Source organism: Micromonospora zingiberis (genome assembly GCF_004331455.1).
GTDB classification, from domain to species: domain Bacteria; phylum Actinomycetota; class Actinomycetes; order Mycobacteriales; family Micromonosporaceae; genus Micromonospora; species Micromonospora zingiberis.
In genome coordinates this window covers 1-57,671 of sequence record NZ_SJJR01000014.1, presented here as the reverse complement: position 1 = coordinate 57,671, position 57,671 = coordinate 1, and the positions used below count along the sequence as shown (strand labels likewise).

The window sequence follows — 57,671 nt, the reverse complement described above, 5'->3', positions numbered from 1 at the left end:
GACTCGCCGTAGCACCGTTCGCATTTTCATGTCGTACAGGTCGCCGAGGCGGCGGGCGTCGCGTCCGTGGGCGTCGGCGAGGTGTAGCGACGTTCGTAGGCCGTAGCGGCGCGAGGCCTTGGCGATGGCCTGGTCGAGCTTGGCCGCCGCTGGTGATGTCGCGGGCACGTTCCAGGCGACGAAGTCGACGTCGCTCCAACCGTCGACGAAGTCGCCGCGTGCGGCAGATCCGCACAGTCCCAGCCCGGCCTGCGGATGTTCGGTGAGGGCGGCCTGCGCGTCTGCCGCCACCTGGGTGACCAGTTCGCTGAGGTCCTGGCTGAACGGCGAGGGCGTGGTGGCGCGCCACCCGATGATGGCGAGGGCACGATCCAGTAGTTGTCGGAACTGGGCGTGACTGGCGGCCTGGCGGGCGGCGGCGGCATCGAGCCAGCGGGCTTCGACGAAGCCCTCGTCCTGGGCCGGGGTGGTGGCGGTGGTCGTGGCCGTGAAGAGGAACCAGTCGACGGTCTTCGCCGCGGGTACGCCGTCGTTGTCGGTGAAGGTGTACGCCTCCTGCCCGAGGTAGGCGCTGTAGTGCGTGTCGGTCAGGCCGGCTTCCTCAGCCAATTCCCGCCGGGCTGCCCGAAGTGGTGCTTCGCCTGGTTCGAGGCGGCCCTTCGGAGCGACGGTCTGTCGCTCGCCGGTCTTGCGGACCTGATCGAGCAACAGGAAGTCCGGGTTCCGCAGATCGCCGGTGGTGACGACGGCACCAGCAGAGGCGTATTGACGGATCATGGCTGGGTGCCTCCCGCAGTGGTCTGGAGGGACTCGTACGCCTCGCGCACACGAGTCCTGAAGGTAACAATGTCGGCGCTGTTGTCGATCCAGTAGTCGGTGACGACGCGCCAGGTGGAGAGCTGTTCGTTCACTCGCTTGCGCTCATCCTTGCTGCGGATGACTCGCTGAGCCGCAGCGGCACTTATCCCACTGGCCTCCGCCAGGCGCCGGACTCGGACAGGCAGTGGTGCGGTGATGAACATGATCGCGCATCGCGCCGGCCACGCCTGCTTCACCCTGTCGGCGAGGGCGACGTCGATGAAACTCTCGATGGCCAAGGGCCCTTCGCCGCCGCCGCTTTCGAGCAGCCTGGCGATGAACTCGCCATATTCGAAGCCCTCCCGTGTCTGCACGCCCTCGTGGTGCGTTTCCCGGCCGGAGGAGAGTCGTACGAGGATCGTCCGGATCTTGATTCGACGGGCGCCCAGTGTGGCGAGGTACTCGCCAGCGCTCGATTTTCCCGCCTCGCTGGTGCCGGCAAGGAGCAACATCGGGGGTGTGGGGTGTGGTGATTGCATCAGCCTGCCCTCGCTATGCAGTGAATCGCCGACGTGACGCTCGCGGGCAGGTCATTCGGCCGGCCGACGCCGAGGCAGATGATCGGAACGGCGGCCAGCAAGTCGAGCGTCTCCTCGTAACGGCTGGATTCGTCGAGGCTGTCACCAACGCTGACATCGTCTGGCGAAGAGAAGATGGAGACGTGATCGAGTCGCGGGTCGCGAAGCTTGGCTTCATGGTCGGTGACTGCGGCACGCAGCAGGCGACGGCCCGTCGGACCGACCGGCTCGCGCAACTCGCCCGGCCGAAGGCTGTGATCAGGGATGACGATGAGGCTCAGCGGCACCGGCTGGCTTCCGCTCAATGCCGCAGCCGGCAGATCCTCTGGATAGAGGAGGCGTGCGGCAGCGCGGGGCACCAGCAGGGGCGTCATATCGGCTCGTACGTGCCACGGCAGGGTAGGCATCGGCACGATGCAGGGCTGCCCACTGCGAAAGATGGTGAAGGCGAACTCGTCGACGATGAGACTGCCTCCACGAGCGGCGATGCCTAACGCGAGGGAGGTCTTGCCCTGGCCGCGACCGCCGTCCAACACCCCGATCGCGGATCTTCCCCCGTCCGTGGTCACCGCGCTGCCATGTAGCAGTGCAAGCTCCCCACCGCTCATGGCCGCCATGGATCGAGCCGCAGCCTGAAGTGTCCCGATCTCGAGGGTGGTCTGATTTCCGGAAGCGTTTACAGCGAGTTCGAGCAGGACCTCACCGGTGTGCGGGGTGACGGTCAGCCGGGTCTGCTGCCCACCGCGCACGTGCATGACCTGGGTAGCCAGCGTCCTCATGTGGTTCATACGGGTGAGCCGGGCGACGAAATGCCGCAGCGTTCGAGGCGCCGACTCCGCGACACGCATCTCCAGCGCGCGAGTGCCGATCTTGAGAAGACTCATCGTCACTCCGGAGGCTTGCGGAGAACGAGCCACATGGAGTAACGACGGTGCTTGGCGCGTACCGAGGGCGATGGGATCAAGAGCACGCCGTCCTCAGAGGTCACGGTCGCGTGCTTCCGGATACCGCAGGCCGCAGCGAGGAGGTTCAGCTCGTGGACGGTAGTGAGGTGGGCATAACCGGGAGCCGCTGAGCTGGCCTTGTTGGCGAGGTAGATGATGTCGCGGCTGGGCAGCGGTCGTGAGCCGGTGCGACGTTGGCCGTACCACCGGACGGCGCGTGCAGTCATGTCCAGGATGTTGGCGAGCCGGACAAGCCCGAACCTGCCGGCGTAGTGCCAGTTGAACGTCTCCACGAGGACGGTCCCGCCGGGGCTGCACACCCGCCATAACTCGCTGAGGGTTCCCAACCGCTCTGCCTCGGTTGCCAGCGCGTTGAACGAGAAGCGGAGACACCACACCTGGTCGAAGCTGCCCGAGGGTAGCGGCAGTGCATTCATGCTGCCGTGCACGAAGGTGCCGTTCGGGCACGCGGCCTTGGCTGCAGCCAAGGCCGCCTCGTTGATGTCGACGCCGACGATGTTGCCACCGAGACGCGTGATCGCCTGGGTAACACGGCCAGCACCGCACCCCACATCGAGGATCCGCGTGCCGGCATCGAGCTTGTAGTAGAGCTCTTCTTCGCACGGACGCAACGGTGCCGTGCCGTAGTACGACGTCTCACCCGCGTAGTGCACCTGGTTCAACGCTCGGATCATGGCCCCGTAGTCGGTCTCCGCGACTCCGCCGTGAGTTGTGGTCATCCGTCAACCCTCACTCGCTCAGTGGCCGGTCGGAATGTTATGGATGCGGACGGAATAGTTGTCCGCATGCGCCGTTCCCATCGACGTCCCCACCCTCATTGGCCCCTGCCTGGTCGATGGTGGTTGCATCCCATATGGCGGCAGGCGACCCTATGTATCGGAACGTCTGCATGGCTAGATGATGATCGGGAACAGCTGCCTGAGGAGGCGGTGTTATGGGTCAGACCCCGCGTGCACTTGAGCCGTCGCTGTCTGAACGCCACTTCTTCGGTGCTGAGCTACGCCGCTTGCGGGAGCAGGCCAACCTTTCGCAGGCGCGGTTGGGTGCCATGATCCGATTCAGTGCCGACCTGGTTCGGCGGGTCGAGACGGCAGACCGTTTCCCGTCTCGGGAGTTCGTCGAGTCCTGCGACAAAGCGATGGCGACTGGTGGGGCCTTGATGCGGCTGCTACCACTGCTCGAAAAGAGACGGACCAGCGAGAGCAGACCAGCGGTCGCATCCTTGATCAGCCATGGCGCCGTCAGTAGCTTGCGGCCGGCGCGAGAGTCGATGCCGTTGGCTGAGATGGTCATGCATGTTCCGCTGCAGCCAGGTGTCCTCGACCGCGCCGCCCTAGACTGGCTCAACAGTCCAGCTACTCGCTCTTCGTCCGCGACCGAAGGGTGTAGGTCACCTGATGGGGTCACCGAGGAAGAGCTCTTCTCCGCCGAGACCGCCCTCGCGATGTTTCGGCAGTTGGACCACACCCACGGCGCCGGGCAGGTCCATGCCCAGGTGCAGCGATACGTCGAAGGTGAGCTGAACCGGCTGCTCGCGAACAGCCCTGTCTCGGAAGCTGTCGGCCGGCGCCTCTACACGCTTGCGGCAGGGTTCTTCGAGCTCTGTGGCTACCAGGCCGTTGACACCGGCGCTCATGGCCTCGCCCAGCGGCGCTACCTACGCGCATTGCGGCTGACCCAGGCCGCCGATGACCGCCTATACGGGAGCTACCTGCTCGCTGTGAACATCGGCCACCTAGCGCTGCACTGTGGCTACCCCGAACCAGCGCTGCGGATGGCGCTAACGGCGGTAAGAGGAAGTGAAGCCCTGGCAACACCAGCCGTGAGTGCCGCATTACACGCTGTGGTAGCACGCGCACACGCCCGCCTCGGGCACGACCGCGACTGCCTTGCCCACCTCGACATCGCGGAGCGGCAGCTGGGCTACAGCAGGCCCGAGGATGAGCCTGCCTGGATCCGCTACCTGACCCCGGCGTACCTGGCCGATGAAATCGCACACTGCTTCCATGACCTGGGCAGACCACGGCAGGCCCAACAGCACCTGAGTGACGCCCTTGCCACGCTGAGCCCCACCCACGTCCGCCGCCTCGCCATCGACACCGCGCTCCTGGCGTCGTCGCTGGCTGCCGTTGGACAAATCGATGAGGCGTGCGCGACCGCTCGGAAGGCGGTGGATCGCGCTGCGAAGACGTCCTCGCGCCGCTGCTTGCAACGCATCATCGAGGTACAGGCTGACCTTGAGCCCTACCGGTGTGAACCGGAGGTTCGTGAGTTCGACGAGTACGTACGGCATCAGTTGCCGCTGGCGACGTTCTGACCCTCACCCGTCGCCGGGGCCGCCATGACTGCGCGGTAGTGCGCCAGTTCCGCCTGCAACGCCGTACCCGCCTCGACGGAGGTCGCCACGTAGTGACCGACATCGGGAAGTAGCAGTAGCTGGTGGGGTGCACCGCGAGCGGTCATCTGGTCGGCGAGTGCCTGTACGTCGTCGACTACTGCCACGTCGTCGGCGGTGCCGTGGATGAACAGCACAGGACGGCGGACGGCGGCGGCGCGAACCTGTCCGGCACCGCCCCGTAGCCGCTGCGCATGTGCACGCTGAAACCGCGGTACCGTCTCCGCCCACCGGTCTGGGTCGACAATCGCGGACACGGCAGTGGCAGCGGCGAACGGGCCATCTTTCGCAACCGCGTGCAGCGCGGTATACCCGCCGGCGCTAGCACCACGAATGAAGAGCCGGCCTGGTATCGCCCGCCCTGCCTCCAAGAGATGGATCGCCACTGCCGTGCAGTCGGCGACGTCGTCCAGGCCCCACCGGCCATACAGGGACTCGCGGAAGGCGCGGCCGTAGCCGGTACTGCCGAGGTAGTCGACATCCACGACGGCGAACCCTCGGCTGGTGAAGAACTGCGCCTGCCAGTCGAGGCGTAGCAGGCTGGAGGCGGTCGGCCCGGGGTGGGCCCGAATGATCACGGGTGCTCGCCAGTCCACCGCCGAGCCTGTCGGCGGATACACCAGAGCCAACACCTCGCGGCCATCTGCGGCCTGAACCCGTAGCTCTGTTGGCGTTGAGACCGAGGCTTCGGAGAGTTCGGCGTGCTCTGACTTGGCGAGCACCTCGACCCGTGGACTGTCATCGGCCAGGTGCACCAACGCGACCTGCGGCGCGGCTGTCGGTGATGAGCCGATCAATGCCACCGTCGTTCCTAGCGCCGCCAGGTAGGGCTTGATCGACGTGTATGGGAGATCGACGGGACGAATCGAACCCGCACGGTCGATGACGACCAGACGGTGGCGTGGGCCTTCCTGTACCGCCACGACGATCCGTCCGTCATCAAGGAAGTCATAGGAGGCATAGCCCAACTCCCACGGCTCTGCGGCGCACTCACCCGGCAGAGGCGCCACCGCCTCCACGTCACGGCCATCCCACCGGTACAGGTTCCACCAGCCACCGCGGTCCGACACGAAGTACAACGTTCCGTCAGGTCCCCACCGGGGCTCGACCGCCGACTCGCCCCGGCCCCCGGCGACCTTGATCGGGTTCTCGATGTGCCCGTGAGACGAATACGAAGCGACCCAAAGCTCACAGCTGTCCCAGGGCATGTCGCGCTCGCTCCATGCGGACCAGGCCAGCAGGTTCGGCCCCGGTCGGGGCGCACTCAGGAACGCGTGGTGCGAGGTGATCGTGCGCAGCCCCGGTGAGCCGGTCAGCGGCACCGCAACCAGTTCGTCCCCATGCTCTGTCTCCCGCACCGCGAGCAACTCACCGTCGCCGACCGTCAGGTCCCCCAACGGCATCGGACCGACCAGAACGAGTTCCCCGCCATGACAACGACTCCGGTAAAGGCCGCCCGTGCCGACGCACCAAAGCGCCCCAGCCGCGACAGCGAACGATCCACCACCGTACGCGTGCACGTCGTTAGTGACGTCGAAACCCTCGGGGCTGATGTCACGGGTGCCCTCGTCGCCTGTCCACCGTGTCAGTGTCGCGACCCCACCAGCATCGGGACGAGTCTCCAGCCAATACAGCGCGCCATTGAAGGCGCGAAGTTGGTCATAGCTCACAGAGGCGTGAACGGCGTCCGCCACCGAGACTGCGGCATTGTTGTCCGACACTCGCACCGAAGCCTCTCCTCGAATAACCGCCCTGATGTGGCGCTACCACATCGGCGAACCTCGTCAACTGGCCTCCCATGCGGCGACGAGAAGCTTCCATGACTCCGCATTCCGCGGAACGATGCGAGACCTCTCGTAGGTCCGACTGTACGCCCAGACCCTCCAGCCGCCCGCCTGACGTCCCACCCCAGGCAACTGCGGCCGATCCCCTACCTGGACGACAGACTCGATGCGGACAACTACTTCCGTCCGCATTACCGGTATCGACCGTGCGATCAATCTGAGCAACCATTCCCGAGGCGATCCTTTCGCGTCATCCGGTTATCGATCGCCGCCTGAAAGGTCGTGAGTCTCGTCGGGCAGGGCACGATGCAATTGCGTTAGGAGGTCGGCGCGAGATGGCGATCGCCAGACATCGGCCCCGGCACTTGCGCAGTCCGAGGCTAGATTCATCCACTGGTGGGCATCGTCGGCCAGTAGCTGACTGCACTTTAGAGGAGCGCTCCCCATGTCGTCCGCAGTAATCCGTCCAACCGCCTCGCGCCTATTGTTCGGGCACAGGTTGAGGCGCTGGCCAGCGGATCTGCTCGCCACTGCGTGTACTCGCACCACCGTGAGTGGCGCGGACTGCACAACATCGCACGTGTGGGGCTACGCGGTCCGACGCGAGTGGCGCAACGGCAGTTCTGAGCACGGGAGCCGATGGCCATGCTCGCCACATCAAGCTTTGGCCGTTGCCGTCAAGTGGTTCGTCCCCGGAGGCGAGCAGTCGTTGAAGCCTTTCGACATCGACTGGGAAGGAGCGTCGTTCTATGCCCAATCCGGCGGGTCGACGCTCAGGGACAACTGCGGCGACACCGCCTTGCCAACCGATCTTGTAAGGCATAGCTATAAGCACCAGGCTCACCACGACCGGGCGACGTACAGCGGTCGGTGTCGGCGTTCGGGGCAAGGCGGGACACGGCGGTGAACCGGACTCCTCAGCCCCTACCCGAAGTCACGGCTGGCGCGCTGTTACGACTCGATGCGAGCGATTGGTCCTACGGCCGTGACCTTACCCCCGGGACTTCCGTGGCTGTAACCGTGGCGCGTGTCCGCGACTTACCCAATCGCAGTGACGAGTGGGTGTGGGTGCTCGGTCATCGTCCTGAGTGCGGGTACCCGCACGTGGATCGGCATCCGCCGTGTATGGAGGTGCGGGTCAGGGTCGGGGCGCTGCACCGTCAGGTCTCCGCGTCATGACCGGCACCGACGACGGGGATCGGCTCGTCGATCGCTTTGAGTCGGCGCGTAACACCGTGCTTCAGCACCGCGGCGGTGGCACGTGCTTCCACTGCCAGGGCGACCGGTGCGGGCAGCATGCCTGGGCGGTCGAGGAACTCGCCCGTCATCCCGGCGGCCGGAAGTTCGTTCGGCAGCTCGGGCTTCCCATCTCCCCTGGCGATTCGAGCGAGGAAGGCCAGCCGCGGTGAACACCACACCCCCCGGCGCAGCCGACGACTACGTCCCACACCTACGCGAGCACCGGGCACCGGTGGAGCCGGTTCGGCCGGTGCGGGCGGTCGGGAGCGCCGCCGCCCCACCCATGCGCCTGGCGGACGAGTTTTTCTATCTGGCGCATGACGATCAGAGCGGCCGTCCGCGTTTGTTTGAGTCCGCGACGGCGCACGGCTTGGCCGCCGCGTTGCTGGCTGAGCTGTGGTGGGAGGGGCGGATCACGTTCGTGGGCCGGCATGTACGGGTGACCGATCCGTCGCCGCCGACGGACTGGCTGCAACACCTCGTCCTCGACCGCCTGGCAGCCGAACCCCGTCACACCGCGACGCGGACGTGGTTGGCGTTTTTCGGTACGACCGCCTATGAGCAGGTGGCGACCCGGATGTGGCAGGTCGGGCTGGTGCAGCCGCGGCAGGTCGGCCGGCTGTGGCGGCAGCGCATCGTCTACGTGCCGGCGGATATGAACACCGCCGCCTGGTCGTGGGCGCGCCTGTCCTACCAGCTGCGCAACTACCAGCGGCTGAACGCCTTCGACGTGGCCCTCGCCGGGCTGGCGCTACACACCCAGCTCGATCCGATCCTGCTCGACGGCGCACCCCAGGCCGCCCGCGCGTTCCTGCGCCGGCAGGTCGAGCAGGCACCTATGCCCCTGCGCGAGCTTCTCGCTGATCTCGGTGCCGTCGTCGGCGGTGCCGTGCTGAGCCACCGCACCACCTGAGTGCGGCCAAACCCCCAACCATCCATCCCTTGCTGAGAGAGAACTGATGTCTCACTCGAAACCTGACACCGTGTCTGCCGTCCTCGCTCGTGGGCGGCTCGGTATCCCGTCGGTGGTGTTCTTCGTCATCGCCGCCGCCGCACCCCTCACTGTCGTCGCGGGCGGTGCGACCACCGGGTACGCGGTCACCGGAGTCACCGGCATTCCCGTGTCCTACCTGGTCGTCGCGGCCGTGCTCGCCCTGTTCGCGGTCGGCTACGTGGCCATGTCCCGCCGCATCGTCAACGCCGGCGCGTTCTACACCTACGTCACCCGGGGCTTGGGCCGCCCGGCCGGTGTCGGCGCCGCCATGATCGCGCTGCTCGCCTACAACGCGATGCAGATCGGGTTGTACGGCGGGGCCGGCGCGGTCACCGCGCAGTTCCTCAACGACCGCTACGGCTGGCACCTCACCTGGTGGGCCTGCGCCCTCGCCGTCTGGGCCATCGTCGCCGCGCTCGGCGTCGCGCGGATCGACCTCAACGGCCGCGTCCTCGCCGTCGTCCTCGTCGCGGAATGCGTCGTCGCGTTGACGTTCGACGCGATCATGGTCACCCACCCCGCCAACGGGACGGTCAGTTTCGACACCCTCGCCCCGTCGCATGTGTTCGCCGCCGGGATCGGCGCGGCGCTGGTCACCGCCATCACCGGGTTCGTGGGCTTCGAGGGCACCGTCGTGTTCTCCGAGGAGACCAAGGACCCCCGGCGGACGATCGCCCGCGCCACCTACATCGCGGTCGCCGTCACCGGCCTGCTCTACGGACTCTCCGCCTGGGCGATGTCCGTGGCCACCGGCCCCGACCACATCGTCGAAGCCGCCCGTACCGACGGCACGGATCTGATCTTCAATCTCGTGTCGCCGTACCTGAGTCAGAGCGTCATCACCGTCGCCCGGATCCTGTTCATCACCAGCCTGTTCGCCGCCCTGCTCTCCTTCCACCACACCGTCGCCCGGTACCTGTTCGCCCTCGGCCGGGAACGGGTCCTGCCCGCCGTGTTCGGTCGGACCAGCCGCCGTACCGGCGCGCCGAAGGTCGGTTCCCTCGCACAGAGCGGGCTCGCCCTCAGCGTGCTGGCCGGCTACGCGCTCGCCGGGGCGGATCCGATCGTGCACCTGTTCTTCTGGATCACCGTCACCGGCGGCCTCGGCGTACTCATCCTGATGACCATCACCTCCGCCGCCGTCATCGGCTACTTCGCCCGCATCGGCCACACCGAAGGAACCTGGCGGACGCTGATCGCACCCGGAGCCGCCACCATCGCACTCGCCGGAATCCTCACCGCCACCCTGCGCGAATTCGCCACCCTCCTCGGCATAGCACCCGACTCACCACTGCGCTGGACGTTCCCCACCGCCTACGCCCTGGTCGCACTCCTCGGCATCACCTGGGCACTGCTCCTACGCACCACCCACCCCGACGTCTACGCCGCAATCGGCCTCGGCGCCCACCGCGACACCGGACCACTACGCACCCCCGACACCGCCCACCAACCCACCTGACCAGGAGCTAAGCCGTGACCCTCACCAACAACCCAGTCGTCCGCCCCGCCACCGAAACCGACGCCGGACCGCTGATCGCCGTCCTCGCCGAAGCGTTCCACGAAGGCCCCCTCGCCGACTGGCTCATCCCCGACCCGACCGACCGGCGGACCGTCTACTACCGCTACTTCCGCGACGCGCTCCACCACGGCCTGAAACACGGACAGGTCCACACCACCGCCGACCAGACGGCCGTCGCGATCTGGTACCCCCGACTCGAACCCACCCCCACCGACACCCGGGAACGGCTGGAGGCACTGGAACGCATCGCGGGCCCGTACGCCCCGAAGTTCGTGCTGCTGGAGGAGATGCTCGACGCCTTCCACCCCGACGAACCACACCACTACCTCGCCTACCTCGCCGTCGACCCCACCCGCCAAAACCGCGGTATCGGCGCCGCGCTACTCGCCCACCACCACCGCCGACTCGACGACCTCGGCCTGCCGGCGTACCTGGAAGCCAGCAACATGCGTAACCGGCGGCTCTACCTCCGCCTCGGCTACACCGCCGGCCCCACGATCGCGCTACCCACCGAGGGCCCGGTCATCTGGCGGATGTGGCGCGGCACCCCCACCAGCGGCGGCCGGACGCCCTTTCCGCACACCAGACCACGCCGGCGGTCACTGTGACAGCTGCTCCCGTGAACGCGCCACCCATCCGACCCGCGCAAGCCAGCGACGTAGCCACCATCGCCGCGCTACTCACCGACGCCGTCGCCACCGACCCCGTCGCGCAATGGCTCGTCCCCGACCCAACCGAACGGCAGCACGTCTTCCACGGGCTCCTCGCCATGGAAATCGACCACGCCGTCGAATGGGGACACGTCGACGTCACCCTCGACATGACCGCCGTCGCCGTATGGCACCACCACCCCCCGGTGGCGGGAGCGGCACCACTGTCCGACTACCACCTGAGCACCTTCACCGGCCGCGCCCTACCCCGCTTCCAACAACTCCACACCATGCTCCACCAGTACAGGTCCAGGGCCCCGCACCACTGGCTCACCCGGCTACACGTCATCCCCGAAGCCCGCCACCACGGCATCGGCCGGACACTACTCACCCACCACCACCAACGCATCAACCAACTCGGCTACCCAGTCGACACCGTCACCACCACCAGCACGGTCCGGGACTTCCTCACCAGGCAGGGCTACCACGCGGGCACACCCCTACACCTGCACGACGGTCCGCAGCTATGGCCCCTACGCCGCGCCACCCGACCACTCCCACTCACCACCACGGCCGACTAAGAGCGACCGGCAATAGGCCGACACGTCCTGATAGCCAGCCCGCCACCCAGGGCGGGGAAGATCTTGGTACGAATCTGCCCCTTGAGGGGCGCCCTCGTGCCAAGATCTCGGATGCCTTGGCGTGGCAGCGAGCCTGCCAGATGGTTGCCTAGGGTCAGTGACGGGCCCATGGGCATGTGCCCGGCCGCTCGACCTCCCGCTGCGTCACCACCACCAATTGCCGGCCGCTCTAAGCCTGGATCCGTGGACCGGGCTCGGACGGCTCGTCTGCACGCCGCCGGGTGGTTGTTTCTCTAGAGGTCCGTCGGTACGGGCACCGGCGGCGTGTTGGTGGGAGCGGCTGGTCGTGGAGTCCACGCTCACGCCGGACGTGCGCGACGTCACAACGGCCGTACCCCACACGGGCTGAAGGCGTGCGGTGACCGCTCGTCTTCCCGATTACCGCAAGACGCCAGCAGTCCAAGCAAGGAGCTACCACAATGACGTACGCAAGAATTTCGGCCGACCGCTTCGGGCCGTGGGCCGTGGTGACCGGGGCTTCCTCCGGGATCGGCCGCGAGTTTGCCCGGCAGTTGGCGGCGAACGGCCTCAACGTCGTGATCGCCGCCCGTCGCGCCACTGCGCTCACCGATCTCGGGGCGGAGATCGCGCAGCAGTACGGCGTACAGCACCTGGCCGTCACCGTGGATCTGAGCGAGTCGACCGGGCCGGACCACCTCGCTGAGGCAACCTCCGACCTGGACGTGGGGCTGCTCGTCTCCAACGCCGGCGACCTGACCCCCGGTGAGTTCCTCCGCCGGGAGCTACGCCACTCGATCGAGTCGTTGCAGCTCAACGCGCACAGCCATCTGGTGCTCGCGCACCTGTTCGGCAATCGACTCGCCGACCGTGGCAAGGGCGGCGTCGTGCTGGTCGGCGCGGCCGGAGCCGAGCACGGCATCCCCTGGCTCGCCGCGCACGCCGCCGCGAAGGCGTACACGAACACCCTCGGGCGCGGACTGCACACCGAGTTCGCCACCCACGGAATCAACCTGACCGTGCTCGCGCCCGGGCCCACGCACACCGAACTGCAGAGCCGACGGTCGCTGCCGGATTCCGTCGGGATGGCCGCCTCCGATTGCGTGTCCCAGGCGCTCAAAGCGCTGGAGTCCGGCCGGGGCATGGTGATCCCCGGCATGCTCGCGCGGGTGATGAACCGCCTGCCGGCCGGGCTCAACCGCCGGCTCGCCGGGCAGACCATGGCCACCGCCGCGGCACAGGCATCCGATCGGTAGGCGTGGCGTCCCCCGTGCATGCCCTACGCCTGCGGTGGCTTTCCGGGAGAGTCAGATGACAGATGTGGCGCACCTCGGCACTGCGCGAATGTGGGTTCGGTAATCATCCGAACGAACAACAGGAGCCCCTCCGCAATGCAGACAGTCCTCATCACCGGCACCTCATCCGGATACGGGCGGGAAACCGCCAAGCACTTTCTCGCGCAGGGGTGGAACGTCATCGCCGCCATGCGGACGCCACGCACGGATGTCCTGCCCGAACCGGACCGGCTTCGCATCCTCGAACTCGACGTGACCGACCCCGATTCCATCACCACCGCCTTCGCCGCGGCCGGTCCTATCGACGCCTTGGTGAACAACGCTGGCGTCGGGCTGATCGGCGTATTCGAGGGCACGCCCATGGATCGGGCGCGGGAGATCTTCGACGTCAACACCTTCGGTGTCATGGCGACCACTCAGGCGGTGTTGCCCCAGTTCCGCGAGCGCGGTGCCGGGGTCGTGGTCAACGTGACCTCCAGCGTGGTGCTGGGCCACATGCCCCTTTCGGCCATCTACAAGGCCAGCAAGATGGCCATCGAGGGGTTCACCGCGTCCCTCGCGCTCGAGCTCGCGGAGTTCGGCGTACGGGCGAAGACCGTCCAGCCGGGTGCCTGCCTGACGACGAACTTCGCCGCCAAGGCCATGAATCACGTCGACCTCACCGGTTCACTGGACAGGCTGGTGCCGGCACCCTACGAGCCCTTCGCGAAGAAGACTCTCGGCGGCTTCGTCGGTCAGGACCAGTTCACCCTGGAGAGTGACGTCGCCGAAACGGTGTGGCGTGCCGTCCATGACACCACTGGCCAGCTGCGGTTTCCCGCCGGCCCGGATGCGGTCTGGCTCGACCAGGCAAGATGATCTCGGCATTCCCGCTCGCCTGGTTGCGCTCTGGGGGCGAACAACGGGACTCGCACGCCACGGCGGAACGCTGCCGCCCACCCCAGGCTCGCCAGCGACCAAAGTACTCGCCGGCAGCTCATTCAGACACCAGGACTTACCGCCTGCGTCACGTCCTCGACCAGCAGCGTCCGCAGTTGGTCGACAGTCGGCTTACCGGCGGTCCGCAGCCGACTCGCCTGCCGGGTGATGGAGTCTTCCAGTAGCTGGCGCGCGTACCGCCCATTGCCGAACGCTTGCCCCTTCGGGACACGTTCGAAGTGTTCCCGCAGCACGATGAGCGTGTTACCGGGGCATTCGTAACCGCTCGCCGCAGCGAACGCCTGGAAGATCGCCACCAGTTCGTCCGGGCTGTAGTTGGTGAAGTGGATCCGGCGGGAGAAACGGGAGGCCAGGCCGGCGTTCGCGGCAAGGAACGTCTCGATCTCCCGCTCGTACCCGGCCGCGATGACCACCACCTCGTCGCGGTGGTCCTCCATCAGCTTGACCAGGGTGTCGATCGCCTCACGGCCGAAGTCCTGCCGGGCGTCGGGTGGGGCCAGGGTGTACGCCTCGTCGATGAAGAGCACCCCGCCGCGGGCTCGTTCGAACACCTCCCGGGTCCGCTGGGCGGTGTGCCCGACGTACTCGCCGACCAGGTCGGCGCGGGCCACCTCGACCAAGTGACCACCCGGCAGGACGCCAAGGGCGGTCAGCAGTTGTCCGTACAGCCGGGCTACGGTGGTCTTGCCGGTGCCGGGCGGTCCCGAGAAGACCAGGTGCCGCGAGATGGCCGGGGCGGGGAGCCCGGCGCTGACCCGGGCCCGGATCGTGGCCAGCAGATCGATCATGTCGGAGACCTCCCGCTTCACCGCGCTCAGTCCGATCATGGCCTGCAACCGGGCCAGCAGTTGGTCGACCTCGTCGGTGCGCTCCGTGCCCGCCTGCCCGCCGGTCGTGACGCCCAGATCCTGCGGCAGCAGCCGGGCCAGTTCCACCCCGTCCGACGAGCTCACCTGAGCCAGCCGGTACGCCTGCCGCCCGATCATCTCCTCGAACACCTTGCGGGCCACCCGGGCGTTGCCGAAGGCCGCGTCCCGGGCCATCCCGTCGAACATCTTGGCCAGGGCCAGCCGGGTGTCGTATTCCAGAGAGTAGTGGTGCGTGCTGCACAACTGCTCGACGATGGTCACCAGTTCCTCGGTGGAGTAACTCTCGAACTCCACCGTCTTGGCGAACCGGGACGACAACCCCGGGTTGGAATCCAGGAAGGCCCGCATCTGCGCCGAGTACCCGGCCACGATGACCACGATCTCGTTGCGGTGGTCCTCCATCAGCTTGACCAGCGTGTCGATCGCCTCCCGGCCGAAGTCATGACCGCTGCCACCGCCGTCGACCGGGGAGAGGGTGTACGCCTCGTCCAGGAAGAGCACCCCGCCGAGGGCCTCGTTGAACTTCTCCGTGGTCTTCACGGCCGTACCGCCGATGTGTTCCGCGACCAGGTCGGCGCGGGCCACCTCCACCATCTGTCCGCCGGACAACACGCCGAGCGCGGCGAGGATCTTCCCGTACAGCCGGGCCACTGTGGTTTTGCCGGTGCCTGGTGCCCCGGCAAAGACCATGTGCCGCGACATCGGCGGGACCGGCAAGCCGGCCGCAGCCCGGCGCTGCCCGACCCGGTGCAGGCCGACTAGCGTCGCGACCTCGCGTTTGACCCCGGCGAGGCCGACCAGCCCGGTCAGCTCGGCGAGCAGCGCCGCAGCCTGGTCGGCGGGCCCGTCGCCCGGACCGACCGGGTCGCCGGTCGGAGGCAGCGTCGCGACCGGCCGGGTCAGTTCGTCGGCATCCGGAGTGGACCCACCGGTGGACCTCAGTGCCGTAGCGTGGCCCGTGCGCGCCGGGGCACCCGGGCGGGCCCCGCCCCCACCGTTGCCGATCATCGTGGTCGCGTCCACCTGAACCGGTTCGGTCGTCTCCCGGAGCAGCCCCTCCCCCACGTTCCCGATCAGTTCACAGCCGTCCAGCCGACCGGACGAGCCGGCGGTGAACCACACCCCAGGTCCGCTGCTGCGGTGCACCCGACTACGCAGCAGGGTCAGGTTCGCCTTGGGCTGCACCAGGATTCCGGCCGTACGGGCACCACCGATGTCCGATCCGGTCACCGTCGCCGTACCGTTGACTTGTAGTCCGACTCCGCAGTCCTGCACCGTCGCCTGGTCAACGGTGAGCGTCGTCCCGGCCTCGACCAGGAATCCGCCGGCCGCGCACCGCTCGACCCGCGTCCCCTGGACGACCGGCCGGGCCTTACCGAGCAGCCGTACGCCGTACTCCTGGGCCTCTTCGACCACACAGTCCTCGATCAGCGGCGCGGCCGACCCACCGACCACGACGCCGGTCCGTCCACCGCGTACGGTCAGCCGGCGCAGCGTTCCAGTCGCCTCGCCTTGGCACAGCAACGTCCCGCCCGGCCCGCCGACGAGTTTGCCGCCCTCGATCAGCGGCGCGGCCGAGCCCGCGACCGCGACGGCGGCCGCCTCGGTCTCGGCGATGTCGCCGCCGATGAAGGTGCCGGTGGCCTGCTCGATCACGACGAGGCCGTGGCCGGCGGCGCCGCGTACCGTGCAGCCGCGAAACACCGGGTCGGCGGTGCCGGAGACGACGACCGCGTGCCCGCCGACCGCTCGGATCTCGCAATCCTCCAGCGTCGGCCGGCCGCCGTTGACCATGACAGCGGTCCCGGGGATGTCATGCAGCCGACCGCGAACGACCCGAAGTGCGCCGTCTTCCTCGACGGCGACGGCCGGCCCGCCGGTCGCGGTGATCTCGCAATCCTCCAACGTGCCGCGTCCACCGCGGGTAGCGAGGACCCCGACGCCTCGAATGTCGGTGAAGGTGCAGTCGCGCAGCATCGGATCCGCACCGCCGACAATCACTGCTCCGCTGCTCGCGTCCCGCACGGTGGTGGCACCGATGGTGCCGGCACCGTTGCTCTCGAACAGGAAACCGGCACCGTCGGGGTTGTCCACCCGGCAGTCGTGTAGATCTACCTGACCGCCGGGCACATGCACCGCGACGACGCCCCGTCCGCTGATCGCGCATTCGGCCGCCCGCAGCGTACCGCGCGCGACCTGCACCGCGGGCAGGTTGGCAGCGCCGCCAAGCACGGTGATGCCGCGCAGGGTCACGGTTCCTCCGCCGACGAGGAGCGCCACCCCGTCACCGCCGTCGATGGTCACCGTTCCCGGGCCGTCCTCGGCCACCACCGTGACGTCACCGGTAAAGCGCAACTGCTCCCGGTACGTGCCCGGCTGGACAACGATCATCGCGGTGCGGCCGGCCGCCGCTAACGCCGCCGAGATGCTCGGCAGGCAGCCCGGCTCGGTCTCGGAGACCGACAGCATGTTGGTCACGCTCGTTCATCCTCATTAGCTGGTGACGGCGCCGGCCCCCGCCGGCAGGGGAAAAGGACGGCCCGCGTCGTCCAGGCCAGGAGCGAATGCCAGTGGCGGCAAATGGTTGACCACCGGCGTGCCCCTCTGCTCGGCTCCGCGCAACCGCTCGAGGATCCGTTCGGCACCGTCCTGCCGGCCCCGCCCCGCAGCCGCGAGATCCCACAGCAGGACGCGCGCCGCCTGATCGGGAGTCTCCTCCTCGACCGCGAGCACCTGGAACCGGCTGCCCGGCGGGAAGATGGCCACGGCGCGGGAACCGGTGTCCAGACCATCCAACCGGCGCGCGCTGACCGACCAGACGACGAATCGAGGCGCGGTCGACGCGGCGCCGGCTCCAGTGGAGAGGCTGACGTCCATGAAGGCGGGTTCGACAAGCACGTCGCCCTGCCGGTACCCGGCGGCCGGCCACGTGCCGCTCGGACCGTACTGAAGAACCGGTCCCAGTACCGACGGCAGTCGGCGCAACCCGTATGCGGCCGAGCGGGCCACCACCCTGAGACGGTCCGCCTCGGATTCCGGTCCGCCGCCACGCAGGAATTCGTTAAGAACTTCCCGCTCGTCTTCGCAGTACGCCCGCACCGCGACCAGTCCGGCGGCGAGGTCCCCGGCGGCTCCAGCCATCGCCCGCAGCCCCGGTGCCTGCGCCAGGGTCCGAGCCACCACGCGCGCGTGCGCGTCGTACCGGCTGCCCAACGCTTGGCGCAGCGCCGTCCGGTCGACCACCGTCGGGTCATCTCCGGTGAGCCAGCGAGGTTCGGGGCCAGGCGGCGGTGGGGCCGGGTCGGCGGAAGGGGTCGGGGGCAGTTCCGCCGGGGGCGATCCGGTGGCCACGGCGGGCTCCGGCTCGCCAGCACTGGGCAGTCCCGCCGGCTCGGCATCGGGGGTGGCGGCCGGAGCCGCCTCCGGCGGCACCGAGGGAAGTTCCGGAGGTAGGGCATCGGCCGGCGCCGGCACGACGGGGTACGCGATCGTCCAGCGGCCGGGGGCGAGCAGCGCCGCGAGATCGGCACTCACCGGCGTAGCGGATGCCGTCGGTGCGGTCGGACGGACCTGGGCTGGCGCTGGCGCTGGCGGCAGCGTCCACGCGGGACCGGCCACCGCTGGACGCAGCCGCGGTGCGGGCCGGGGCGGCAGTACGGATCCGACGACCTGCCCCCGCCTCGACTCGCGTGGCCCACCCGGTCGCCGTCCATGCCAGCGCAGAAACGTGCCGGTGGTCCGAAGCAACCCGGTGGCGGTACGGGTCACTTCCCCACCAGCCACATACACCGTGCTCGCGAGCGCATCGGCGAGCCTGCCGAAGAGCAGGTCGGCGGCGTTCCCGTGCACCGATACGCCGGATGTGACGAGCACCAACGGCCGGGGGTCCCCTGCCCGGACAGTGGCGAGCAGCTTCGCCAGCCCGCGGGGCGCCACCGGCCGACCGCTTACCCGAAACCCGGTCACCGTCACGCCGACCTCGACCACGAAGCCAGCCAGAACCGGGCCGCCGCCCAGCCCCGGCTCGTCCAGAAACGACCAGCCTGCGGGAGTGCGAATGCCCGGTGCCGTCTCCGGCACGGCGGCGGCCTTCACGGCATTATCCGGCCGGGCACGGGGCTGCGGCCGTCGAGGGACCCAGGCCCGGCGTGCAGGCCAAGGCGGTAGATCGACGAAGCCCCCGTTCGTGTGAAGCAGCGCACGCGGCCAGTGCCCGGTGACCGTCACCGCCGCCGGGACCGGTGTCGGCATCGGCCACAGCGCCTCGGCGCGGATATTTCCGTCCGGAGTGCACACCAACCACACCACCGGTTCGAGTACGACGTCCGCCGGCACCGCGAGTGCGGTCAGCGGCACCGCGACCTCCTGTCCGATCCACTCGGCCAGAATGCTGGCCTGCGTACCGGGAACGACTGCCGGTGCGTATGCACCGAGCGGCACCAGCCGTACCCCACCCGCCGCCCCACCCAGATGTTCGGTAAGTGCCTCCCGCAAAACCTCGAACAGCGCCGGCCGGGCGGTCACCGACGGTGCGCTCAGCACGGCACACCGCCCTGCCTCTGCGGGCAGGGCGGCGGCCATCGCGCGGATCGGCACAGCCGTGTCCGCCCCGGTATGGAGCACGAGGGTGTCCCCGACGTGTTCCACGACGACTGGCGCGGCCGGCCAGCCGATGGGCGAACCTCCGGATACCACGGCGGTCACTGATGCACGTGACTGCTGAACAAGGTTGCTCAGCCCTTCATCGTTCCGGTGTGCCAGAGTCCTCGCCCACCGTTCGAGATGGTCACGTTGCCGTCGGCCTGGAGCACCAAGACGGCACCGTCGTTGCCGGGGGTGTTGGAGGACCAGATCGTCGCGTTGGACCGGCTGTAGAGCACCAGGTTGCCGTCGGCCTGGAACACCAGATGATGGCCACCCTGGCCCTTGGTGCCGGTCTGCCACACCGCCTTGCCCTGGTCGTAGAGGATCACGTTGCCCTCTTTCGCCAGCACGAGCTTGAGTCGATCGGTGCTCCACGACTGACCGAGTTGCAGCGTCGCGGTGGCCTGCACCACCCGGGTCTGCCAGGTCCGCTTCGGCGGCTTCGTGCTGGGAGTTGGCTGCGGTGACCGGGACGGGGAGGCACTGCTGCTCGGTTTGCCGGCGCTCGGGTCACCCGTGCTCGGGCTGCCGGCGCCCGTCGATGGGCCGGGTGCGGTCGGTTTTCCGCTGACCGGGGGCGCGGTCGGACGTACCCCGGTCCGTTTGCCGCCCAGGCGAGGATCCTGCTGATAGTGGTCGACGTATCCGATGGTCAGGTCGACGTAGCTGCGGACGTCCGGGGCATCGGGCAGCCCGCCAGCCTGGCGAACCACCTGCGGGCCGACCCGGAACGCGGCCAGCGCCAATCGGTGCGGATCCTTGCCGAGCCCGGACATGTCATCGAGCAGGGCGCACATGGTCAGGCCGAGGGTCGGGATGGCCACGCTCGGATCCCACGGCGAGGTGCTGGTCGGTGACGGGGCGTACCGGGCCCAGACCTGCGGGCTGAACTGGGCAATGCCCTGCCGGGAGTGTGCGCCGAGGAGATTCGGGTTGAAGCCGGAGGAGGCCATCAGCTGCGCGGCGACCCGGGCCGGGGTCAGCCCCGGGCAGGAGCGGCCGGCCGCGAGTACCGCGGCGAGGTAGCCGTCCGGAACCGGCTTCGCCGTGGTCCCCGCGCTGGGTATCACACCGATCGGTCTGGTCGTGCTGCCCGGCTTCGTGCCGGGCGCGGCGAGGTGGGCGTACCAGGTGGCGTAACCGGCGACCCGGTCGACGTAGCCGGCGGCGGCGTGCGGGATCCCCTTGGCAGCCCGTACCGCCGGGACGCCGGAGTGGTATGCCCCGAGCGCCAGCCGCCACAGGTCGCCGCCGATCCCCGCCTGCCGTACCTGGCCGACCAGGTCGCAGGTGAGGCGGGCGAGCGCGGCGATGTTCGCGCCGGTGTCGTTGCGCGCGGCGGCGGTAAAGGGCTTCCACTGCTCCCACGCCGCCTCGGTGAGGCCCGCGATGCCGGTGCCACCGCTTGCCGACTTCGCGCTCGCGTCGAAGCTGGACGCCGCCATCAACTGCCCGGCGAGCCGGGCCGGGGTCAGCGCCGGGCAGGCGTGCGCCGCCGCCTCGATCGCCTCGACCTGCCCGGCCGGCACCGGCCGTCCGGCGAGCCCGACCTCCTGCGCGGTGACGGTGCCGAACCCGGCGCCGGCCACGACGCCGGTCCCACCGAGCAGCACCACCAGTACCCCGACGGCGACCCAGCGCCGCAGCGTCGGATCGAGCCGGTCCAGCCGGCGGGCCACCGGGTCCCAGGCTCCGCGTGCTCTGCCGGCGAGCCTGATCCGCTCTCGCAGTGATCGGCCGACACCACCGCCGGGTGTGATAGCCACAGTTCGATCTCCCTCAACCTGCCGCTTCGATTGCACGACGGCTCGCGCCGATCGCCAGTTCAGAGTTGCTCGCCGGTGACGTCCCGCCCGGCCGGGTTGCCCCGTGCTAAGTGGGCACGTGTGCCGTTTCCAGGCCGGAGCCGACGGACTCGACCGGGTCATCCACGCCCAGGTCCACCACTGGCGCGTAGAGGACGGAAAGTGCCCGGTGCAGCAGCACCACGTCGACCTTCGGCGGCAGGTAGTGGTTGGCGCGGATCGCGGCCAGCAGGTCAGGATCGGGGGCGAGCCCGTACCCGCTCAGGTAAAAGGCGACCGCGTCGGCCCAGATCCAACGGCCGTCGGTGACGAACCCGTTCGGTACCACCTCTCCGGAGGCCGGGTCCAGCACGTCCGGACCACAGGTCGACGTAATGAGCAACGGCGCGCTGCCGGTGAGATAGCTGAATACCTTGCCCCGCTCCTCGTCTTCGAGTAGCGGGTGATCGGGCGCGAAACCGGGCCGGTTCTCCGGGTCGAGCGCGTCGTACAGCCTGGCCACGAAGAGCGGGGTGGGTGGTGCCGCAGCCCAGAGCAGCGCGGAGAACCCGAGGGCGATGCGCTGGTACGTGGGCAGCTCGTCAGGATCCAGAAACGTTTCGACCTGCGGATCCGACTCTCCGGCGGCTTCCAGGGCGTCCTGCATCCGGGCAGCCAGGGCAGGCAAAAGCGCCGCGTTGCCCCCCTGCAGCAGATAGACCCGGCGGGGCGGCGGCCACGAGGCCTGCACCGAGGGAAAGCGCCAGGCACGCCACAACGCGGTCGCCGCCAACCCGTCGTCCCGCTGGGCTGCCACCGCGGTCGCCGCCGCCCGATCGATCTCGTCCGCAGCGCCGGGACCGTCGTAGGGCACCGTCAGATCTATGCAGTACGGCACCGCATCGCCGTGCTCGGCCAGTTCCTCGGGGTTGACCGGAGCCAGCCCGTACGGCGGCGGCAATTCGGTGTCCGGCTGGTCGATGTCGGCGAGCCACATCGGGTCCTCCCCCGCCGCAGCGAGCGTGCCCGACAGCAGGGTGATGTCCTCCTGCGACATTGCCACGCCGTTGACGAGTGCGGCGAAATGGACCGCCTGAGCGATCTCCGCGAACTCGCCCTCGGCGAGCCAACGCCGGCAGATGGTGATCAGCTCGTCCGGCATCCGGCCCGACAGCCGCAGCAGCAGCCGGTGATAGGCACCGAGCTGATCGCTGGACACCGCTGCCGCCTCGACCATCGCCGACACCTTCCTCTTCTACAGACCGCGCCTCGTGGGCCACCCGCCGGACATCGTCCGGACCGGACAACCTGACAACGGATGCGCCGGCGAATCCTTCAAACGTCAGCGCGGATCCCGCGCAAATGAACCCGGCGGTGGGTACGGACCCCGCGACGGATCCGCCGGCGGATACGGCTGTCGCTGCGGATGCGGCTGGGGATATGCCTGCGGAAACGGCCCCGGCTGCGGGAGCGGCGCCGGGTATGGCTGCGGGTATGGCGGAGCGGCGAAGCCAGTGGACGGACCGGGCTGCCCCGACGAGGCGTACGGAAAGTGCCCCGCCGGAGGCGCGTGAGCCGGTACGCCGCCCATCGGGACCGGTGCCGGCAGCCGGAAACGCTGGCCGGCGGGCGGGGGCGGCGGCTGTGGCGGGGGTGGCTGCCGGGAGGGATGATCATCGAACACCACACGGCCGTCTGCCGTGGTGTAGCGATCGATGCGGTGGGTTCGCCCCTTGTTGCCGTAGCGTTGCGCGCCTTGCGGCGGGGTGTGGACCTCGATGGTGATGTCAAGCGCGTGGGCGGTGGCGGTCAGCACGGCGTCGTACGCGTTGGCGCGTTGTTGGCGTTCGGCCGCAGACTGCCTGGAGGCATTCGATGAGGTTTCCGATCCGGAGCCTTCCCCTTCGCTGTCTGATCCCATCGTGGCTGTCGCGTTCATCTCCGCGTCGGCCTCGGCCATACCGGGGATGACAGCTCCGGGGTGGTATGCGCCGGGTTGGGCGCGAGGGGCGCTGAGCGCAGCGCCGACAAAGTGTCCGTTTCGGTAGTCCTTCGTGCGGCGGAGTTCCGCGAGCGCCGAGATAAGGGGCGCGATGGTGCGGCCGGCCTCGAGCGCACGGCGGCGGACCTCGTCCGCGGGGAGGTTCAACTGTCTGCCCAGGACGGCGTAGACGGAGTCAGGACGCACGGGAACGCCGTTCGCGTAGTGGGCCACGTGTGCGAACTCCTGCTGAATGCTGTTCCGGGTGTTGGACAGCGCGAGCTGATGGGCGGCGTAAATCTTCTGACTGGGCGGTACGCCGATGTGCAGTTCGGTGTTGGGGACGGCGTATGAGATGGCGGGATAGAGGGTGTTGTGCGGCTGGTTGCCGAGTTGGTTCAGCTGCTTGCCGGACAACGCCTGAGTGATCGGAGGGTAGCCGTAGGCACCAGCGGTGGGTGCACTACTGCTGGCAACGGGGGCGCCAGCCGGCGGAAAATAGAACGACGCCTGGGCCGGATGGTAGGCGGGGTCGGCGTACGGGCCGGCGATGGAGGAGCTGGCCTTGGCATATTCGGTGAGGCTGGTGCCTCTTTTGGCAGCGCGGGCGTTCAACGGAGCATCATCCGACGTGTTGGCCCCGTCGTGACCGAAGAAGCGGTTCAGGACGCTGGCCAGCTTGGCGTGGTCCTGGGGTAGCGCCTTACCCATGCTGAACTCGGCGGCCAGCCGGGACAGGTCAGTGGGCACGGCCGATCCCATGTAGTCGACCAGGTAAGCGACACCACGTTGCGGATGCTGGTTGTTCTGCCCTGCGACCTGGATCTGAGCAGAACGCTCCACCGACGACATCTCCTCATAATTGGGAAGCTGTCGCTGCTCAGCAAGCAACTCACCGGCGTATGCCTTGTTCAGGGATACCGAAAGTTGGCTGAATTCCGATCCACCATCACCGAATTGGACGCTCGGGTCGCTGCCGATCAGCAGACCGTCGACGAACAGGTTCGGCTCGGGCCCGTACGGCAACAGCGGATGGATCGCCTTCTGTCGATCGCGAGTGGCCATGTCCTCCTGAATTGCAGCGGTGAACTGGCGCACGAATCCAGCTTTGTCCGCCGCCAGCCTTTTTCGGGCGTCCCGGGCCTTGTTGCGCTTCGCCTGGTCCCTCTCGGGATCATTTTCTTGATCGCGTAGACGTCGTATGGTGTCCGCTACGAGTTGATCGGCGTCGCCGATGCGGTAGCCACCGGAGAGCATCAGCGGCCGGAGGGGGTAGCCGTGATTGCCGGTCAGGTTGACCATCCGACTGAAGATGTGCTCGCCGGTCGCGACCGTGCGAGCACCGGTGTCGAAGTCCTGGAAAGCGACATAGGGATAGGAACCACGACCGGCGAACGCACTCACCGCCGCAGCTGTCTCCGGGGCACCCATCACCGCGTTGCGCGCGCGCCCGAAGGGAAAAGAGTTCTTGGGACCGTGATAAACAGCATGCCCGACGACGGCAATCGGCCATGGAGCGTTTGCGGCAATCTGACCCGCAGCGGACACCGCCCTGTTAAGGTCCCTGGTCACCTCCCGCCCCATCGTGTTGACGCCGACAACGAACGCCACATGGGCCCCCTGAGGCAGCCCCTGGGTGATCGAGCTGATGACCCCCTGCAACTCATGGACCCCATTAGCCGAGACCATCATGTTCACCACGAACGCCAGCGGCGCTCTCTGTGCGATCAGCCTGTTCCGCTTGGCCCGGACGTTAGCCTGGGTGACCGCTTCGTGACCCCGCACCAGTTGACTGAACGCCGCGTTCACCACTGAATTCGTGGCCGGTGCCCCACGAACAGGCCCGTCGAGGGTGCTGTCGGTGTCGGTCTCCGAGGTGGGGTCCGGGGTGGGGTTGGTGGTGCCGCGGTCGGGGCCGATGGCACCGGCGAACGTATCGGCGATCTGATCCAGATGACGCGGACGCAACCCAGGATTCTCCGCCGACGTCACCGTCGCCATGATGGAACCATCCGCGTACACCCGCGATGCCAACGAATGGTCATTGAAAATCCGGGCCACCCGATTACCATCAGAACCGGTTGAATGCGCATCGGTGTACTCGTCGAACAAGCCCAGATAATGACCAAACTCGTGCGCGAACGTCTCACCATTATCATTAACCGACCAGCTCGTCTGCGACGACGGCGGAGCATCCTCACCAAACAACGCGACAGTCGTGTCCGCGTCAGCCGGATCATCAACAAACTCGACACCGGCGTTGAACTGCCCGTCACCAATCCGATAACCACCATTAAAGACAGCATCGACCCCATCAACCGCACGAGCCTTCACCACATCAAGCTGCTCACGAGCCACCGAATCCTGAGCCACCAAATGCACCCGCACCACAAAATCATGAACCACACTGCCATCAGAGTCGACAAGCCGCCGATACCGATAACCAACAAGACCCACCACATGATCAAGATCGGGCCGCGTCACCACACCACCGGTAGGAACATCCAAACCCGCGTCCTCATACGAACGCACCACCACATCAGGCAAGAACCCCGACCTATCACCAACATGCACCACATCAAACGCAGCAGCGCGCGCTCGCCGAGGCACCACACCAGCCCGCAACTGCTCAATCCGCTCCCCCGACACCACCCGCCCCCGCACAGGCTCACCTGGGTCTGCCTCACGGTCCGGACGGGTCTCCACCTCGTCCCGCAGGTCCGCGTCGAAGATGACCTCGCCGGCGGGTGTTCCTTCGCCGAACTCCCACGTCGGAGAGTCTTCGGAGATGGGTCTGGCCGTGGCCAGCGGCCCGGCCACGACCGGCGGCGGCACGTCCAGCAGTCGCGGTGAGGTTGCGTCTGTCTCGTCGAGTTCGTAGATGGCGGCGTTACCGGCAGGATCCGGATTACGTAACGTGCCGTGAGCGGAACCGAGCGACCGGGACAGGGCCGCAGCGGCGACCTCCCCGTTGGCGTGGTACTCGGCGGCCACCATTGTGGTGAACTCGTCGAGTAGCGCGAACTGCTCTGCCTGTCGGGCGTCGGGTTGGCGGGTGACCAGCGGACGTTGGTGGTCGACCGCTATGCGGAACGTGGCCCATTCGAGCGCATTGGAGTACCCCTCGGTGCGTTCGCCGACGAGTTCGAGATACTCGCGCGCCTGCTTGAGGTTCGCCTCCCGGGACGCCCGGGCAGGGCCTGCGGGAATCGAGGTGCGCTGGCCGTCGGACCAGGTCCAGGTCGAGTCGGTGCTCAAGGTGGCGATGAGTCCGTCGGGCGTGGTGACCGTCGGGTCGACGATGTCACGCCCCAGTGCGGTGCCGACGAGTCTCGTCGCGAACACCACACAGTTGCTGCTCAGCAGGTGGTAGTTCTCCTGGGAGTTCCGGGCGGCGAAATCGTACGCATCGGAAAGCTGCCGCGCGCTGATGTTGTACGCACCGAGGACTCGGGCATGTCGAGCCGCCAGATACTTCCGATCGTCCTTGATCGCCCCTTGCGCCCCAAAGAGACCCTCATCCGGATAGAAGCCCAGCGCGGTCTGCTTCCCGTTCGGCAGCCGGATGGCCACCACGGCGTGTCCTGGACTGAATGCGCTGTCGGCTGCGAGCACACGCGACGGCGCGGCCAGCAGCACAAGTTCGATGTTCTCCGCTGGATTGGCGGCTTCCTGCCGCGCGAAGTCCCGCAGATCCCCTGCGTGCTCGGTGAACTTCGCCACCCAGTCCTTCGGTTGCGAACCAGACACGTCGAACGTCGAGATCGGTGGCGGCAGCAACGTGAATCCACGCGACGTGCCATAGTCCTGCGCCAGTCGCTGCGACATGGCACGGGCGGCGTCCGCGCCCTCCTCGAGAAATTTCGCCGTGAGCATGGTGGCGAACGAGTCAAGCAAACCCAACTGCGCCCGCTGAGTATCAGTGGCACGCCCCGTCACCACCGGACGCTGATGATCGATCGCCACCTGGTATTCGGCCCACGACCGGGCCGCCCGCACACCCTCGCGGTCCGCGTTCGTCTCCATCGACCGCTGCGCGGACGACCTGGCGACCGCGTCCGCCGGCTCCAACTCCGTACGGGGGTCCGCTGCTTCGGACCAGGCCCGGCTGGAATGCGGCACCATGGCCTGGACGAAGTCACTCACCGAGGCGCCCATCGGCGCATCCGTGATCCGATGACCGACAGCGGCCCTGGCGAACCGCCGGACGAACTCCGCATCACCGTTGCGCAGCGACCGCGTCCACAACTCCGAAGATTCAAGGCCGAACAGGACAGCGTCCGTCAACTGCTGGCGGTCGATCCGGATCGCCGCCGACACGCGCAACGAGGGATCAAGAAGGGCGCTACCTGCCGAGTTCGGTCCGAGAGTGACCGGCTCGACCCGGCCCGGCACGCGAACCTCCACCCATACCCGGTCAGCGTTGCCCGAGGCCGTCATCACCACCAGGTCGACCACTGGCCCGTCGTCGTCGGCGTCCCGCGCGTACTCCTGCAACGGACGGACCTGGTCCATGAACCTGATCAGGCCGTCCTCAGCGTCGATCGGGGCCGGGTGTGCCATCGCAGGTGGCGTCGCATTGTTCGCAGGCGGCGCGGGACGTGGTTGCGCCGGGACACCCTGGCGGGGAGCCGAGGGCTGCTGGTCCGTACCAGTTGGCCGCCCCCGGTCAGTCCCGGTTGATGGCGGCGTCGCGGCAGCGATGCCGGTGGTGGTCACCTGCGGTGTCGCGACCGTCTCCGACGGGTCGATGGGCACCGCCATCGGGTTCTCCGACACGCTCCCGGTCACCAGTGGCGTTCCCGGCAGGCTCACCTCCTGCGGGGGCAGCTCCGGATCGGCGGCCGACCCGCCGGACCGATCGTGCGGCGTACGGCCGGCCTTGCCCGCCGTCTCCGGTGCCGGCCGCCAGCCGACGGCCACCGGCATCACGCCAGCCGGGTCTGGAAGATCGACCGGCACACCGCCGGGGCCATCGGTGACGACGTCATCGGTGGCCGAGCCCGCTGGCTCGGGTGACAGTTCCGCGTTTGTCTCCGGCCCCAACACCACGGTCGGCGCGGGCGTCGAGGTCTGGGACAACGCCGCTTGGAGAGCCTCCGGACTCAGCTCCCGGAGGGCCGGGGACAACAGCTCGACGATCTCCGGTTCGGCCGGGGCAGCCTGTTCGACGGGCGGCTGGGCGCTCTCCGGGAGAAGACCGTCGTTGTCCACGACGGCGTTGCCGGGCGGCGCTGCGGCGGGAACGCTCGCTTCGGTTGGGGTGACAGTGGGTGGGGTGTTCGCCGTAACGGGAGCAGCGGTTGCCGGCGCAGCGCCGGCCGTGGGCGGAAGAGTCACCGTGGAAGGAGACGGCACAGTCGCCGGGCGCGGCGTGGATGTGGGTCCCGTCGTGGGCTGCCCACCGGTAACCGGGGTGGACTGCCCGCCAGTGACCGGGGTCGGTCCGCCCGGGGTCACCGGGGTCGATCCGCCCGGGGTCACCGGGGCGGCACCGGTCGGCGTCGCCGTCGTGGCCGAGCCGTCCACCGTGCCCGCCCAGGACGCCCCGGTGGTCGGCGGGGATGGCGACTCGTTCCCCACCGCCGGCGGCGGGCCGGACACCGGTGCCGCCGCTGCTCCCTCAGCCACCGGTGCGTCCGTGACGCCGTCCACAGAATCGCCGAGGATCGATCCGGACGGTGCCCCGACGCCGATGTTGGTATCCGCCGGCACCCCCACTGGTGTGGCGGTGCCGGCGGGAACGGCCGGCGATGGCACTCCTTCGCCGCCCGCACCGCCCACGCCTGACGTGCCGGCCCCACCGGACTCTCCGAAACCGGCGCTGCCGCCGATTGGTCTCGGTACGCCTTCGACAACCGGCGGTGGGCCCGACACTCCATCATGTGACCGCGGTGCGGCATTTCCGGGGGCCGCAGCGACACCCGCACCTGCCACGGCGCCAGATCCGGCAGATGTGTCGGATCCGGTCGGCGGGCCGCTGTCCGTGTCGGTATCGGTCGGCAGGCCGGTGACCGGCGCACCGCCGGGTCTCACGGGTGTGGGAGTCGGATCCTCCTCGGCCGGCCTCTCACTGTCCGGCCGGCCTCGGCCCAGCGCCCTCGATGTCCGATCCTTGAGCGCCGCTGCCGCGTCAAAGGTCGCATCGGTGAGCATCGACGAGACGACGGTGGGTCCGAAGTTGGCCGGCCCGCCACCCATGGCGACGGAGAGGGCGGTTTCGATGCTGGCCTCGACAACACCGCTGACGCCGCGTTGACCGAGGTCGGTCGCCCCGGTGACCACAGTCCTTGCCGCGTTGTTAGTCGACGCTGCTTCCAGCGCCCGGTCGATACCGGTGCGCCTGGCCGCGCCAGCACCTGCGGCATTGATGAGCGGCATCGCCGTGCCCATCATGCCGCCGAACGCACCGCCCACTGCGGCAGACGTCATGACCTGCCGGCCGTCCACCCCCTTGCCGTACCGCCCCAATGCGGCCAGTTCACCTGCCAGCGCGGCGAGCAGTTCCTGCAGAGCCTCGGCGAACGCCACCCGCGACAGGGTGGCGAATCTCGATAGCACTCCTTGCAGGAACGCCCGAAGTCCGCCGCGGACCAGCGGTGCCTTCGCCCAGAAGTTCACCCACGGGACCGGAGAGATCGGAAACATGCTGATGGCGTAGGCCAACTCCAGCATCAGCAGCGCCACTGTCGTCAGGGTGGCCACCTTCGTGGCGAACACCGTGCCGGCCGCAAACTGATGCTGGGTGCCGACCCCTCGGGTGAACCTGCCGGCGTTCTGCAGGACGCCGAGGATGTCCGCCGCCTTCTGGGCGAACGCCCGCTTGGAGTTGCCCTCGACACCGTCCAGAATTCTCTGCACGGCCCCGGCAAACTCCCGCTCGGAGCCTTCCACCCCACGAGCGAGGTCTGAGCTGGCCCGCGCCAGTCCCGCCAACTTGTCCTCGTTGATGCCGGGGAACTCCATGCCGAAAAACCACAGAAAGAACCTCGCCAGAGGATCGGGAACCTGAAGAGCCATGACGACCGACCTCCTGCGAAATCCTCGAACCACCACACCGAGGTGTGGGCCACCCCGTCGCCGACGGCGTGGCCCACACCTCCCACGGTCGGAACAGCTCAGCCCCGGGCCGTCCCGCCTCCACCGGGCATGAGATTGGCAAGGCCTTCAGCAACCTCGCCGGCATCCCGCAAGATCGCACCGGCGTGGTCGACCGAGTCGCCACGACCATCAGCAAGCTCGCGCAGACTGCGGAGCACCTGGTCGAGGAATTTCTGCGTCGCTTCCAGCCCTTCATGGATGTTCACATCGAAAGGGCTCCGCAGCTCGACAGGCGTCGTGGTGTATGTCGCCAGAGCGCTGGTCCAGGTGTTGTTGTTCCGGAGCGTCTGCTCCTTGAAGGCCGCGAGCGGCCCCTGGTTCACCAGGTCGAGGTCGGCGGCGATGCGGCCGGCACCCGCGCTCACGGCTGCGCCCCACGGGCCGGCATCGACGTCGAGTTGGGGAACATCTCGTTGGCCGCACGCATCGCCTCACCCATGATCTCGTCGATGTCCACCGAGTTGGTGAGGAAATCGGCGGCCATGCCGCCCGGAAGAATGGTTTGAAGGGCCTCGTTCATGCTCGCCCGGGCCTGATTCCGTGCGGACGTGACGGTCTCCACGAGTAGCGTGCTCAACTCGGCAGGTGCCATCTTGCGGTAGGCCCCCGTGGGAAACTTCACGTCCGTCAGGTCACCACGACCGTCCACTGTGATGCTGACTGCCCGGCTTTTCGCGACAACTGTCGTCTCGGACTCCGAGACCCACTTCTCAAACTCGGTGACGGCGCGCTTCTGCTCCTCAAATGCGCTGAACGAGTGTTCCATCATGTGGTGAACAGGACCTGTCACGAATACCTCTCCTCCTCAAGCAGCCACGACTTGTTCAGTACGCGCGTCCGGTCGTGCGGCCGGTACCGCGTGCCGGGGTACGCGGGGAGTCCGGACCTTGCGGCACGGACGGGTAGGCACGGTCGGGATCCAACTCGTCTGCGGTGTCGACTCGACCGATCACCGAAGGCGTCACGTCCGGGTCCGTGCCCCAGACCTCTTCCTCCTCGGCCAGCCACGTCTTGCGTTCCCGGTCCTTCTCCGCCTGCCCACCGCCAGCGCCAGCCCCCATGCCGCCCATCATCGGCGGCATCATGCCGGGGGCACCGCCGGTCATCGGGCCTGCCGGCGCGGCGACGCCGGCAGCCAGCGCAGCGCCGCCTGCCCCCGCCGTCAGCCCGGACAGGCCCGAAACGTTGTCGCCGCCGACCGGCAACGGCGCCGGCCCGAGCGCACCGATCTGCATGGCGCTGGCCGGCACCCGGGAATTTCCGCCGGACTGCCAGGTCCCACCGGTCGATCCTTCGCCGAGGTCACCGCCGTCCGGGAGACCGCCGGTGAAGTCGTTGTCACCCGGCAGACCACCGGCGAAACCACCACCGGGACTGGCGGCTCCGCCCGGGATGGCGGGCAGGGTGCCGGTGCCACCACCGGCAAGATCCGCCGGAACACCCGAACCCGACGGACCACCAATCGTTGTGGGCAGGCCGCCGGTGCTGGGGGCCTCACCGAAATCGCCGCCTACCCCGCCGGGAAGCCCACCCGGCTTGTCCACGCCCCTCGACGGGCCGCCGCTGCCACTGCTACCACCGATCGGCAAGGGCAGGCCGCCCAGTCCGGAGCCGACGCCGATGCCCCCGGTCAGCCCGCCAGCGGACCCTCCTGTGGAACCGCCAATGCCACCCAGGCCGAGGCCCGCACCCGAGCCGCCGCCGGCACCCGAGCCAAGGCCGAAACCGGGCAGTGGGGGTGGAACGATGCCGCTACCTCCGCCGGAGCCGCCCAGGCCTGCACCCGCCCCACCGTCCAGGCCGTCAAAGCCGGCACCGGCGCCCCCGCCGATCCCGGCACCGCCGCCAAGTCCGCCACCGGCTCCAAGGTTGATTCCGCCGCCGCCCAGGCCACCAAGCCCCGCCCCAGAACCACCACCGGCACCGCCGCCAACACCGCCACCCAGACCACCAAGCCCTGCCCCAGAGCCGCCATCGGCACCGCCGCCCAGACCACCAAGCCCCGCCCCAGAACCACCACCGGCACCGCCGCCAACACCGCCACCCAGACCACCAAGCCCCGCCCCAGAGCCGCCATCGGCACCGCCGCCAGCACCGCCAGTCGTGGTCGGTGGGACCGCAGACGGAGTGAGAAGATTCGCGGCAGTGTCCTCGAAACTAGTGCGAATGTTGCTGACGTGGACGCTTGCCGACTGGTCCAGATCGTTGATTCTCTCCAGGAAAACGTTGTGCATATCCTGGTTCAACTGGCTGAGCGCGCCGTCCTCACGGAATCTGTAAACGGTCGGACCGTTTCCGAGGTCGATCGGGATATCCCAGATGTCCGTCTGCCCGTCTCCCCCGCCGACGACACGCGCTCTGATCTGTTGCAAGGCGGAAGCCACCAGCCCATTCGGCTGGTTCAAGATATTGCCGCTCCAACTCGACCAGGCTGCTCGCATATCACGCCAGAACCACTCCGCCCGATCCCCGTTGTCGCGCAACATCTGCGGCCAGTTCTTGTTCGACTCCAGATCCCGCCGCAGCGTCAACATGTTCCGGCGCAGGGTGACAAGAGATTCGCGGAAAGCGCCAGCCGCAGCACCTTGAAAGCCCGACGAGCCACCGTCAAGATTGTTGATCTCCGCCTGCAGACTGCCGGTCGCATGGTCGAGCCACATCGCCATGTTGTACATCGTCCCGGCAGCCATGTGGAACGATCGGGGACTCAGCGGAGATGAGTCCGGAATCTTGTTCAGGGCATCCCGGGAGTTGTTGTAGAACTCGTTCCAGAATCGTTCGTGCGGAGAAGATCCCTGCTCGCCCACATACCAGTCAATACGACCCTGGATCGTACGGATCTCGGTAAATCTTTGGGTGTGATCCCGATAGGTCGTAAAGACGGTCGTGGCGGAGATTGGCTGGAAGAACCTGAACTGATTGGGCGGGACATCATCGAAGGTCGGCGTTCCTGTTCCTCGAACCTCTTCGTTGCGCGCCCACACCAGACTAATCCAGGGCCGGTCAAGAAACTGACGCCTATCGGTTTGCTGTGCGCCCAGGACCTGCGTCAGCGCTTCTTCCCATCTGAGCCAACCCTGCGGCGACGTCATTGGACTCTCCCAGGCAACACGTCATGAAACGATCGGTGATCGGACGATCTGAAGGCCGGCTAGATCGTCAGCCGGTTAGCGTTCGAGTTGTTGTTGTTCTCGGTGTTCGCAGCCTCGTTGTCGGTGTTCGTCAATGCCCTGGCAGCGGTGCTCAACGTGGTCTGGTACATCACCAGCAGCCCGTCGACCTGTGCGCCGACCTCGGCCACCCGCCGCTCGAGGAACGCACCAGGGGCGAAGGTGCCGCCGCCACCGCCACCGCCGGCCGCACCACCACTGGACGCACCGCCGCCAGCGGTGCCACCGCCAGTGCTGGTGGCACCAGCGCCTCCGCCACCTGCGCGGACCGCGAGGTTGACCCACGGCGTGCCGGCGGGGCGTGCCCGGTCACCGGGATTGATACCCATTCGGGCGGCACCGATCTGGGCCCGCCAGTCATTCACCCTCCGGACAACCTGGTCGATGGCGGTGCTGCTGTGCGTGATTCGGGACCTCGGGGGCATGTCGCGGCTCCGTTCCAAGTGGGTCGGTAATGAAAATGGCGATGCCGATGAATCGGGACAGGTGGCGCGGAATCTGCGGACCACGCCACCTGTCTCGGCAGATCAAGTTCGGTCCGCCCCTCAGCTAGGGAACTGCTGGGCCGCCCGCTGGTCGCCGGCCCGGAACTCGTGAGCGATGTTGCGCAGGATCGGGGCGGCCTTCCCGACGCCCTCGTTGACCTGCTCCAGGCCGACGTTCCACTCCACCTGGGCCCGCTGGTACGCCTCGATCGCCGTACCGTTGTTCATGTCGGCGTACTGGGTCACCTGCCCCATCAGGGCGGTGATGGCACTCTGCAGGTCGCCGGGGAGTCGTCCGAGCCGGTTCGCCACATCGTCCATCTGCTCGGGCCGCACATCGAAGTCGGTCATGTCCTTCGTCCTTTTCGGTTGCTGGTGACTCGGTCTGAGTGTGATCAGGTCCAGCTGGCGCTCATCGGCGTGCCCGCCATCCCGACCTGGGCGGCGAGGGACTGGTTGCTCTGCTCCGTGCTGGTGCTGATCCGGCTGGTGCCGAGCACACCGCCGCGGAGGATGCCGAGGGCGTTGCGCACCCGGTTGAGCCCGCTGCGAATCTCGTCCAGCCCCTGCCGGTACGTCACGCCGGAGCTGCCCCGGTGGGACGCCTCTAGCTCGGAGTACGCCGAGTTCAGCACGCCGTCAGCCGCGTTCAGCGAACCTTCCATCTCACCGAAGGCACCGATGAGTTGGCTGCTGCTGCCCTCGTTGTAGGTAACTCCACCTGCCATGACTCCTGCTTCCTTTCGCTAACTGAGATGTCTCGGGCGGGTTCTCGCTGTCACCCGCCCGACAGGGCCGACTCCAGCACCGGTCCGGTCGGCACCAGCTCCAGCAGCCGGCGCGGTACCTGTCGGGCGCCGCCCGGTGGATAGCCGAGCTGCTCTGCCGCCTTGACCGACGCCAGTGGGTACTTCACTCCGCCGTCGGTCATCAGGTAGAGCCCAGCGCCGGCGGCCTGGTCCAACCGACCGGCCAGCATCAGTCCGCCAACGCCCGGCTGGACCGCGATCCGGGTCGCCGTACGGGATGTTCGGGTCATCCCGGCCCCGTCCGACACGACCGCCACGGACGTCGGGGGCATGTCGGCGACGATCTCCACCCGTCCGTCGGCCATGGTGTGCCGGACACACCAGGCGGTGCCGTCCGGTAGCTGGGCGAGCGCGGGGGGAGATTCCGGCACTCCGGTCGGTAGCACCGCGCGGCGGGAGATCGGAATCTGGGCCAGCGCGGCGGGGCTCAATTCCACCGGCGTCACCGCGCCGCCACCGTACAGTTTCGTGGTTTCCGGGTCTGCCGCGATGATGGTGTACGCGACCGGGGTGAGTTCCGCCAGGCCGTCCGGCAGCAACAGATACCGGCGCTCCGGCGCTCCGGTCGTGCGCGCCACGAAGAGTTCGCCGACCCGGGTCCGCCGCCCGTCGACCGTCGGCCCCTGACTGCCTCGCCCGGAGACCGGTATCGGCGCCAGATCCGGCCCGGCCGGCACCGAATCCAGCCAGCCGGCCTCCACCTCGACACCGCCGCGTTCGAGGCCGAACACCCGGGCCAACCACGGTCGCGCCAAGCGCAGCCGATTGCCCCGCCAGATCAGGAAACTATCGTCGCCGGCGGTGGCCACGATCGCCTTGTCCGGACCGAGCGGACGATTCCGGCGACTGGCGGCGGCCAACTCGATGGTGAGCGTGGTCGCGGTGGACAAGGTGCCCGCCCGGTCGCGTACGCCGGGCGCGCAGACCGTCCAGACCTGCTTGGCGACCGTACCTGCGGGCGGCAGCGTGTCCGGCGCTCCGACGATGCCGACCGGCTGGCCCTGGGGCACGTCCCGCAGGGAATCGCGGGAGACCGAGACGACGGTCGGCTCCCGCTCGAAGATCAGCCGCGCCGAGGCGTAGTTGAGCACCGGGCGAAGTTCGCCACCGACGTAGACGTAGCGGGTGCCGGTCTCCTTCTCCAGCACCAGCACACCGGGGCCGCGCCACTTGGTCGCGCCGCCCGGGGAAAGCATGCCGAAGATGGCGAAGCCGGCAACGCAGAGTGCGGCGACCAGCAGCCCGCAGATGCTGCCCACGATCATCCGCCGGTGCGGGCTCTCCAGCCCGTCCGGTTCACCGGAGACCAATGCGGCGGTCAGTCGGCCGAGCACGTACGACTGCGCCTGCACCTGATCACGACGGGTCTGCACGGTTCAGCCCCCCAATGCCCGGGCGGCGCCGTAAACCCCGAGGACGGCGAGCAGGACGGGGAACATCGCGACGGTGCTGACCAACTGTGCGACGTCGCCGATCCGGCCCCAGTAGGGCATGATCCGGCGGTCCGGCAGCTCGCGCCCGAGCCAGAAGAGCGACACCGCCGCGACCGGCAACCCGATGACGACGACAGCGAGCCGCACCAGCGGCGCAGCGCCGGCGAGCGCGAGCAACCCGAGCAGCGCCAGCCCGAGCAGTGCCGGCCCGGCCAGCGTCAGCCGGTGCCAGGCGCTTGTCATCGGGCGCAGTGCCAACAGCCGGACCACGGCGACCAGGGCCAGAAGCGTCCAGGGCACCCACCACCCGGCAACCGCCAGCAGCACCACCGAGACCGCTGCGGCGATGCCGTTGCCCGCGTAGAGCCCGGTCATGTAGTGGTCCGCCCGCGCGGTCTGCGCCAGCAGGACCTCGCTCGGCTCGGGGTCGATCTCCTCCTGGAGATGTTCCGGCTCGGTGGGCAACGGCGCCAGGCGGATCCGGGCGAGCCGGAACGCGGTCATCGGCACCAGGACGGTGAGCACCGTCGCGAGCACCGCGATCACCGCCGCCGCCATCTCCGCTGACAGGCCGAGATAGGCGCAGAGTCCCGCGCCAGCCGCCGCGTACAACGCAGCGCTGGCGACCGCGACGGTGGCCGGCCCGACCCGACCGACGATCACCACGGCGAGCAGCGCGGTCACAGCCACCGCCACCGCACCGGCGAAGAGCTGCGGCGCTGGGCTCTCCAGCACCGCACTGTCGCGTGCGATGGCCGGGGCGAGTCCACCCGCCAGGCCCGCGTACCCGATCCCGGCGAACACCGTGACCAGTCCGAACGTGCGGTCGGCGGCGGCCCGGCTGAAGCCGAGCGCGCCGGCCAGGCAGATCAGCGAGAGAACGCTGGCGGCGAGCGTACGGGACAGTGGTGGCCCGGGCAGCGCGACGGCGAAGATCCCGATGACGAGCAGAACCACAAGTACGCCAAGCCCGCTCCAGCGAATCATCTCGGGCCGCCACAGTCCGGACCGGCTTCGTACTCCCGTGGCGATGCCGTCGGCGAGGTCGTCGAAGTGGACCGGCGGGATCTGTTCCGAGCGCGGTCGCAGATGGAGGGTCTCACCGTCACGCAGGCCCAGAGCGGCGACGCTGGAATCTTCGTCCAGCGGCGGTGCACCCAACCGTTGCAGAACCCAGCCGCCATGCGCGAGCCCGGCGTCGGCGACGTTGTCGCCGAGATGCCGCAGCAGCGCGGGGAAAAGGTCGGCGATCGGCACCTCGGCGGGTACCGCGACCTCCAGCCGTCGCTCCGGTCCGTGGACCACGAGGCGACACATCTCAGCGGCAGTAACGCTCACGAACGATCCGACGTGCCGTTGGGGCGCGTCTTCAATCAAGCCCATGTGACCGATCCCACAGCACCCCTGGGCTGGTTGACCGATCGCGGTCGGAATCCGTCTGTAGACATCGGACCCCCGCAGCTGTCTCGAACCTGTCCAGCCGGTCCAGACCGGGGCAGTTTTCGGGCTGCGAGCGTTTCCAGGCCGAGGGCGTTGCCCCGCAGAGCGGAAGGCTGAACCTGTGAGTACCGTGCTTTTCCGACGCCCCGCTCGCCGCGCCGGGCCGAAGTTGCCCACCGGCGAGATCGATCTTCAGGAGCCGCCGGAGTTGCCGGAGCCGCAGAGCAACGGCATGCGCCAGGCGATGCTGGTGCTACCGATGGCGCTGATGTCCGGCGTGATGATGATGATGTTCATGGGCGGGTCCCGAGGGCCCCTCACCTACGTCATGCTGGGCGCGCTCGTACTGGCCATGGGCGGGATGGTGCTCGGCCAGCTCGTCTTCGGCGGTATGGACCGTAAGAAGCGGCTGGGTGGCGACCGCCGTGACTACCTTCGCTATCTGGCGCAGAACCGCAAGCGGGTACGGCGGGACGTGGACCGTCAGCGTGCCGCCACCGACTGGCAACACCCTGACCCGCAGTCGCTCTGGTCGTTGGTGATGACCTCCCGGCGCTGGGAACGCCGCCCTACCCACCCCGATTTTCTTGAGCTTCGGGTCGGCGTCGGAGATCAACGGCTGGCCGTGCGGATGACACCGCTGCAGACCAAGCCGATCGAGGATCTGGAGCCGCTGTCGGCCAAGGCGCTGCGTCGATTCATCCGGGCCTACACCACCATCTCCGACCAACCGATCGCCCTGTTCCTCCAGGGCTTCGCGCAGGTCCGGTGGTCCGGCGACAAGGCGGACGGCCGGGCCGTGGTCCGGGCGTTGCTCGCCCAGCTGGTCACGTTCCACGCGCCGGAGGAGGTACGGCTGGTGCTCTGCCTGGACGCCGACGGCGTCGCTGCCTGGGAGTGGACCAAGTGGCTGCCGCATCTGCAGCACCACGCCGAGCCGGACGCCGCAGGCGCGGGGCGGATGGTCGGGGATTCCATCGAGGCGGTGGAACGACTCCTCGGTGAGGCGTTCGCCGCCCGGCCCCGCTGGGAGGCCGGCGCCGCAGCGAGCCGCGACGAACCGTACGTGGTGGTGATCCGCGACGGGGGGCGACTCGGCAACGGAAGCCGGATGGCCGGCGCCGGCTACCGCAACGCGGTCCTGATCGATCTCGACGATCCGACGCCGCCCAGCGGCAAGGGGGCGCTCTGTCTGGAGGTACGCGACGACGCCCTGTTCATGGTGCAACGGGACCGGCTGGGCAACGAGGTACGCACCCGACTGGCCCGGCCGGACCGGTTGAGTGCGACGCGAGCAGCCATGGTGGCGCAGATCCTGTCCCCGTACCGGTTGGGCCTCGCCACCGAGACCGCGGCGGAGGCGTTGACGACCAACTTCGACCTGGGCACGATGCTCGGCATAGCGGATCTGAAGCGGCTGGATCTGGCAAGTCTGTGGCAGTCACGCCCGATCGGCGACCGGCTGCGGGTCCCGATCGGCATCGACGCCGCCGGACGCCCGGTCGAGCTGGACCTCAAGGAGTCGGCGCTGGGCGGCATGGGGCCGCACGGGATGCTGATCGGCGCCACCGGCTCGGGCAAGAGCGAGTTGCTACGCACGCTGGTGCTGGCGCTGGCCACCACCCACTCGTCGGAGACGCTGAACTTCGTTCTTGTCGACTTCAAGGGTGGTGCCACCTTCCTCGGTCTGGATCAGCTTCCGCACACCTCGGCGGTGATCACCAACCTGGCAGACGAGGCGGCACTGGTCGGCCGGATGCAGGACGCGCTGCACGGGGAACTGGTCCGGCGGCAGGAGTTGCTGCGCTCCGCCGGCGGCTACAGCTCCGTGCTCGACTACGAGCGGGCCCGGGCCCAGGGCGCACCGTTGGACCCGCTGCCGACGCTGTTCGTGGTGGTGGACGAGTTCAGTGAGCTGCTCGCCACGCACCGGGACTTCATGGACCTCTTCGTCATGATCGGCCGGCTCGGTCGGTCGCTCGCGGTGCATCTGCTGCTCGCCAGCCAGCGCATCGACGATGGCCGCATCGGTCAGCTGGAATCACACCTGTCGTACCGGATCGGGCTGCGAACCTTCTCCGCCATGGAGTCCCGGTCGGTGATCGGCGTGCCGGACGCGTACGAGCTTCCCCCATCGCCCGGCGGGGGTTACCTGCGCACCGACGTGTCGACGCTGATCCGCTTCAAGGCCGGGTATGTCTCCGGAGCACACCGCGACGCCACCCAACGCGTCCGGCAGGAAATCGTGCAGCAGCAGGTGATGCCGTACCGCCTGGAGCTGGTGCTGCATCCCGAGCCGCCGCCGTCACCTGACGACGAGCAGGCCGCTGCCGCGATCGCGGGCGAGGTAGGCGGCGCGGCGGAGAGCAGCGGGACCACCGACGCGACGGCAGTCTCGGACGGTTCCGCCGCGACGGCGGAACTCCGCAGCGTGCTCGCCACCGTGGTGACGCAACTCGTCGACAACGGGCCACCGGCGCACCAGGTCTGGCTACCGCCGCTGGGCGCATCGCCCACCCTAGACCAGTTGCTTCCGACGCTGGTGCCCGATCCTGACCTCGGCCTGATGGCCCAGGACTGGCCGGGCAACGGCCGGCTGACGACGCCCGTCGGCTTCATCGACAAGCCGTTCGAGCAACTGCGCGACCTGCTGATCGTGGACCTGTCCGCCATCGGCGGACATGTTGGCATCGCCGGCGGCCCGCGCAGCGGCAAGAGCACTCTGCTACGTACGCTGATCAGCAGCCTCGCGCTCACCCACAGCCCCCGTGAAGTGCAGTTCTACTGCCTCGACTTCGGTGGCGGCACGTTGAGCGCGATGGCCGCGCTACCGCATGTCGGCAGCGTCGCCGGTCGGCTCGACACCGATCGGGTCAATCGCACGATCGCCGAGGTGACCGGCCTGATCACCCAGCGGGAACGGCGCTTCGCCGAGCTTGGCATCGACAGCATGACCACCTACCGGCAGGCGCGGGCCGACGGCCGGATCACCGATGACCCGTACGGTGACGTGTTCCTCACCGTGGACGGCTGGTTCACCCTGCGACAGGAGTTCGAGTCGCTGGAGCCTGCGGTCCGGCAGATCGCCGCGCAGGGGCTCAACTTCGGCGTCCACCTGCTGATCACCGCCGCCCGCTGGTCCGAGATCCACCATGCGATGCGGGACCAGATCGGTACCCGGCTGGAGCTGCGCCTCGGCGATCCGGTCGACTCCACTGTCGACCTGCGGCTGGCGGCCACCGTGCCGCAGTTACCCGGCCGCGGTCTCACCTCGGAGAAACTGCACTTCCTGGCCGCGCTGCCACGCATCGACGGCTCCGCCGACCTCGACAGCCTCGCCGCCGGGGTGCGGGCGCTGACCACCCTGGTGGACGAGTTCTGGACGGGCGAACCGGCACCGCCGGTCCGCACCCTGCCGACGGTGCTCCCGGCCCACTCGCTGCCCGAACCGCGCGGTGATCTCCAGGTGACCCTAGGCTTGGACGAGGCCGGGATGCAGCCGATCTGGCATGACTTCGCCGAACTTCCGCATCTGACCGCACTCGGTGACAGCCAGAGCGGCAAGACCAACCTGCTGCGTCACCTGGCCCACTCGGTGATGGCCCGATACACGCCGACCGAGGCCCGGATCATGATCGTCGACTACCGTCGGCAACTCTTCGACGCGGTAGCCGAGCCATACCGGCTGGGCTACTCCGTTTCCACCGACTCCACAAAGGCGACTGTGGCCGACGCAGTCCTCGGCCTGGCACCCCGGGTGCCGGGCAGCGACATCACCCCGGAGCAGCTGCGCCGCCGAGACTGGTGGCAGGGGCCACGGCTGTTCGTCCTGGTGGACGACTACGACCTGCTCGCCGGACACGAAAGTCCGTTGCTGCCGCTGCTGCCGTACCTCTCCCAGGGCGCGGACATCGGCTTTCACCTGGTGCTGACCCGGGGCGCGGCGAACGTGTTGCGGATGTCGATGGACCCGCTGATCCGGCGCTTGCAGGAAACGAACAGTCCGGACCTGGCGCTGTCCTGCCCGCCCAACGAAGGTCCGCTGCTCGGCAACACCAAGCCGCGGAATCTGCCACCCGGCCGCGCGCTGCTGTGCACCCGGCGCGGTGCCCGCCTGATCCAGACGCCCTGGCGCCCGCTGGAGGCGGACGCGAGCACCGTGGCCAGTTGAGACCCGTGGAGCCCGCCGGGAGGGGGATCGGCGGGCTCCACGGGTGGTCATGAGCTGGGCGTTACCGGCGGAGACCGCCGAGCATTCCCGGTGTTACGTCACGCCGCTGTTCCTGGCGTCACGTCACGGCCGCCAGTGTCGGCGCCGGCCCCGGCGCAGCACCCAGGCCAACACGTACGCCAGCCCGGCCGTCGCCACGGTCCCGACCGCGACGACAGCCGCCGCCGTCTTCGCCGGATCCGCCTGCGGCGCCCCGGCCACCGCGATCATCCCGGCGCGCCTGCTCGGCAGTTGCTCCTCGCCGACCTCCAGCGCGGCGACCGCCGCATAGAGATCGAGCGTTCCGTGTCCCACCCTGGAGAGCGGCCAGCCGCCCGGCGAGGGCTCGGCGGTCAGTTCCAGCCGACGCCGCACCTCGGCCTGGTTCAACTCCGGGTGGTACGCGCGGACCAGCGCCGCAGCCCCGGCGACGTACGCCGCCGCCACCGCCGGGCCACCGACCGTGTAGTGACCCGCCCCGCTCGGACCGGTGCTCACCGCACCGGCGGCCGGGGCGAGCAGATTCACCCTCGCCTCCGTCGGTGACGCCTCGGTCGGCATGCCGTCCGTCCCGACGCCGCCGACCGCCAGCACGTTCTCGTCACTGGCCGGATACCACGGCGCGGGTCCCGAGGCGACGCCCGCAGGTTTCGCGTCCGAGACCGACGCGACAAGTACGACGTCCCGATCCAGCGCCGCGCGGACCGCGGACCGGAGCGCAGCATCGGGTTCGGCGGTGCCGATACCGATGAGGATCACGTCCGCCCCCGCTTCGGTGGCCGCCCGGATGCCCTGGGCGAGCGCGGTCGCGCCGACGTTGCCTCGGCCGTCCACTATTCGGACCGGGAAGATGGTGGCGGCCGGTGCCGTCCCGACGAACCCGCTGCCGGTCACCGGCCGAGCGGCGACAACGCCGGCAAGCGCGGTCCCCCGGCCGGCGCAGTCCCGGTCGCCTGTTCCCGAGTTCACCACATCGACGCCGGGTCGCACCGCCCCGGCGAGGGCGTCGATCCTGCCGCTCACCCCGCTGTCCACGACGGCGACCAGGACTCCCTCGCCCCGGGTCAGCGGCCAGACCGTCTCGGGCGCGACACGACGCACGGCCCATGGCACCTCGCGGGCGATCACCGGCGAGGCACCGACACAACCCTCCCCTGCCTGGGGCAACCTCGGCGGTTCGTCGACCACCGCAACGGCATGTCGCACCCCCACAGGGTGCTGCGCTGGCACAGTGGCCTCCTGAGCCAGCGCCGCATGGGCCGGGAGCGCCGTGATGGGTAGCGCCAACGCCACCGCCGCTCCCGCACCCGCCAGCCGACGGGCTCTGCCACGGGGGCAGGGGACGTACGACAGCACCGAACGGCTCACCGACGTGCCGGTACGCGGGAACCGCCGTCCTCGGCTCCCGCCTTAGCGACCACCGGGCCCGGCTCGGTGCCCGGGTCGACGAGCGGTTGCGAGGGGGCCGGCGCGGTCGAGGTCGACTCCCCCGTCCCGGTCGCCGGCGCACCGACCGGTCCGGTGACCGGCCCTGCCTCGACCGGCGGGACGGTCGACGTCGCATCGGCGGCGCTGCTCGGCCTACCCACCCGTTGGGCCGCGGGCTGCCCGGCCGATCGGCCCTCGACCAGTTCCGCTGGACCGATCGACGAGCGTCGGGCCAGGACCGTGACGGCGGCTATCCCGACTACCACCACAAGTCCGATGGTGAGGGCCCGAAGTGGACTGCTGGCCGCGCCACCGGAGGCCGAGGTCACGGTCTCCGCGGCGAGCACCACAGTTACCGCCGCGTTCGGGTTGATCATGCCCCAGCCGACGACCGGGTCCGGCCCGTCCTGTCCGGCACGTTCGGCGGTGGCCTTGATCCGGTTCACCACCTGCGCCGCGGTGAGGTTGGGGTAGGCGGAGCGGACCAGGGTAACGGCGCCCGCAGCGAAGGCAGCCGCGTACTGCGAGCCGCTGTTCGCCCGGGCCCCCGTACCCCTCGGACCGAGGCTCGCCACGTCCATGCCGGGAGCCAACACGTCCACCGTGTCCGGCCGGTAGTCCGCCGCCGGCTGTCCGTCGGGACCGACCCCGCCGACCAACAGCAGACTGTCCGGCTTTGACAGCGCGGCAGCCGTGCCGCTCCCCCCGGGGGCGATGGGCGCGGGGGCGACCACCACCACGTCGTGCGAGCGGGCCGCCCGTACCGCGTCCAACACGGCCGGGTCGGTGAGATCCACATAGGCGCCAAGCGTGATCACGCGGACCCCCGCCGAGACGGCGACCTCGATCGCGGTGGCCGCGTCACCCGGCTCGGTGGTGTGCGGGGTATCGGTCACCACCCGCAGCGGCAGGATCGTCGCGGCCGGCGCGAGGCCGACCATCTGGTTTCCCGCCTCGGTGGCCGATTCGGCCGGGGCCGCAGCCACAATGCCGGCCATCGCCGTACCGGACCCGAAACAGTCGGTGTTCCCTTGTCCGCTGCCGGTGAGGATGTCCGCGCCGATGGCGACCCGGCCCGTCAACTGCGGCACCTCGGCGTCGACACCCGTGTCGATGACCGCGACCAGCACCCCTTCGCCCCGGGTACGCCCCCACGCCTCGTCCGCCGCCATCCGGTCGTAGGCCCAGCGAGACCGCGCCGGAGATCCCGCGGACAAAGTGCAGGAATCGCCCTTGCCTGGCGCCCCGCCGTTCGCGGGAGGTGCCGAGCCACCGGGGGTCGGGGCTGCCGGCGGCGGGCTGCCCGGGGGCGATCCGGTCGGCCCGGTCGGGAGAACGCCGTACTGCACCCCGGCGCCGACCGCGTCCCAGGGAAGCACCAGGGTCCACCCCAACCGCAACTCCATCGAGTCGGTGAGCGCCCCGCCATCCGCCTGCCGCCGGCCGGCGTTGAGGTGGAGGATGTCCTGTGCCCGGCCGGTCGCGCCGAGCAGTCGGCCGGCGAGCGCGGTGAGGCTGTCCGGATGCCCCTGCCCAGCGTCTACGACGACATAGAACTTGACCCGCTCGGCGCCGGACAGCGACCCGGTCGCTCCGGGCCACGCCGGCTGGGTGGGCGAGGGGGACACCACCGGCGCCGGGGCGGCGGGCACGCCAGCCGAGGCGAGGTCCGCCCCGGTCAGCGTTTGAGCCGGGCCACTCGTCGGGGCCGATGCCGCCAACAGGACCAGGCATCCCAGCAGCCCAGACCAGGCGTTTACCTTCGCCCTCACGAGCAGTCTCCCTCGCCTCACGGTCAGCCGAAGGCGATACCCGGTCGCGGAATCGGGTCGTCGCCACCTCCGACGACGCACCCGGCGGTCATTTCTTCAAACCGAATCTCGAGGATCCGGAACCGATCCGTCCACGGTGACCGTGGCGAGTCCGTCCGCAGTGGCTGTGGCATGCACCGACCAGCGGGCCCGCAGCACCTCGCCGACCAGCACCGGCACCACCCGGGACCCGCTCCGCTGAGGCAGACCACGGGCGGTCGCCAGTTGCGCCCCGTGCAGCGGAGCACAGAGGATCACCGCTGGCCCGCTCTCGGGGCCGAACTCCTCTGGCGGGGAAAAGTTGTCGACCTGCCGGCAGCCGGGCGGAACGTCCGGCCCAAGCACGCCATCCACGACCGTCACGGACGCCCCGGCGACGAGCATCTGGCGCGCGATGCCGATCGCCTGCCGCCGGGCCGCAATCGGTGTACCGGTGACCGTGAAGATGTCCGGTGTGGCGGCGAGATCGAGGAAGAAGCGCCAGGGGCCCTGCCGGCCGAGGACGACCGGTAGCAGCCCGCCAGGGGTCGATTCGGCATCAAGCCAGCCGTACGGGGTGTCGACACCGTCTGCGACCCGCGCCAGCAGGCGGACATCGAGTCGATCGGCCCCGGTCTCCAGCGCGGAGAGCTCGGCAACCACCCAGCCATGCCGAGCCAACACCATCGGCTCCGGCTCCGGCTGTGGCGTTGGCGCTGGGCCTGGCGCGGGCTCGGTCCCGTCCTCCGCAGCGACCGCCTGGGCAAGATCGGGAACCGGAGCAGGGCCAGGGACGAGGGCGGGAGCAGAGGCAGGGGCGGGCGCGGGGGCGGCTGCTGGGACGGAAACGGGGTCAGGAGCAGCGGTAGCAGGGACGGGGTTGGCTGGACGCCGCCGCCACTGGGGTCTCAGCAGACGCAGCGTCGCGGCGAGCAGCAACGCCATCACCACGAGCCCGCCCACCCCGATCAGGTACGTCGACGAACGGCCCGCATCGTCCGACGCGGCGTCGGAACGCTCCGGACCCGCTGGCGGCTCCGAAGGGAACGGCGGTGTCCCGCGCTGCACTCCCGGGCCACGCGCGTCGGCCGGCAGTTCCAGGATCCACCCGGGTTGCAGCGACAGCGGGTCGGTCAGCTCGCCGCCATCGGGCTGGACCCGTCCCCGATTGAGCTCGAAGATCTCCCGGAAGCGGTTGCCGTCCCCGAGCGTCTGCGCCGCGATCTGATAGAGGTACTCCCGCTGACCGTCCTGCGGCGATCCCACCACGTAGTAACGCTGATCGGCAGCGCCGTCCGGCGCGGACGTCGCGTTCACCCCGCCGGCCCCAACCAGGTACGACGTTGGTCGGATCGATGGGGCCGCCGCCAGGGACACCGCGTACACCATCAGGACCGCCGTCACCGTCGGTATCACCTGGAGCAGCCAGCCGGGCCGCAGGGCTCCGCTGCGCCGCAACAACCAGCGGCGCGTCCACAACGCCGTGCGCAGCGATGGCCGCGTCGACGTCGTCGGAACTGGACCCCAGCCCTGCATGGGCGCATCCTCTCGCTTCTCGCGCACGCCGGCGCGATCCCACGCCATCGGGTCCATTGAGCTGGACGGCGCGGCGGATGGGAATCAGGCGGCGGCGATCTGCGCGGCCGGTAGTGGTGATCGTGCCCGGGCAGCCGGGCCGCGATCGACGGTAGCTTGCAGTCGAAGATCTTGACCATCCGGGCACCGGACATTCCGTAGTGGAACAACTCCCGGCACACTCGTCCTCGGCGTTGCCCGTCAAGATCAGCCTTGGCGGTACTCTCCCGGGCACGTCCTCCCGGCGGCAGCCGGGAACGGGCCGATTCCAATGCCGTCATCCCCGTGACAGGAGACCGGAACATCATGCCCACGTGGCACGAGTTGTGCGAGCACGCACGTACCAAGTACCAACTGGACAAGATCGAGGACGGCTGGTTCTCGCTGATCTGGTCCTACGCCGAAGGTCGCACCCAACAGATCGTGGTGAGCCGTTACGAGGTGTTCGACCAGGAATGGATCGAGTTCCGCAGCTACGTCTGCGCCGAAGCCGAATTGAGCCCACAGGTGGCGTTGCGGAAGAACGCCACGTTCGGCGTCGGGGCGCTCGTCATCGACGATGACGGGGACTACGCGCTGATTCACCGCACCCCGCTGGCAACGCTCGACCAGGAGGAGTTCGCGCTGCCACTGCGGGCACTCGCCGCCACCGCGGACGAGTTGGAGAAGCAGCACACCGCCCGGGACGAACACTGATGGCGGAGCAGCCGCAGGCGGTGTTCCTGCCGGCCGACTGGGCGAATGCCCGGCCCGGCCCGAAGCACTGGACGGCCGATGCTCGTGGCGACGATCCGGCAGCCCGGGTGGTGCACGCACCGTCCGGAGACGGTCCGGGCAGCGGCAAGTGCTTCCTGTTCCTGTTCGGCTTCAAGACCGCCAGTGCGCAGGACCGCGCAATGCTCGCCGAGGAGATCGCCGAGATCGACGACGACATCGCCGTGTTGCGGAACGCGGGCTACACCGTCGTGGTCGACCGGCAGGCCACCCGTGCGGACCTGCTGGAGGCGGTGGCCGGACAGGGCGCCGGCGTGGCCGGGCTCGTCCCCGCGGGCTTCTACTGGAGTTCACACGGCGGAGCGGACGGCAGCCTGGAATGCTGCACCGGCGCGACCGTGTCGCCGGCGGACCTGGACCCGTCGACGGTCTCGCCGGGCCTGCGGCTGGCGGTCCTCGGGGCCTGCTATGTCGGTGCTTACGCACCGGCCTGGCGAACGGCGCTGGGTGGTTATCCCCTGGTGGCCGGCTGGGGTCGTCCAGTGACCCTGGAACGCGCCGTCGACTTTCTGGAGGCCGGCCGGGAGTCCGACGTCGGCCTGGACGATCTGATCGAACGCTGGCTGCTGACCGACACCCCCATCCCGCCGAGCCCGGCCACGACCGGCCTGCCACCGGCCGCCGCGCGCAGCGAAAGCCGCAAGGGACTCAAACGATGGATCGAGGCGATCACGGCGCAACTCGGCGCCGAGTCGGCGAAACACAGGAACCACTACGACGTCACCGTCCCGCTACCCGGCGGGCGTACGCAGCTGGTGCGGGTCTTCCTCGTCGACGGCGCCGAGCCGTTCACCGAAGGCGTCCAGCTGTGCGGGATGGAATCCGAGGTCGGGCCCACCTCGGCGCTGATCACGCCGGAGCAACTGTTGAGCGGATCGGCGCGGCCGGGCTACGGACGGGTCGCCCTGGTGCCCGGTGAGACCGGCGTTCCGCTGATCGTCACCCAGTCGTTCACGCCGCTGGCCGGCGCCTCCGCGCAACAGTTGGCGGCGCACTGCTATCAGGTCGCGCAACAGGCCGACGCCCTGGAGTTCGCCATCTTCGGCGACGACTGACCGCACCGGACACCGCACCCATTCGCGATCAGATCCACGGTCTTTTCGGTGATCGGCCTGGCGACCCTGGCGAAACCGCAAGGCGTGCGATGAAGGACCAACGCCGACGTGCGTCTCTGCTCTCGAGGACAACGACGGGTTGTCCGTACGAGCCACAGACGGGGCCGGTCAGCAAGATGAGCGAAGCAGCCGAGAACAGCAGCAGCCGGGCGCAGTGGCATCGGCTGCTGCTGTCACTCGCCGGCCGGCTGCCGGACGAGGTCGTCGCCCAGTCCCGCACGTGGCTGGCCGATGGGCGGACAGTGGAGACCGCCCAGGCAGTCGTCCTCGCCGCGCTGGCCCACCAGGTGGGTGTCACCGATCACGAGGCCACCCTGCTGGCAGCCGCTCTCGGCGCGGCAGGCGAGGACACCCGAATGGTGGCCGCCATCGGCCGGGTCGCCCATGCCGTGGCGCCTGCCTACGGCTTGGCGCCGACCGGGCCCGACGTCCTGGCCGAACACGGCGATGACATTCCCTTCCGGATGGATCTGTCCGTCCGACCCGCCGTTCCCGGCGGACCGGACGCGGTGGACACCGCCGCAGTGGTGTGGTGTGCGAACAATCCGCAGGCCTACGCGTTGTGGCGATCGTGGCGATATCCGGCAGACGATACGCCGCAGGGGCCGGCCCGGCGGCTGTATCTGGTGCAGGCACGCGACGAGGCGAGGCTGATCACGGCGGCCGCCGGCCTGCAGGCGACGCTCACCGCGCACGGCGAGCGCGATCCGCAGGTGGAGGCATTCGTCGACGAGGACACGCTACCGGCGTATCAGCAGCGTGCCCTCGAATACTCCGCCCTGCTGTGGAGCGTTGCACCGGCGGAAGTGCCACGACTCGTACCAGACGTGGTCTCCGCCGGACCTGGTCCGGCCGACGCGGCCCGCGTGGCCGCCTACCTCGACGCCGGCCGGCCGCTGCGCCTCATCAAGGACGCCTACGGCGCGCGTGCCGAGCTGACCTATCGCACCGACGGCACCTGGATCTGGCCCGCCACTGCTGGCCAACCCATTCGCGAGCGCCGACACGAACCCCACCCGCCGCTGCTCGCGCACATCCGGGACCGTGCCTACCACCCGCCCACGGTAGGAACGGTGGCGATGCACCGGGCGCTCTGCGCGTTGTACCGGCCACCGCCGGTGCCGCCAGCCGCGTTGGACGTGCCACGGCGGTGGTCCGGGCGGACGCGACGCACGATCGCGACGCTGGCGGCGCTTGCGCTGCTGGGCGCGGTGGGCGCGACCTGGATCGTTGCCGGCTCCGGCGCCGGCTCAACGCCGACCGCTGTATCGCCGGCGGACCTGGGCGGTGCCGAGGCCACCCCTGCGGCACCGCCCAGCGGGACCAGCCCGCCGGTCTCTGCCAGAGCGCCGAAGCCGGACATCAGCTCGACGGAAAGGTCGGCAGCACCCCGTCCCTCCACCTCACCGGAGCCGCCCTCTCCGCCCGCGAACACGCCGTCGGCGGCGGTCCCGTCCGTCTCCCGCTCGACCGCCGTGGCGGCCGGTCAGACCCGGCTCATCGTCGCCACCGCCGTACTGCGCCCCGGTCAACATTGGTCCACCGACCGGCTGAGCCTCGCTGTGACCGACAACGGCGAGGTGGTGCTGCGTGATCGTGGCCGATCGGTATGGGCCAGCGGCTCCACCGGACGGAACGTTCGTGAGCTGGTGTTCCAAGCGGACGGCAACCTCGTCCTCTACGCGTCCGACGGCAGCACCATCTGGAGTTCCGGCACCCCGGGTAACGACGGAGCCACCCTGACGCTCGGCGGGGACGGCAACCTCAGCATCAGTATCCGGGGCCGCACGTTGTGGCAGACCGCCACCGGCTCCTGACGGAGCGGGGTACTGAAGCGCCTGCGACGCCACGCCTCAGTGGCACGTCACAACCGGGTAAGCGGATCCTGGTCAAACGTCACAAGCACGTCAGCGGGCGTTCCTAGCGTCGGGCACGACAGCCGCAACGCCCGAGCGATGGGACCACGCAGTGACCGGCACGGCCACCGAGACCGACATCCGCATACGTGAGCTGCTCGCCGAGCACGGCTCGCCACTTACCCGGTTCGTCCGCGGGTTGACCATGGGTAACCCACAGACCGCCGACGACCTGGTGCAGGAGACGCTGGTCCGCGCGTGGCGCAATCTCGACTCGCTGCCACCCGACAGCGATGGCAGAAGCCGTCGCTGGCTGTTCACCGTCGCCCGGCGGTTGGTCATCGACGAGGCGCGGCGGCGGCAGGTCCGCCCGGTCGAGGTCGCCGCCGACGGCGATCTGGACTACGGCGCGACCGGCGACGAGACCGCCGACACAGCCATCGCGCACCAGGCACTGCGCCACGCGGTCGAGCAGCTCACCATGGCCCACCGCCGGGTACTGCACGAGATCTACTACCGCGATCGCACGGTCGACGAGGTCGCCGTCGATCTGGGGATCCCGGTCGGCACGGTTCGCTCTCGGCTGCACTACGCGCTACGCGCGCTACGCGCGGCTGTGGTCGAGGGCTAATGCCGTAACGACGTACGTGCTTCCCTCACTGCCTGTGCAGAGGTGATACCAGTAGCCGGACATTCTCCCGGCCGGTTTCATCGCTCGGGCTACCCTCCCACTGATGTGCTCATTCGCACCTCCAGTGAGGTAGGGGTGCTACACCATCCGTAACCACAGCCGAGGCTGGGGTGTCACGGTTGGTGGAATGCTCGTGGGTGGGGAGAGTCGATGACCGCAGGTGGCGGCAACGGTGACTTGTGGCTCGAGGTGATGGGCCCGCTGCGGATCCGGCGCTCCGGTGTGGAGCTGGATCTGGGGCCCCGCCAGCAACGGCTCGTCCTAGCGCTGCTACTCGCCCATGTGGACCGGGTGGTACCGGTAGGCGAGATCGTGGACGCACTGTGGGAACAACCGCCCAGCAGCGCGGTGAACGTGGTGCAGCGACACATCGGTGGGCTGCGGCGGCTTCTGGAGCCCGATTTCGCATCACGATCAGCCAGTCGATGGATCGTGAGCGACCCAGTCGGATATCGGTTGCTGGCCGACGCCGAGCAGCTCGACCTGCTGAGGTTCCGGGCTCTGCGGGAGCGTGGGATTGCCGCCGAACACGCCGGACGCACAGACGAAGCGTTGTCACACTACGTGACGGCGTTGCCCTTGTGGAGGGGTCCCTGCGGAAGCATCCCGGAGCTGCAATCGCAGCAGCCTCCGGTCTTCGGCTTGGTGGACCGTGAATGCGTGGACCTCGTCCGCAGAACCGCTGACCTGGCACAGCGCGGCTGTGCGGTCCGGTCCGTCCTACCGGCCCTACGGCGGGCCGCCGAGCTTTTCCCGTTGGACGAGGCGTTGCATGCCCAGTTGCTCGCTACCCTCTCGGCCGACGGCAAGCAGGCCGAGGCGATCGCCGTCTACCAGGACATCTGCCGTCGCTTAGCTGATGACCTTGAGGTCGGTCCCGGCGAACAGCTTCGCCAGGCGTACACATCGGTGCTGCGGGCGAACGGGACGCGAGCCGTGGCGGGTACCAGCCCGCAGGCCACCATGCCGCATCGGCACGATGGCGTGCCTGCTGGTGCCCGAACGGACCGTTCCCCGCTGCCCGCCCAACTGCCGCACGATCTGCCGCAGTTCATCGGACGGGGCACGGCGCTGCGACGCGCCGCGAGCGCCATCGAGGGAAACGCCAGTGCCCGCGCCACCATGCCGATCCTGGCCATCGACGGCCTGCCGGGCATCGGCAAGACGACGTTTGCGGTGCACCTCGCTCATCAACTCGCGGCCGGATACCCGGACGGCCAACTCTATGTCGACATGCGTGGCTTCGATCCGAACGGTGCCCTGGATCCGAGTGACGCGCTACAAGGCTTCCTCAACGCGTTCGGTCTACCCGACTCCGAGATCCCCACCGAGATGCAGGCACGAAGCGGGCTCTATCGCAGTGCCCTCGCCGGCCGGCGGGTATTGGTCGTGGTGGACAACGTGCGGGACGCGGAGCAGGTTCGACCCCTGCTGCCGGGAGCACCTGGCTGCGTCGTCCTGGTGACCAGCCGCAGGCGGCTGACCGCCCTGGCGACCGGATTCGGCGCAGACCTGATCACGCTTGACATGCTCTCGATCGAGCAGTCCCGGGAACTGGTCACCGCACGAATGGGTGCCGCCGAGGCGCTCGCCGAGCGGGACGCCATGGACCAGATCGCGCAGCGGTGCGGCGGCCTTCCGCTGGCCTTGGCCGTGGTCGCCGCCCGCGCGATGACCTATCCCGGCAATCCGCTGCCGGACATCGCCCGGGAGCTGCGGCATGCGGGCAACAACCTCGATGTCTTCACAAGCGACGACCTGGAGAATCAGGTACGCGCGGTCTTCTCCTGGTCGTACCGGTTGCTCAGCCCACGCGCCATGCACCTGTTCCGGCTGCTGCCGCTGCATCGCGGGCCGGACATCGCCATGCCGGCTGTCGCCAGCCTGCTCGGTGCCTCCACACAGGAAACCCGGGGCCTGCTCGGGGAGCTAGTCCGCACCCGGCTGCTCGTGGAACATGTGGCAGGGCGCTACCGCACTCACGACCTCATTCGCGCGTACGCTCACGAGCTGAGCCTGGAGTCCGAACCGGAAGCGGTCCGCCAGCAGGCGCTGGGCCGGCTGGCGGACCACTACCGGCAGTCTGCCCACCGGGCAAGTTTCGGCCGGCTCGCCCCTGCCCTTTCGGTGCCGCCTCCGAAGCCGATGAGCGGAGTGACCATTGTCGAGTTGTCGGGCTTCGCCGAGGCCACGGCGTGGTTCACCGCGGAGCGCCACGTACTCAAGTCGTTGATTCAGGGGGCGATCGACGACGGCGAAAGCGAGATCGCCTGGCAACTGGCGCTGAACATGCAGGTGTTCTTTCAGCACGAGGGCTGGTGGCACGACTGGGTGACGATCACCCGGAGCTGTCTGCAGGCCACCGTCAAGGCCGGTGACACCCTCGGCGAGGCGCACATCCGCCGCAGCCTGGCGGGTGCGGTGCACACCCTCGGCGACCGGGAGGAGGCCATCGGCCTGCTCACGGATGCGCTCCGACTATTCACCGAGCGGGGCGCCGGCCGCGAACAGGCGCTGGTCCATCGTAATCTGGGGCAGGTCTATCTCGTGCTGCAGGAACGTTCCGCCGCGATCGGACACTTCGAGCAGGCGGTACGCATCTTCGAATCGGTTGCCGACGTGTCCCAGCACGCCACCGCCCTGTACTGCCTCGCCGGTGCACATGCCCGGTCCGGCAGTCATGAACTGGCCACCGTGCTGGCCCACGAGGCCTTGGCGATGTGCGACCGGATCGGCGATGCGCTCGGTCGCGGGGAGTGCTACCTGACCTTGGCGGACGTCTCGCAGGCTCAGGGGAACTACGACGAGTCGGTACGCCATTACCGGCTGGCGATTGATTCGTTCGGCAATGCCGGTTCGCGGACGAGCATGGCCGAGTGCTATCTGCATTTCGGTGCCACGGCACAGCGATTCGGTGACCGGGTCACCGCCCGGGACGCCTGGGAAGAGGTTCTCACCATCCTGGCCGAAGCGGCCCTTCCGTTGGCCGACGACGCTCGCCGGCGGTTGGCCGCGCTCGATCGGGCGGCGTAACCGGCGAGAGCTCAGGCGTCGGCCTGCGCCAGGCGGGACAGCCGGTCGCGCAGCTCGCCCAGCCGGAGAAGGCCGGTGTCCCGGAGCACGGCACCGGCTTCTTCCCATGCGTCCCGGGCGGTGGTGTGGTCCCCCAACGCCACCGCGACATCACCAGTCCTGATCAGGCAGTCGACCACGAACACCCGCGAGTGGGACTTACGGTACAGCTCCAGGGCATTGGCCAGGTGGGTCAGCGCGCTTCTCGGATCGCCCTGCCTGAGCTGTGACGCCGCCAGGATTTCCTGGCATCTGCCGAGACTGACCAGGTCACCGCACTCCTCGAGCAGTAGGCGAGCCTGCTCGACCAGCTCGGCGCTGCGCTGGTGCGCCCCCAACTCGGCCCACGCCTGCGCCAGGTGGCTGAGGATCATGCCCCGGTAGGTTTCGTCGCCGAGCGATTCGGACAACCGCAGGCTCTGCCCATAGTGGTCGATGGCTGCTTGGCTGTCGCCGCGTGCCGCGGTGACCTGCCCGAGGTCACGGTGGCTCGCGGCCTGCTCAGCGACGTCGTTCGCGGCGACGGCCAGTTCGAGGGCATCAATCAGATGGCGCTGCGCCTGGTCGTGATCCTCGAGGGCCCGCAGCGCACCGGCCAGCCCGCGACGGACCTGAATTCCGCCCAGTCGGTCACCGGCGGCGTCCGCGGCGGCCAGGCATCTGCTCAGCGTGTCGGTCCAGTCATGCCACCAGCCGTAGGTCTCGAGGAAATCCCACACCGCGAGTGCCAACTGCCAGGCCGGTCCGGTTTCCCCGGCATCGACAAGTCGCTGAATGACGACCTCAAGAACTTTGCGCTCAGTGCTGAGCCAACGGATAGCGTCGGTGGCATCGGCGAGGTCGGCGACGACCACCCCATCGGTCCGGTCGATGGTGAACGTCCGCGCATACGGCGTGACGAACCCGCTGGCCCGGTACGCGCTCAGGCGGTAATGCTGATGGAGCCGTCGGAGCGCGGCCCGGCGTACCGGCTCGGCGTCGAACTCGTGGCACAACTCCCGCGCGTAGGAGCGGATGAGGTCGTGCGAGCCGTACCGGCCGGGGCCCCGCTGGCTCAACAGGCTGGTGCGGACCAGTTCACCGACCAGGTCGCGGCACTGCCGCATCGGCAGGCCAACGAGGCTCGCGATCGCCGGCAGGCTGATCTCCCGCCCGGCGCGCAGCGACAGCAGCCGGAACAACTGCGCGGCCGGCGCACTGAGCAGCTGGTACGACCAGGAGAAGATGGCCCGCAGATCGGTTTCGTTCGTGTGCGCCGCGAATCCGTCGAGCGTGCCCTGGGCTGCGCGCAGTTCCCGGGCGATGTCCGTCAGCCCGCGATCCGGGTGCTCCAGAGCGCGTCCCGCCACCAGAGCCAGGGCCAGGGGCAACCGCCCGCACAGTTCGGCGATCTCATCCAGGATCGGTGGGAGCTGCCCGCTCTGTTCGACGATGTCGTTCGGTGTCACGTCGTCGCCCACGGTCACCACCGCACCGATGCAGGAGAGCAGGAAGCTACGCGCTTCGCCGGGCGAGAGCACATCCATGCTGACCAGATGCGCACCGTACGCCGTGGCGAGACCGTCCAGCCGGTTCCGGCTCGTCACCAGCACGAGACAATCAGCGGAACCAGGCAACAACGGTCGCACCTGTTCGGTGTCGCGCGCGTTGTCCAACACGATCAGCACCCGCCGCCCCGCCAGATAACTGCGGGCCATGCCGAGCCGAGCATCGAGCGAGTGGGGAAGGTTCTTCTCGGGCACCCCTATCGAGCCGAGGAAGCAGCCCAGCACGTCCAGCGGTTCGACGGCCTTCCCCCGGGGGTGAAAACCCTGCAGGTCGATGTAGAGCTGACCGTCCGGATAGAGGTCGACCAGTTGATGTGCCAGATGCACCACGCAGGTGGTCTTGCCGCTGCCCGGGATGCCGTCGATGGCCAGCAGCGGCATGGCCGTTCGCGTGTCCCGGTGGACCCGCAGCATGTTCATCATCTGCCGGATCAGCTCGTCGCGGCCGGTGAAGAACGGCAGGTCCGCCGGTAGTTGCGCCGGGCGGATGAGGCCGGCCAGACGCAGCCCGGAGGCGGCCGACTCGTCCTCGGCATGGATACCGACCGTCAGCCTGCCCGTGGGCACCGCCGCGCTGCCACGGCGCAGCACCCCGTCGTACGCCCGCCGCAACTCGTCATCCGGGTCGGTGCCGAGTTCGTCCGCCAAGTAGGACCGGACGCGTTCGTAGCGGGTGACCGCTTCCGCGCGTCGCCCGTCCGCTTCGAGCAGCAGCAGCGTCTGGGCCTGCAACGCCTCGTCGAGGGGGAACAGGTCGGCGATGGCGAGCACCGTAGCCAGCACCGGATGGACGTCGCCGGCGTACAAGGCGGCTTCGGCCGCCTCGCGAGCCACCTCCGCGCACTCGCGGTCCACGAGTGTGAAAGCCGGATAGTCGCTGCGCAGAAGTTCGCGGCTGTCGGCGCAGGGCCCTCGCCACATGTTCAGTGCCTGCACTGCTAGCGAAAGGCCGTCCGCCAGTCGTCCCTGCGCCGCCAGATCGCGGCCGCGCGCGACGAGGGCACGAAACCGCGTCAGGTCGAGTTCGTCGGCCGCCACCCTCAGCCGATACTCGCCGGCACTGCCTACTACCCGGCCGGCGGAGCGCGGCGGAAGTGCTGGTTCCAGCACCCTTCGCACCGCGCCGACATGCCGGTGCACCACGTTCACGGCAGTGGGCGGTGGATGTTCGCCCCACAGCAGGTCGACGAACTCGGCAAGCGTCACCGGCTGCCCTGCGCGGGCCAACAGCAGGGCCAGCACCATGTGTTGCTGGGCCGGGCCCAGGTCCACCTCGATGCCATCCCGCCTGACCCGCACCGGACCGAGCACCTCGAAGCGCAGCACACCGGCGTTGTGGTGATTCCCCGTCACCAGCCCGCATCCTCGGCGGGGGTCCGCCGCAGGGCGACACCTGCGCAGACGCGAAGCTGTTCGGAGCGTGGGGCGCCCAGATGACACCGTCCTTTGTGCTGCGCCCTGATGCCGGGCGGTGCGGAGATCAAATGTTACGCGTGCGCCGACCATCCGGGTTGTCGGAAAGAGTCGATTCCTTGCCTGATCCTCGCGCTCCGGTCGTTCCGGTGGCACTTCACCGAGGTGAGCGATGAATACCTGGTGGTCCACGCCGCTGCCGACCGGATCCGTGACACCCATGCCGGCCTGCGGTCGAGGCGATCGCGGCAGACCTCGCCGACAGAGCGGCCGTCAACGGCGTAGCCGGCCAGGTCCTCGCCGATCATCCGGCGATCGGCCTGCTGATCAACACCGCCGGCGTCGCCCTGTCAGGCCGATTCGATCAGGTTCCATCACTCATTGTAAGAAGGTCATGAACGTGAAACTCTGCGCACCGATGCTGCACATGGCTCTGGTGCCTGCTGCGGTCCGGGCGGCGCGGTCGGCGGTGTTGGCCCAGGACACGTGCGCGGCGATGCGCGCTCGACGGCGACGTTGCTCTGGCGTCAGGCCAGCAGGCCACTGCCCTCCCCCTGCTCCAGACACGGTCCCGGAGCTGCTGGCCGTGGTCGCGCTGCCGGAGGACGACCTGCGCCGTATCCCGGTCGGTCCGACCATGCTCACCGTCGTGTTCGACCGGCCCACCAGCCCCGGCAACATCGGGACCCTCGTCCGATCAGCGGACGCCTTCGGCGCCGGCGGCGTCAT

General features: G+C 69.0%; 36 protein-coding genes and 2 pseudogenes (1 of these 38 running past the window's edge). 15 read left to right on the top strand and 23 right to left on the bottom strand.

All coding sequences use genetic code 11. The features are described from left to right. The 4 genes in view from E0H26_RS19870 to E0H26_RS19855 are tightly spaced (at most 26 nt apart) and all read right to left on the bottom strand, a layout consistent with a single transcriptional unit that may run on beyond the window. Positions 1–777, bottom strand: the 5' portion of a protein-coding gene (locus E0H26_RS19870) for an NUDIX domain-containing protein (protein WP_131305775.1). The gene continues 420 nt to the left of window position 1, outside the view; only the first 777 of its 1,197 coding nucleotides appear in the window; the start codon lies at positions 775–777; its stop codon lies off the left edge, out of view. Continuing rightward, a complete protein-coding gene (locus tag E0H26_RS19865; RefSeq protein ID WP_131305772.1) occupies positions 774–1,310 on the bottom strand; it encodes a nucleoside/nucleotide kinase family protein in 537 nt (178 codons plus the stop codon). Before E0H26_RS19865 ends, E0H26_RS19870 begins: the two co-directional genes overlap by 4 nt. A gap of 26 nt (positions 1,311–1,336) precedes the next feature. Then, on the bottom strand, positions 1,337–2,260 hold the full coding sequence (locus E0H26_RS30030) for a hypothetical protein (protein ID WP_240742274.1): 924 nt from the start codon (positions 2,258–2,260) through the stop codon (positions 1,337–1,339). A gap of 2 nt (positions 2,261–2,262) precedes the next feature. Beyond that, positions 2,263–3,060, bottom strand: coding sequence for a class I SAM-dependent methyltransferase (locus tag E0H26_RS19855; protein WP_131305770.1), 798 nt, complete (start codon positions 3,058–3,060; stop codon positions 2,263–2,265). Positions 3,061–3,275: 215 nt separating this feature from the next. Between E0H26_RS19855 and E0H26_RS19850 the strand changes: the two genes are divergently transcribed. Beyond that, positions 3,276–4,658, top strand: coding sequence for a helix-turn-helix domain-containing protein (locus E0H26_RS19850; protein ID WP_131305767.1), 1,383 nt, complete (start codon positions 3,276–3,278; stop codon positions 4,656–4,658). Here the strand turns inward: E0H26_RS19850 and E0H26_RS19845 are convergent. Further along, the gene (locus E0H26_RS19845) at positions 4,634–6,463 is read right to left on the bottom strand and encodes a S9 family peptidase (RefSeq protein WP_240742273.1); all 1,830 of its coding nucleotides are present in this window, start codon (positions 6,461–6,463) and stop codon (positions 4,634–4,636) included. The genes E0H26_RS19850 and E0H26_RS19845 overlap by 25 nt on opposite strands. A 1,232-nt stretch (positions 6,464–7,695) precedes the next feature. On the opposite strand from E0H26_RS19845, the gene E0H26_RS19835 reads away from it, so the two are divergent. The 5 genes from E0H26_RS19835 to E0H26_RS19815 all read left to right on the top strand — a co-directional run bounded on the left by E0H26_RS19835 (position 7,696) and on the right by E0H26_RS19815 (position 11,503). Then, entirely contained in the window at positions 7,696–7,929 is a 234-nt protein-coding gene (locus E0H26_RS19835) for a hypothetical protein (RefSeq protein WP_131305761.1), read from the top strand. Positions 7,930–8,042: 113 nt separating this feature from the next. Next, positions 8,043–8,672 (top strand): GOLPH3/VPS74 family protein, encoded by a 630-nt coding sequence (locus tag E0H26_RS19830; protein WP_165521922.1) that lies wholly within the window; start codon positions 8,043–8,045, stop codon positions 8,670–8,672. Between the two features lie 46 nt (positions 8,673–8,718). After that, positions 8,719–10,212 (top strand): APC family permease, encoded by a 1,494-nt coding sequence (locus tag E0H26_RS19825; protein ID WP_131305755.1) that lies wholly within the window; start codon positions 8,719–8,721, stop codon positions 10,210–10,212. Positions 10,213–10,226: 14 nt separating this feature from the next. Beyond that, on the top strand, positions 10,227–10,880 hold the full coding sequence (locus E0H26_RS19820) for a GNAT family N-acetyltransferase (RefSeq protein WP_131305752.1): 654 nt from the start codon (positions 10,227–10,229) through the stop codon (positions 10,878–10,880). A gap of 11 nt (positions 10,881–10,891) precedes the next feature. Beyond that, a complete protein-coding gene (locus tag E0H26_RS19815; RefSeq protein ID WP_131305748.1) occupies positions 10,892–11,503 on the top strand; it encodes a GNAT family N-acetyltransferase in 612 nt (203 codons plus the stop codon). A gap of 270 nt (positions 11,504–11,773) precedes the next feature. Here E0H26_RS19815 and E0H26_RS30025 read toward each other — a convergent pair. Beyond that, positions 11,774–11,866 (bottom strand): annotated as a pseudogene (locus E0H26_RS30025) (IS5 family transposase); the annotation flags it as partial. Between the two features lie 116 nt (positions 11,867–11,982). Here E0H26_RS30025 and E0H26_RS19805 point away from each other — a divergent pair. Both E0H26_RS19805 and E0H26_RS19800 read left to right on the top strand, forming a co-directional pair. Further along, positions 11,983–12,777: an SDR family NAD(P)-dependent oxidoreductase gene (locus tag E0H26_RS19805; protein ID WP_131305745.1), complete on the top strand. Its 795-nt coding sequence runs from the start codon at positions 11,983–11,985 to the stop codon at positions 12,775–12,777. Positions 12,778–12,912: 135 nt separating this feature from the next. Then, positions 12,913–13,674: an SDR family oxidoreductase gene (locus tag E0H26_RS19800; RefSeq protein ID WP_131305743.1), complete on the top strand. Its 762-nt coding sequence runs from the start codon at positions 12,913–12,915 to the stop codon at positions 13,672–13,674. A 122-nt stretch (positions 13,675–13,796) separates the two neighbouring features. On the opposite strand, the gene E0H26_RS19795 is transcribed toward E0H26_RS19800, so the two are convergent. The 13 genes from E0H26_RS19795 to eccD form a co-directional block, all read right to left on the bottom strand. Further along, positions 13,797–17,093 carry an AAA family ATPase gene (locus tag E0H26_RS19795; RefSeq protein ID WP_131305956.1) on the bottom strand — a complete coding sequence of 1,099 codons (3,297 nt, stop codon included), beginning with the start codon at positions 17,091–17,093 and terminating at the stop codon, positions 13,797–13,799. 24 nt (positions 17,094–17,117) lie between these two features. After that, entirely contained in the window at positions 17,118–19,220 is a 2,103-nt protein-coding gene (locus E0H26_RS19790; RefSeq protein WP_131305740.1) for a hypothetical protein, read from the bottom strand. 137 nt (positions 19,221–19,357) lie between these two features. Beyond that, on the bottom strand, positions 19,358–21,034 hold the full coding sequence (locus E0H26_RS19785) for a hypothetical protein (RefSeq protein WP_165521921.1): 1,677 nt from the start codon (positions 21,032–21,034) through the stop codon (positions 19,358–19,360). 106 nt (positions 21,035–21,140) lie between these two features. Then, positions 21,141–22,289: a hypothetical protein gene (locus E0H26_RS19775; protein ID WP_131305734.1), complete on the bottom strand. Its 1,149-nt coding sequence runs from the start codon at positions 22,287–22,289 to the stop codon at positions 21,141–21,143. 105 nt (positions 22,290–22,394) lie between these two features. Further along, positions 22,395–30,053, bottom strand: a complete 7,659-nt coding sequence (locus E0H26_RS19770) for a hypothetical protein (protein WP_131305731.1) — start codon at positions 30,051–30,053, stop codon at positions 22,395–22,397. Between the two features lie 98 nt (positions 30,054–30,151). Continuing rightward, positions 30,152–30,499 (bottom strand): hypothetical protein, encoded by a 348-nt coding sequence (locus E0H26_RS19765; protein ID WP_131305728.1) that lies wholly within the window; start codon positions 30,497–30,499, stop codon positions 30,152–30,154. Further along, positions 30,496–30,924 (bottom strand): YbaB/EbfC family nucleoid-associated protein, encoded by a 429-nt coding sequence (locus E0H26_RS19760; protein WP_131305725.1) that lies wholly within the window; start codon positions 30,922–30,924, stop codon positions 30,496–30,498. The genes E0H26_RS19765 and E0H26_RS19760 overlap by 4 nt, the downstream gene beginning before the upstream one ends. A 34-nt stretch (positions 30,925–30,958) precedes the next feature. Next, positions 30,959–33,226: a hypothetical protein gene (locus E0H26_RS19755; RefSeq protein ID WP_131305722.1), complete on the bottom strand. Its 2,268-nt coding sequence runs from the start codon at positions 33,224–33,226 to the stop codon at positions 30,959–30,961. Positions 33,227–33,285: 59 nt separating this feature from the next. After that, positions 33,286–33,633, bottom strand: coding sequence for a hypothetical protein (locus tag E0H26_RS29605; protein WP_206025246.1), 348 nt, complete (start codon positions 33,631–33,633; stop codon positions 33,286–33,288). A gap of 216 nt (positions 33,634–33,849) precedes the next feature. Continuing rightward, complete coding sequence (locus E0H26_RS19745; RefSeq protein ID WP_131305719.1) at positions 33,850–34,140, bottom strand: WXG100 family type VII secretion target; 291 nt, start codon at positions 34,138–34,140, stop codon at positions 33,850–33,852. 44 nt (positions 34,141–34,184) lie between these two features. Continuing rightward, a complete protein-coding gene (locus E0H26_RS19740) occupies positions 34,185–34,517 on the bottom strand; it encodes a hypothetical protein (RefSeq protein ID WP_131305716.1) in 333 nt (110 codons plus the stop codon). A 50-nt stretch (positions 34,518–34,567) separates the two neighbouring features. Next, on the bottom strand, positions 34,568–35,971 hold the full coding sequence (eccB, locus tag E0H26_RS19735) for a type VII secretion protein EccB (RefSeq protein WP_131305713.1): 1,404 nt from the start codon (positions 35,969–35,971) through the stop codon (positions 34,568–34,570). 3 nt (positions 35,972–35,974) lie between these two features. After that, positions 35,975–37,336 (bottom strand): type VII secretion integral membrane protein EccD, encoded by a 1,362-nt coding sequence (gene eccD / locus E0H26_RS19730; RefSeq protein ID WP_165521920.1) that lies wholly within the window; start codon positions 37,334–37,336, stop codon positions 35,975–35,977. A 256-nt stretch (positions 37,337–37,592) separates the two neighbouring features. Between eccD and eccCa the strand changes: the two genes are divergently transcribed. Beyond that, positions 37,593–41,642, top strand: a complete 4,050-nt coding sequence (eccCa, locus tag E0H26_RS19725) for a type VII secretion protein EccCa (protein WP_131305707.1) — start codon at positions 37,593–37,595, stop codon at positions 41,640–41,642. A 123-nt stretch (positions 41,643–41,765) separates the two neighbouring features. Here the strand turns inward: eccCa and E0H26_RS19720 are convergent, their stop codons facing one another. From E0H26_RS19720 to E0H26_RS19710, 3 genes are all read right to left on the bottom strand, one after another. After that, complete coding sequence (locus tag E0H26_RS19720) at positions 41,766–42,782, bottom strand: S8 family serine peptidase (RefSeq protein WP_165521919.1); 1,017 nt, start codon at positions 42,780–42,782, stop codon at positions 41,766–41,768. Positions 42,783–43,045: 263 nt separating this feature from the next. Then, positions 43,046–44,881 (bottom strand): S8 family serine peptidase, encoded by a 1,836-nt coding sequence (locus E0H26_RS19715; RefSeq protein WP_131305701.1) that lies wholly within the window; start codon positions 44,879–44,881, stop codon positions 43,046–43,048. A gap of 96 nt (positions 44,882–44,977) precedes the next feature. Further along, complete coding sequence (locus E0H26_RS19710; RefSeq protein ID WP_131305698.1) at positions 44,978–46,483, bottom strand: hypothetical protein; 1,506 nt, start codon at positions 46,481–46,483, stop codon at positions 44,978–44,980. Positions 46,484–46,780: 297 nt separating this feature from the next. On the opposite strand from E0H26_RS19710, the gene E0H26_RS19705 reads away from it, so the two are divergent. From E0H26_RS19705 to E0H26_RS19685, 5 genes are all read left to right on the top strand, one after another. After that, positions 46,781–47,170 (top strand): type III secretion system chaperone family protein, encoded by a 390-nt coding sequence (locus E0H26_RS19705; protein WP_131305695.1) that lies wholly within the window; start codon positions 46,781–46,783, stop codon positions 47,168–47,170. Further along, entirely contained in the window at positions 47,170–48,303 is a 1,134-nt protein-coding gene (locus E0H26_RS19700; protein WP_131305692.1) for a hypothetical protein, read from the top strand. Before E0H26_RS19705 ends, E0H26_RS19700 begins: the two co-directional genes overlap by 1 nt. Before the next feature lie 176 nt (positions 48,304–48,479). Then, on the top strand, positions 48,480–50,180 hold the full coding sequence (locus tag E0H26_RS19695; protein WP_165521918.1) for a hypothetical protein: 1,701 nt from the start codon (positions 48,480–48,482) through the stop codon (positions 50,178–50,180). Positions 50,181–50,331: 151 nt separating this feature from the next. After that, positions 50,332–50,850: a sigma-70 family RNA polymerase sigma factor gene (locus tag E0H26_RS19690; protein ID WP_131305687.1), complete on the top strand. Its 519-nt coding sequence runs from the start codon at positions 50,332–50,334 to the stop codon at positions 50,848–50,850. 210 nt (positions 50,851–51,060) lie between these two features. Beyond that, on the top strand, positions 51,061–53,943 hold the full coding sequence (locus E0H26_RS19685; protein ID WP_131305684.1) for an AfsR/SARP family transcriptional regulator: 2,883 nt from the start codon (positions 51,061–51,063) through the stop codon (positions 53,941–53,943). A gap of 11 nt (positions 53,944–53,954) precedes the next feature. Here E0H26_RS19685 and E0H26_RS19680 read toward each other — a convergent pair whose 3' ends face one another. Further along, positions 53,955–56,882, bottom strand: a complete 2,928-nt coding sequence (locus E0H26_RS19680) for an AfsR/SARP family transcriptional regulator (RefSeq protein WP_165521917.1) — start codon at positions 56,880–56,882, stop codon at positions 53,955–53,957. A gap of 631 nt (positions 56,883–57,513) precedes the next feature. On the opposite strand from E0H26_RS19680, the pseudogene E0H26_RS30020 reads away from it, so the two are divergent. Continuing rightward, a pseudogene (locus E0H26_RS30020) lies at positions 57,514–57,671 on the top strand (rRNA methyltransferase); the annotation flags it as partial.

Bases quoted from the DNA above. Each gene is read 5' to 3' on its own strand.
- E0H26_RS19745 (WP_131305719.1), bottom strand. From the start codon at position 34,140: ATGACCGACTTCGATGTGCGGCCCGAGCAGATGGACGATGTGGCGAAC.
- E0H26_RS29605 (WP_206025246.1), bottom strand. From the start codon at position 33,633: ATGGGTATCAATCCCGGTGACCGGGCACGCCCCGCCGGCACGCCGTGG.
- E0H26_RS19685 (WP_131305684.1), top strand. From the start codon at position 51,061: ATGACCGCAGGTGGCGGCAACGGTGACTTGTGGCTCGAGGTGATGGGC.
- E0H26_RS19705 (WP_131305695.1), top strand. From the start codon at position 46,781: ATGCCCACGTGGCACGAGTTGTGCGAGCACGCACGTACCAAGTACCAA.
- E0H26_RS19755 (WP_131305722.1), bottom strand. From the start codon at position 33,226: ATGACGTCGCCGCAGGGTTGGCTCAGATGGGAAGAAGCGCTGACGCAG.
- E0H26_RS19710 (WP_131305698.1), bottom strand. From the start codon at position 46,483: ATGGCGTGGGATCGCGCCGGCGTGCGCGAGAAGCGAGAGGATGCGCCC.
- E0H26_RS30030 (WP_240742274.1), bottom strand. From the start codon at position 2,260: ATGAGTCTTCTCAAGATCGGCACTCGCGCGCTGGAGATGCGTGTCGCG.
- E0H26_RS19740 (WP_131305716.1), bottom strand. From the start codon at position 34,517: ATGGCAGGTGGAGTTACCTACAACGAGGGCAGCAGCAGCCAACTCATC.
- E0H26_RS19865 (WP_131305772.1), bottom strand. From the start codon at position 1,310: ATGTTGCTCCTTGCCGGCACCAGCGAGGCGGGAAAATCGAGCGCTGGC.
- E0H26_RS19805 (WP_131305745.1), top strand. From the start codon at position 11,983: ATGACGTACGCAAGAATTTCGGCCGACCGCTTCGGGCCGTGGGCCGTG.
- E0H26_RS19800 (WP_131305743.1), top strand. From the start codon at position 12,913: ATGCAGACAGTCCTCATCACCGGCACCTCATCCGGATACGGGCGGGAA.
- E0H26_RS19770 (WP_131305731.1), bottom strand. From the start codon at position 30,053: ATGGCTCTTCAGGTTCCCGATCCTCTGGCGAGGTTCTTTCTGTGGTTT.
- E0H26_RS19835 (WP_131305761.1), top strand. From the start codon at position 7,696: ATGACCGGCACCGACGACGGGGATCGGCTCGTCGATCGCTTTGAGTCG.
- E0H26_RS19795 (WP_131305956.1), bottom strand. From the start codon at position 17,093: ATGCTGTCGGTCTCCGAGACCGAGCCGGGCTGCCTGCCGAGCATCTCG.
- E0H26_RS19855 (WP_131305770.1), bottom strand. From the start codon at position 3,060: ATGACCACAACTCACGGCGGAGTCGCGGAGACCGACTACGGGGCCATG.
- E0H26_RS19830 (WP_165521922.1), top strand. From the start codon at position 8,043: ATGCGCCTGGCGGACGAGTTTTTCTATCTGGCGCATGACGATCAGAGC.
- E0H26_RS19850 (WP_131305767.1), top strand. From the start codon at position 3,276: ATGGGTCAGACCCCGCGTGCACTTGAGCCGTCGCTGTCTGAACGCCAC.
- E0H26_RS19825 (WP_131305755.1), top strand. From the start codon at position 8,719: ATGTCTCACTCGAAACCTGACACCGTGTCTGCCGTCCTCGCTCGTGGG.
- E0H26_RS19775 (WP_131305734.1), bottom strand. From the start codon at position 22,289: ATGGTCGAGGCGGCAGCGGTGTCCAGCGATCAGCTCGGTGCCTATCAC.
- E0H26_RS19695 (WP_165521918.1), top strand. From the start codon at position 48,480: ATGAGCGAAGCAGCCGAGAACAGCAGCAGCCGGGCGCAGTGGCATCGG.
- E0H26_RS19700 (WP_131305692.1), top strand. From the start codon at position 47,170: ATGGCGGAGCAGCCGCAGGCGGTGTTCCTGCCGGCCGACTGGGCGAAT.